The sequence below is a fragment of the uncultured Ferrimonas sp. genome, from assembly GCF_947489035.1.
Lineage (GTDB): Bacteria > Pseudomonadota > Gammaproteobacteria > Enterobacterales > Shewanellaceae > Ferrimonas.
The window spans coordinates 1-57,671 of sequence record NZ_CANLCI010000023.1 but is presented as its reverse complement, the minus strand read 5'-3'; the positions used below and the strand labels follow the sequence as shown (position 1 = coordinate 57,671).

Genomic DNA, 57,671 nt, shown 5'->3' with positions numbered 1-57,671 from the left:
GGGGATCTGTTCCGCATGATGAACCCCGAGCAGCAACAGCAACTGTTCGACACCATCGCCGGCACCCTGTCCCAAGCCAGTGCCGAAGTGCAGCAGCGGATGCTTGGCCATTTCGCTGAGGCCGATAGCGCTTACGCTGCTGGCATTGAGCAAGCCATCGCCAAGTTGAAGTGAGTGAAGTTGGTCGCTCGTAGCTGAAAGTTAGTAGTTAGGAGCGAAGAGTTAAATAAGAAAAACGGGACGCTAAGGCGTCCCGTTTTTCACGGTGAATAAAACTGATAAGAAGGTCAACAAAACAATTGGAAATATATTTTAAAATTCATAGATGCATATCTAATTTTGGATTTATAAATGGACAACGAAGTAATTATATTAACAATTTTATTTATCTTGTCGCTCATTGCCATTACTCTTTCTTCATCAGACAAAAACAAAGTAACAAAAGAGCTCAATGAAACTAAAGATTTATTAAAAAACTCGGAATGTGGATTGCAAAAGTCCAACATTAGGGTGGAGGCATTAGAAGCTGATTTACTTCAAGCTAACAATGAAATCGAGCAGTTAAGTCCTTTCCGCGAAGTTGCCGATGTTGCACTTGAGGCTAGCAGACTAAAAGCTGAAGCCGCTGAGCATGTAGAGCAACTATATGCTGAATCTAAGAGCAAAGCTGACACCCTCATTAGGGATGCTGAAGCACAACTTATTTTAGCTTCAGAACAACACAACAGCGCTGCTCTTGTAGTTGAAAAAATGAGAAGCGATGCACAAGCAGAAGCCTCTAATCTTATAAATAGCGCAAAAAGTGAAGCTCAAGAAATTGCGGGAAAAGCGTTAGAAGCGAAAAGAAATGCAAGCAGCTATGCTGCAGCAGCAAAAGCGATGAAAAACGCAATTGAAGGGTATGGTGATGAGTACATCATTCCTAACCACCATGCCCTTGATGATCTCGCTGATGAATATTGCCATAAAGAAGCAGGCCTAAAACTAAAAGAATGCAGAGCAACTACTAAAGCAATGATCTCATCTGGCAAAGCTGCCGACTGTGACTATGTAGAGCGCTATCGCAGAAACACCGCCATTAAATTTGTCTCTGATGCATTTAACGGCAAAGTCGATACGGTGATGTCGCGCGTTAAAAAAGATAACTTTGGCAAACTTAAGCAACAGATACTCGATGCATTTGAGTTGGTGAACCATCATGGTTCTGCCTTCAAAAACGCAAGAATTACCGACTTGTTCTTGCAGGCTAGAATCAATGAGTTGAAATGGGCTGTAGCAACCGAAGAACTTCGTTTAACCGAAAAAGCCGAACAACAAGCGATCAAAGCACAAATTCGGGACGAAGAACGCGCAAGAAAAGAGTTTGAGAAAGCTCAACGGGAAGCTGAAAAAGAAGAACGTTTGCTAGAAAAGGCAATGGAAAAGGCGCGGAAAGAGCTGGCTACAGCAAGCCAAGCAGAACGTACCCAATATGAGCAGCAGCTAGCAGATCTTCAGCAAAAATGGGAACAAGCTGAAGTTCGAAATCAACGCGCAATCTCAATGGCTCAGCAGACCAAAAAAGGTCACGTATACGTAATCTCTAACATTGGATCTTTTGGCGAGGATGTTGTCAAAGTAGGCATGACTCGACGACTAGAACCAATGGATCGCGTTAAAGAGCTTGGCGACGCCAGTGTACCTTTTGAGTTCGATGTACACGCTATGATTTTCAGTGAAGATGCACCAAAGCTGGAAAATGAATTACACCGACGTTTTGGTTACTCTCGAATGAACCGAGTGAATTTGCGTAAGGAGTTCTTCAGAGTGGCGCCATCTGAATTAAAAGCCGTGGTTGATGAGCTGGGCATTGAAGCGCAATGGACAATGAAAGCTGAGGCTGCTCAGTACCGAGAGTCTGTTGCGATTACTCACGCAGAACAAGATCAGGTTTCGGCTTAATCAGAAATAACTAAACATTTAGTACTTACCTGTAGCCGCAGGCGTAACGTGACAACGCCCAATCGCCAAGGCAGCACCACTTGTTCGATTACGCCTGCGGCTAATCAAACCTACGGCATCACGCCAACTTCGTAGGTCACGTTAGCCGCTCTTTGGCGTAACGTGACAACGCCCATGCGCCAAAGTAGACATGACTACGCCAGCGGCGATCCGAACACTGCACCACTTGTTCGATTACGCCTGCGGCTAATCAACCCTACGGGCATCATGCCAACATCGTAGGTCACGTTAGCCGCTTTTGGGCGTAACGTGACAACGCCAAAGCGTCAAAGCGTCAAAGCGTCAAAGCAGATGTAACTGCGCCAGCGGCGATCCGAACACTGCACCACTTGTTCGATTACGCCTGCGGCTAATCAACCCTACGGGCATCATGCCAACTTCGTAGGTCACGTTAGCCGCTCTTTGGCGTAACGTGACAGCGCCCAAACACCTAAGTAGACATGACTACGCCAGCGGCGATCTGGACGCCGCAAGTACTTGCTCAGGCGTAATCCAGCGCACGCCAGTCACAATGCCCCAATTGCCGTTGTCGTTAGGGCGGCGCCAACGCGGGGTAGGCATTGCTCGCAAATACGCTAAGGCGTCAGCATAGCGTTCAAACTTCTGCTCATCGCCTTTGTTGCCGACGGTATAGAGGCCACTGGCATTTTTCAGCTCTGGCAGAAAGAGGCTGCCATCTTTGGCTTGAGGGATTTTGTCAATCAGGGTGGTCATCACCGCTCCAGTGCAGTTAAGTTCCTCTCCAACATCCGACAACGGCTGTGGCTAGGCAAGTGCCCTGAATTGCAGACACAAAAAAGCCCGCACATTGTGCGGGCTCTCTCGTTTTGTATGGCAGGGGTAGACGGGCTCGAACCGCCAACACCCGGATTTGGAATCCGGTGCTCTACCAATTGGAGCTATACCCCTTGAGAACGAGATGGATTATAAGGGGTCACCGCCAAAGGTAAAGCCCTTTTTCTGACGAACCCATTCAACTGAACAGTTAAGCACCAAATTGTGGAAAATCAGCACAGCTCACAGCGTAAGAATCACGTTTTGCCATAATATCGCCCTCTTTTTTAGCACTGGACTCGTTTTGGCTACCGCAACCACCGACCTTGATCCCCACGATTTAACCCGGATCAGCATCCGTTTAGGGCAACTATTGATGCAACATGGCGCCGAATCCGCGCTGATTGCCGAGCTAAGCCGTCGCATAGGGCGCGCACTGGGACTAGACGAGGTGCACGCCAGCATCAACGCCAACTCCATCAGCATCACCAGCGTCACTAACGGCCACTGCATTACCACGGTGCGTTTTTGCCGCGATCACGGCATCCACTTTGGGGTGATCGCCGAACTGCAGCATCTGGTGGTGATGGCGGAAAAGCAGGTGTTGGATGCGGCATCCATTTTGCGCCGACTCGAACGACTGAACAAAAACCGCTACAACCGCTGGCTGGTGCTGGTGATGGTGGCCCTCTCCTGCGCCGCCTTCAGTGGTTTGGCTGGGGGCGATCTTAAGGTGGCGCTGATGACCTTCTTTGCAACCGCCTGCGGCATGCTGGTGCGGCAAGAGATCGGCCATCGTCACTTCAACCCACTGCTTAACTTTGCCGCCACCGCCTTTGTTACCACCGCCGCCGCGGCACCGGCGCAGTATTTCGAGTTTGGCAATCAACCCACGTTGGTGATGGCCTGTTCGGTGTTGATGCTGGTGCCTGGGGTGCCGCTGATCAACGCCGCCTCTGACATGGTGAAGGGCTACGTGCACGTTGGCCTCGCCCGCTGGGCGATGGCGTCACTGCTCACCTTAGCCACCAGCATTGGCATAGTGATGGCGATGAACCTGTTTGGATTGTGGGCTTGGTTATGATCGTGATTGATGTGTTGGCGTTAGCCAAAAGCGCCGTATTGGCCGCCATTCCCGCTGTGGGGTTTGCGCTGCTGTTTAATGTGCCGCAAAAGTTACTAAAACATTGCGCCATGCTTGGTGCCGTCGGGGTCAGCAGCCGCTTACTGCTGATGCACAATGGCCTCTCTTTCGAGTTAGGCACCCTGCTGGCGGCCACCTTAGTGGGCAGCATTGGCATCTGGCTATCGCCGCGCGTGGTCGCCCCACCAAAAGCCATGACGGTGGCGTCGGTGATCCCAATGTTACCCGGCGTGTACGCTTTTAAGTCGATGACGGCCTTGGTGCAACTGAATCAAACCGACTTTAGCCCAGAGCTGCTGGCGGTGCTGTTCGACAACTTTCTGACCACCATGTTTGTGATTGGTGGCCTTGCCCTTGGCTTAGCACTGCCGGGGCTGCTGTTCTACCGCAACAAACGCATTGTGTAGTGGCGGCTTAACGGCCTGAAGACACAAAAAAGCCCCGCATTAGCGGGGCTGTTCGCATCCATCAGCGTTTAGGCTAGGGTGATGCGCGCAAACTTACGTTTGCCGATTTGGTACACCGCGGTACCGGCAGCAGGCACTAACTTGTTGTCTTCAACCTTGTCACCATCAATCTTCACCGCGCCTTGCTTAATCATGCGTAGCGCCTCGGAAGTGGTTTTCACCAGCTCAGCTTCTTTCAGCAAGTTGGCGATAGGCAGACCCGCGTCAAAGCTCAGCTCTGGCATCTCATCTGGGATCTGATTCTTAGAGAAACGCTGAGTAAACTCGTTATGCGCGCCCTCGGCGGCGGCGTCGTCGTGGAAGCGAGCGATGATCTCTTTCGCCAAAGCGATCTTGGCATCACGCGGGTTGGCGCCAGCCTCGGTGGCCGCTTTCAGTTCGCTGATCTGCTCAAGCGACTTAAACGACAACAGCTCGTAGTAGTCCCACATCTGTTCGTCAGAGATAGACATCATCTTGCCGAACATGTCAGAAGGTGCGTCAGCAATGCCAATGTAGTTATTGGCCGACTTAGACATCTTCTTAACGCCATCCAAGCCCACCAGCAGCGGCAAGGTGATCACCACCTGACGCTCTTGGCCTGCGCCTTTTTGCAGTTCACGGCCCATCAGTAAGTTGAACTTCTGATCGGTACCGCCCAGCTCGATGTCGGCTTCCAGTGCCACCGAATCGTAGCCCTGCAGCAGCGGGTACATAAACTCGTGGATGGCGATGGATTGGCCGCCAGCGTAACGCTTTTTAAAGTCGTCCCGTTCCAGCATTCGTGCCACGGTTTGCTGTGCCGCTAAGCGCAACATGCCTTCGGCACCCAGATCGCCCAACCAGCTGGAGTTAAACTCGATGCGGGTTTTAACCGGATCCAAAATTTTGAACACCTGCTCTTTGTAGGTTTCAGCGTTGGCCGCAACCTGTTCTTTGGTCAGCGGTGGGCGAGTGTTATTTTTACCGGTTGGATCACCCACCATGCCGGTGAAATCACCGATCAGGAAGATCACTTCGTGGCCCAGATCTTGGAACTGGCGCAACTTGTTGAGGATCACCGTGTGGCCCAGGTGGATATCCGGGGCGGTGGGATCGGCACCCAATTTTACTTTCAGTGGGCGACCCAATTTCAGCTTGGCCACCAACTCCTCTTCCACCAAAATCTCATCGGTACCACGACGAATTTCGGCTAAGGCCTTATCCAAATCAGTCATTCACTGTCTCCGCACGGTTTGAATCTGTCTGCAAAAGCGATAATGTTACTGATTAGCCCCGATAAAGCAAAGCGCCGCATCCCAGTGCTGGCTATCCCGACACAAAAAGCCTCATCGTCTCGGAACCGTCAGCGCCGATGCATCGCCATAAAAACAACTGCATTCAACTATGATCCGAGCCGTATCCCGTACCACCGCTCTGTTTGCTCAATTGCCACACCGCCACCGTGGTGCCATTTTAATGTTAGTCGCCATTATGGTGCTGATAGGCTTACTGCCCAGCCCGCAATCGCTGGCGCAGAAATTTTCTCAGGTGATCCCCAGCCAACAGCGGTTGCCATTAACGCTGGCCCCGTTGCCTGACCGCGCCCCAACCATAGAGCCGCTGCAATGGCGCAGTTTCCCAGTAAACAATGGCGACAGCGCCGCGCTGCTGTTTGATCGGGCGGGGTTGTCCCCCAAAACCCTGCACCAGATCACCCAGCTGCCCAATGCGGCCAAGCGATTACGCCGAATCAAGCCCGGCCAACGCATTGAACTGGGGTTCGATGGCGATCAATTTAAGCAGCTGCGCTACCAAACCTCCGCCAGCGACACCCTTATCGTTAACGCCACGGCCGATGGCTACCAAGAACAGATTGAACAACTGGCCGTAGAGAAGCGCGAACGGTTTGCCAGCGCCACCATCCAATCCAACTTTTGGAATGCGGCGGTGGATGCGGGGCTAACCCCCAACACCATCATGGAACTGGCGGGGCTGTTTGGCTGGGACATCGACTTTGCCTTAGACATTCGCCAAGGCGACCGTTTCAGTGTGTTGTGGCAGAACAACTACATTGATGGCCAGTACGTGAATGAAGGCGATATCTTGGTGGCCGAGTTCATTAACCAAGGCGACACCTTCCGCGCGGTACGCCACAGCGACGGCAAGTATTACAGCGACACCGGCCGTGCCATGAAGAAAGCCTTCTTGCGGGCACCGGTGCAGTTTAACTACGTATCAAGCAACTTTAATCCGCGCCGCATGCATCCGGTTACCGGCCGAGTTCGGCCCCACCGTGGCACCGATTACGTTGCCCCGCGTGGCACCCCAATCATGGCCGCGGGTGATGGCATCGTTACCCACGCCACCTACAACAAATTGAACGGCAACTATGTGTTCATTAAGCACTCTAACCAGTACATCACTAAGTACCTGCACCTCTCCAAGCGGCTGGTGAAGAAGGGCCAACGGGTGAAGCAGGGGCAAACCATCGGCAAGTTGGGCAGCACCGGTCGCGTTACCGGCGCCCACCTGCACTACGAATTTTTAGTGAATGGGGTGCATCGCAACCCACGTACCGTCAAGCTGCCGCAGTCGCGTTCGCTTAGCGGCAAAGAGAAACAAACCTTCCTTGCCAACAGCAAAACGCTATTGGCTCAACTGAGTCACCGACAATCGTTTCGGTTGGCGCGCAGCGAGCAACCAGCACTATGAGCTATTTGATTGGACTGATGTCGGGCACCTCAATGGATGGGGTGGATGCAGTATTGGTGGCGTTTAACGATAACGGCAAACCCACCCTGCGCGGCGCCCACAGCCTTGAGCTGCCGCCGCCACTGCTGAACGATCTGCACCGGTTGTGCAGCCCCGGCAATAACGAAATTGACCGCCTTGGCCGCGCCGATCGCGCTTTGGCGCGCGTGTTTGCCGAAGCGGTGCACAACCTGTTGGCCAAAACCGGGGTCGAGGCCAGCGCCATTGCCGCCATTGGCAGCCACGGCCAAACCGTGCGCCACATGCCCGAAGGCCATCACGCCTTTACCCTGCAGCTTGGCTGCCCGAGCACCTTAGCAACGCTCACTGGCATTGATGTGGTGGCGGATTTTCGCCGCAAAGACATCGCCCTTGGCGGCCAAGGCGCGCCACTGGTGCCCGCCTTTCACCAAGCGCTGTTCCAAACCCCCGCGGATCGCGCCATCGTAAACATTGGTGGCATCGCCAACATCACTTGGCTGCCCGGCAGCGCCGCCCAAGCTCAGGGCGCGCAAGTGCTGGGCTACGACACCGGCCCCGGCAACACCCTAATGGACGCTTGGTGCCGTGATCATCTGGGCTGCAACTACGACGACAACGGCGCCATTGCCGCCCGCGGCCAAGTGAACGACGCCCTTTTGTCGCGGCTGCTCAGCCACGCCTATTTCAATCAGGCGCCCCCCAAAAGCACCGGCCGCGAGCTGTTTAACAGCGTGTGGCTGCAAGGGCACCTGCACAGCCTGCCCGCCATCAAAGATGAAGACGTTCTGGCCACCTTGCTGGCCACCACGGTGATCAGCATCGCCGATTGCGTTAGCCACCATTCCAACAGCGCCGAGCTGTTTGTTTGTGGCGGCGGCGCCTTTAATGGCGAGCTGATTAAGCAATTGGGGCAGCGTTTGCCCCAGTGCAATGTGCAAACCACCGCCGCCCTAGATCTGCCACCGCAATGGGTGGAAGCCTCGGCGTTTGCGTGGCTGGCCTACCGCCACCTGCACGGCTTAACCAGCAGCTTACCGGCGGTCACCGGCGCCAGCCGCGCCGCCGTCTTAGGCGGGCTGTACCCCAGCGCGTAATCGTTGAATTCTGCCCGTCGCGCAGACACAAAAAAACGCCTGAATCGCACCATGCTTCTCAGGCGTTTTTTATTGCTACCAACGGCTGCGATTACTGCCTTAAATCGTCAGCCAATCTGAGGGCAGTGGATCGGCAGTGGTTGCACCGTCACTTGCCCTTGTTCGGCGATCTGCGCCAGCGTCAGCTCCGCCAGCTCGGCCACACCACGGTAAAAATCGGTTCCCCCATGATGTTTTACCAAACTGAAAAAGGTTGGTGCCCACGGCAACAGGTGCTCCCCTAATAGTTCAGCCGCGGCTTGCGATTGCCCTTGTTGCAACAGCTCGGCCAACACCGCCAGCTGCACCCCGATGTGATCCCACGGCTGATTGCCCACCAACGTAAGCTCAATGCCACGTTGCTGGCAAAAGTGCTGAAATCGGGTTGAGGTTGCGCCAAACAGCAGGTTGTCTTTGTCGGTATAAACCGAGCCCCACGGGTAGGCCAAGGCTCGCCCAGGACCAAGAAATAATCGGTAGTAGTCTCGCTCAAGAACAGCAAAGGCATCATCGCGCAGTGACGCATCAGTCTGCGTCAACACGGTAACAATCGCAGCGGTTTGGTAAGGCCACTCATCCGTCCAACGGGTTTGCTGCACTTGGTTAATAAAATCCTGCTCTGGCTTGAACAGAAACCATCGATGCAACAGTCTTAGGCTGGCTTCGATACTGGGGTTTGATGTAAGCATGTTTCGATCCCAAAAAAGGCGCTATCTGCGTAAATCCGTACCGTTGCGGCACCAACCCGCGCGGCAACGCCAAGTCGATAGCAACGTTCATCGCCACACGGCAAAAAAAGGGGGCCGACTGCCCCCACTATTTAAGCAAATTACACTTCGGCGTCGTTCAACAGCTTCGCCCCTGCTTGCGCGTTGGCGTTTACTTTAATCACCAAATTGGGGTTGGTGATGCTAGCTGATGGCAGTGGCGCGATATCTGCATTGCTGCCATATTTGGCTCGCAGTTCCTCAATCGGGCCAAAATCCAATGCCCGTAACGGGCACGACTCAACACAGGTGGGCTTACGCCCGCTGCCAATGCGATCGAAACAACCGTCACACTTGGTCATTACCCCACGTTGGGTATCAAACTGCGGCGCGCCGTAAGGGCAGGCGCGCGAACAGCTTTGGCAGCCAATACACACCGCTTGATCGATGTGCACCAACCCATCCACCTTGCGCTTATGGCAGGCACCGGTTGGGCAACTTTTCACACATACGGGGTGCGAACAATGGTTACAGCCAATCGAGGCGTAGTAGCCATAAACGTTTTGTTCAAAGGTGTTGTCGGCGTTTTGTTGCCACTGGCCACCGCCAAATTCAAACACTCGACGCCAGTTGATCCCAACTGGCAATTCACTGCGATCCTTACAAGAGACTTGGCAGGTTTTACAGCCGCTGCAGATGCTGGTATCGACAAAAAAACCGTACTGAACTGAATTGCTCATCGTTTCACTCCTTCCTATTACGCCGACATCTGCACACGGATGGTGTGCTGCGGGTTGCCTTGGGTTACTGGGGTTGGGTGGTACTTGGTGAGCGTGTTGAGACAACCGCCCAGATCAATGCCATTGCTGTCGGCTTTGTGCCAAGCGCCTTCAGCCAAGGCCAATACGCCGGGGGTGACTCTAGGGGTGATCTTCATTTTGACGCGAATGCTGCCGGTGGGGCTGGTTAGGGTTACCTGCTGGCCATCGGTAAAGCCGCTGGCATCCAGCGGATTCACCCACACCGCATCTTCTACCGCTTCACGCAGCCACGGCACATTGTGGTAGGTCGAGTGAGTGCGGCCTTTGCTGTGGTAGCAGGCCATTTGCAGCGGGTACTGATCCTTGGTGTCTTGATCTTCATAGCCCTGCCACGGCGCAACGTATTTCCCTAGCGGATCAATCTGATCAATTGGCTGATCGGAACGGGTGTTGCGTTCGGTGGCGAGCTTAGCCCAGCTAAAGGAATAGAGCTCAATTTTGCCCGACGGCGTTGATAAGGGCTTGCCCTGTTTCACCAATTCTTCCAGCACCACGTAAGGCGCTGGAGCAAACTCTTTATGAATGCCGATTTTCTGGGCCTCAACGTAGCTTGCTGGCATCGGCTGCGATGGGTTGGCTGCCACCGTTTGTTGGTACAGATGCTCTAACCACTGCGCTTCGTTACGCCCTTCGGTATAGCCTGATACGTCACCACCCATGGCTGCGCACAACTCTTCCCCAATCTGATACATCGAGCGAGACTCAAACATCGGTTCGCACGCGGCTTGTAGGAAGTTGATGTAACCAAATTCGCCCGAGTTGTAGGACTGGCCAGAGAGATCATTCGACTCTAACCAAGTGGTTGCAGGCAGAATGTAATCCGCCATATTGGTGGACGATGTCATCCAGCAATCGATGCCCACAATCAGCTCACACTGGCTTTCATCTTGCAGCACGCGCTTGCTGTAGTTGATGTCGCTTTGCTGGTTGATAACGCTGTTACTGGCGGCAAAGAAGATCGCTTTCACATTGGTGCCCAGCGGCGTATCCAGATCGGCTGTGCCTTTTACCGAGTGGCTACGGGTGGTCATGGTCTCGCCACGCTCAACCGCTTCAATGATGTTGTGCATGAAGATCGATTCCGACACCGGATTGGGGCCACTGTCCATGGTCACCCGCTTAAGCTTATGACCCTTGGCCAATTCGCCATTGTTGGTGCCCGGTTGGCCGAGCTTGCCGGTTAAGGCCGGCAACATGTACAGCGCTCGCGTGGTTTGCTCGCCATTGGCTTGGCGATTGCTGGATGAACCCGCGTAGATGTATGGCGCCTTGGCAGCCATCAACTTATTGGCCAGCTCGATAATGCGGTTCTCTGGGATCCCAGTAATGGCGGCCGCCCACGCTGGGGTTTTCGCCGCTCCGGCGTATTTGCCTTCACCCAACACGTAATCTTTGTAGTTATCAGCAGCGTCAACAACATCGCCATAGTTCGCTTGCAGCTGCGGATCTGTGGCTAGCGCGCGCTCTATCGATTCGCGGTCATAGCCGACACAAAACTCATCTAAAAAGGCTTTCGAGTTTGCCTCAACCCAACCGCTGCTGATCATCTGATAAGCCATCGCTTCCGCTAAGGCAGCATCGGTGCCCGGCCGAATTGGCAGCCAGCTGTCTTCTTTGCCTAAGCAGCTGTCGGTGTAGCGCGGATCCACAAAAATCACATCCAGATCGCCGTTGTCACGACGATGCTCTATCGCTTTCAGCAAATCGTATTGTTCCCCCGAACCGGACATGCGTAGCTCAAAGGGGTTGTGCCCAAACGCCAAGAACAGATCCGAATGACGCACCTGACTGATGTGAGAACCCGCGCCACCATAGCGATGGCCATAGGTTGCTTCGGCGGCGACCTGCGACATCGCCACCGAGTAGTTGCCCCAGTGATCAAGAAAGCCCCCACTGAAGGTCAACGCACGGCGAATGCAGTTAGCGCTAGCGAAGCTGTAATCAGCCCCGGTGCCAGCGTGCATGTAGATTGATTTACTGCCGTGGGCACTGCGCAGTTCACCGGTTTTGGCGGCGATCTCGGCATAAGCTTGCTCCCAGCTGATCTCATCAAAAATGCCATCGCCACGCATCGTTCCCGGTCGGCGCTTTAATGGCACCCGCAACCGATCTGGGGCGTAAGTGGTTTTACGCACCGAACGGCCACGCAAACAGGCACGAGTTTGGTGCTCGCCATACTCGTCAGTCTCGCTCCATTGACCTTCAATTCGGGTAACAACCCCATTTTGAGAGTACACCTGCAATGGGCAGTTATGGCCGCAGTTACCCAAGCACGCAGACCAGGTCATGGTTTCAGCGGATGGCACCTGTGGGGTGATGGTTTCAGTGCTTTTACTGCCGCAAGCGGTGATACAGCTTACCGCTCCAGCTGTTGCAGATAGTTTTAAAAATTCACGTCTTTGCATCAGTTTTTTCCTTGTTTTAGGGGGTTACAACACGTAGCTGAGGGTCAACATCAACTGATGAGCGTTGTAGTTACTGCTAAGGTTGCCCAATGGGGTTAACCCCTCCGTGGTGCAGGCCGATACGTCGGCATAGTCGGTGTCGTAATAACGCTCGTAGCGATAATTCAGCTTCAACTTAGCCGCAGCATTTATGGCGTATTCCGCATACAGGTTGGCGTTATGCGACCAAGCACTGTAATCAGCAAATGCGCTTTGATTGGTGACTGCCGCGTCTGATTCCGATTGGCTGTAGCTGTAATCCAAACCCAGCACCAATGCCTGCTGCAGCAAGCCGCTGTAACGACTGCCTATGCCGATGTGCATGAATCGATCTTCGTTATCGCTGCGCCAATCCACCTGAGCAAAGCTTTGACTGCCTAACTGATTCGATTCGATCCGCTGTTGGCCACCCAAAAGGTACAGATCCAGCTGGGGCAGTGGCTGGTAGTTGATGGCAAGGTCGTAACCGCTGTCGGTGGACTCGCTTAACCCCAATGCGCTGCTGCGGTTGGCCGAGTAGTCATCCAGCGCGTAGCGCACGCTGAAATCGATGACGACGTTGGGATGTGGGATCTGACTAAGGTTGAATTCGACAGCGGTGCGATCACGATCCGCAAGGTGATATTTGCGTAACAGCTCGTTGTCTTCCGAAGAGGTGGCTGCCGCAGCTTGATAAGCCGAGCCATCGCGCTGGCCATACTCGCCTTGCACGCTGAAATTCCAGTGTTCAAAACCGTGGTATTTCAGCTTGGCGAACAGCCGTTGTTCTTGGCTCTCTTCCCGAGCTGAATCCGACCGTTGTTGGTAAATATGCTGCACTCCAGCCGTTAAACGCCCACCTTGAGCAAAGCGATAATTGGCTTCGAGCTGGTAAGCGGCTTTCTCACTGTCCAGTGCCACATTATGGCTGGCCTGCCCCGATAAGGGGTCGTACTCAACAGCGTTAAAGAGCTGAATTGGGGTACGGTTATCGCGATCGCGGTAATCAAACTTAGCGTTCACTTTCAGGTTGCGGCTAAGCGCAGACGCCAGCTTGAAATTGGCCGCTAAGGTAGTTACTTCGCCATTTAGGTGGCTGATCCCAGCTGCGACACCGGCGCCATCAACGTAATCTTGATTTTGGTAGCGCCAGCCTTTCACCACTCGTCCGCTTAGGCTGGTGCGATCGAAACGGTATTGCCCTTGCAGCATCGCTTGATGAGCTTCATTGTTGGGGGCAAAGGCTTGCAGGCTGGTCACTTGGCCCTGACGCAAGCCGGTGTTGCTGTTATCAAACACACTGCCTTGGTAAGACAACATTGCCAGCCAGCGCGGCCCAAACAGCTCGGTGCCGGCGTGCAGGGTTTGGGTGCTGCTGTCGATGGGCTTAACAAAATTCACCGGGCTTTTATTAACCTGAACCGAACTGAGCTGCTGCCCACTGTGGCGTTGATAGCCATAGCGAGCAAAACTGCTCCAAGATTCCCCTGCAACCTTGCCGCTCAGTTGCCAGCTTTCGCGCTTTTTTTGCAACAAAGCGGTGCGAACCTCGGTGCTCGCCACCAATTGCTCGCCATTTACCCCGTATTGACCTTGGGCTTGAGCCGCATCCACCGTCAGCTGGCTTTGATAGCCCAGCGCCACCGCGTAACGGTCAAACTGATAAGCCACCTTGCCGCTGCCCGTTTCCATGCCCAAGTCTTGCGCTTGCAGCTGCAACCGTGTGCCCGCCTGTTGATATTGAACGTTCGCTTGCAACGCTAACGCCGCTTCACTGTCGTCACCCATACGATTGGCTGCGTGGGCGTTGTCGGCATCACTGCCCAGTAACGACAACCCGATTTCGCCATCAACGCGCATGGAGTCACACCGCTTACAGTGCCACTTGCTGGTATCGATATTGGCTCGGTCAACGGCGTTCAGGGTAAAGCTCGCGCCATTGGCGGTGCCCACCTGCAATAACGCCAGCGCCACCACACTTAATTGAAATTTCATTTGATGCTTTCCTTAGCGCAACAACTGCTTGCCAGCTGGGTGGTTCGATCCATGAATAGAGCCATGACAGTTCATGCAACTTTGGCCACCCGTAAAGGCGGAGTCGTCATCGCCGTAGGCACGACTGGCGTGGCCATCGCTGGCATGGCAGCTTTGGCACAACATCGGCGCACGGCGCTCTAGCATGGCGTCATTAACGGAACCATGGGGGTTGTGACAACTGGTACAGTTATCTACCACCGGTTCGTGCTCCCACAGCAGCGGCCCACGCTTCTCGGCATGGCACTGATAACAGGTGTCATTGATGCTCACCTGTTTCAGACTGCCATCGGTCATCGAACCATGGGCGCTGTGGCAATCTGAACAGGTCATTGATCCCGATTGAGTTGGGGTGGTCAGCGGGTGGCTGCTGCGCTTATTAAGATCGAGCTTCTGCTCACGGTGGCACTGACTACACATCGCCACTTCTGCGGCTCGATTCAACACTGGATCTTGACCGGTGTGGATCTGGTGGCAGCTCAGGCAGGATTGGTCATCGCTATGCAACGTGTCGTGCCACGCCATGCGTTGGCTATCTTGGTGACACGATAAACAAACGCTGCTTTGCAGCTCGGCAGACACATTGCCGTTATCACCAAAGGTGATCATTGGTTGGTTTTTGCCTTTGTGCTTGCCTTGAGGGCCGTGGCAAGCTTCACATTGCAGCTGCGCCATCGGGCTACTGCTGTGCAAATCGCCGTGAACACCATCAAACAGCGCCATCACCGTTTCATTTTTTTTATGGCACATCAAACAACTGTCTGCGCCACGCTTTGAATACTGCCCTTGTTGAAACTTTTCAATTAGTAGCGTTTCTTCCGATGCATGCAAATAGCCACTAGCAAATAAAAGCGACACTATCCCTGTCCGAATTAAAGACCTTACCCTCACACTTACCTCCGCAATAAATATCGCAGCAGAAAGACCTAATTGAAAATGGAATAAAATCAAAAAAGCTCTGCTCCATTTTTAGGCTAAGCGTGACAACAATAATCACCAACCCAGAAACGGACTAATTAAATCTAAATACGGACACCCCAGCAGCGCGCTGTTCTTTACGTGAACAAGCTCACACATTAATCTCAATTTTGTAATGCATTTTCAATGAGAAACGTTACAGTCTTGCCATCAGAAGCTAAATGACTGACCCGTTGTGAATATTCCTGTTAAACAACATGAAAACAATCCGAATCCACTGTATTGCCACCAATACCGTTCAGATCCAAACATTTATGTTGATTTCCACACCCATAAAACTGGCCAGTTGCTGTATTTAGCGGAAGGCAGTGCCATCATTGAAACCCCAGATGTGCAGACTCGGATCAGTCCGGATCGAGGGATATGGCTGCCGCCCCATACCCCCCATAACACCCGTGCCAGCCGTTCCTACCTTTATCGCAGTATCTACATCGATACCAAGGTCTATCGCGGTTTGCCAGAGCAGGTCTGCATTAAACAGATTGGCCCCTTGCTGCAACAGTTAATCGATAACTGTTCCGATTGGCAGCAGTCATGGGAAAGAAATAGCATCCATGATTACAAAGCTAGAGTGATCGTTGATGAAATAATAAATTCGAGCTCGGCGCCCCTAAGTGTTAGTCACTGCACGGAGCGACGTCTGGCGATAATATGTCAGCAGCTTATTGAAAACCCAGAAAATAAAATGTCATTGGCTGGGTGGGGAATCGAAGTCGGTGCCAGTGAAAAGACCTTGGCGCGGCTGTTCAAAAAAGAGATGGGCGTAAATTTTCACCAGTGGCGTTTAAGTGTTCGCATGATGCACGCCGTCACCTTATTAAAACAAGGCATTGCTATCGCTGAAATTATTCCTCAAGTTGGCTACGGTTCCGCCAGTGCGTTTAATTCGGCATTCCAAAGCTATTTTGGGAAAAAGCCAACTGAATATAAATAACTATTTGAACAGAACAATTACATTGGTAAACTTTTATCTTGCCGATTAAATAGCACGCTTCAGCACCGAGGTTAAAAATATTTTAGCCTTAATCGCGGGTTGAGTTTATCTCACTGTTATCGGAGCTTGCCTGTGTAACGGCGGTGAGGTTCCTTGCGTAAATGCTGGCCACAAAAAAGCCGCTCAATGAGCGGCTTTTTTTCGCTAAACAGTAAGCGATCACTTACTCGGCGTAGCTGGAATCCCAGTCGCCGTAGTTGGCGTCGCCCACTAAGATGGTGGCGTCTACGTCACCCAACTGCGCTTTCACCACGCCTTGGATTTTCGCCATCACATCGTCTTGGGACTCTTGCGCGCTGAAGAAGCTTACCGCTACGTGGTACTTGTTGTTGAAATAAGCGATAAACAGATCCCAACCTTCGGTGCCTTGCAGCTCGGTTAAGGCATCATCCAACGCGTCGAACTTTTCAATGTCGCCTTCAAAGCGAAACTCAACGCAGATCTCAGCGTAAGCGCCAATCCCATATTTCTTCTGGTGGCGGGCTTTGTGGTGAGATTTCAGCTCAGGTTTTGCCAGCAGTGGCACAGCAATCACGGACATGATGACCTCTTTGGTAACGCGCTGCAGATCAGCGCCAATCAATGATGTTTGCCAACGGCAAACGGATGGTTGGAGGGTAAGTCAGCCCCCAGCCAGACGCAACTAAAACCCGTTTTTTTCCCGCCCCGTCAACGGCAACTGCGATCCATCGCGATTTCCTTAGCGCGCCGCAGGGAAAACCGAGCACCGCCATCGACAAACTGCCATTCTTCTAAGCGGGCACTGGGGGTACACTAGGGCCACCGGCAGAAAAGGAGTTAGCTTAAGGTGAAACAGTGGTGGCAAATATCGTGGGTTCGATGGGGCAGTTACAGCGCAATCGCCTTAGCTCTTTATTGTCTGTTATTGGGCTGGCTGATGCCGCAACTGGCCAAAAGCCAGCTGCCGAAATGGGTTGCCGAGCACACCAATGGCAGTCTCAGCATCGGCGACATTCGTTTTCAGCCATTAAGCTGGCGACTGCAAGTGGATCAGCTGCAACTGAATGACGACCAAGGCCAAGCGGCCTTTACCCTGCAACAAGCGGTGGTCAATCTAGAGCCGTGGCGTTCGCTGTTTGGCCTGCGTGGCCAACTGCACCAACTGCAGCTGAATAAACCCAGCGTGACCTTGGTTGAGCGCAACGGCGAGCTTAATGTCGTTACTCTGTTTGCGCCGCTGCTTCAAGCGGATCCCAACGCCGAACCCGCCAGCCCCGCCGCTAGCAACAAGCCGCTGCCATTGGCCATCGACCAATTTGCCTTAACCGCCGGGGCCATCAGTTATCAGCGTCAGGATCAGCCACAGCCGTTAACCGCCAGTCAGCTGAACTTACAAGGGCAGCAACTGAACTTTGCCGGTGCCGATAACCAATTGCAGCTGTCGTTACGTGGCCCCAATGGCGGCGAGCTGAACTTGCAACTGAGCAGCCAATTCACGCCGCTGAATATTGCAGCCGACATTCGCTTATCGGCGCTGCAGCTGGCGCCCATTTGGCAATTTATCCAGCCGCCGGTGGCGGTCGAGCTCAACCAAGGTGCCTTGGCCCTGAACAGCCAGATCATCCTGCAACAGCCGCCCGCTCAGGGGCAGCAAGCGCAGCCGCTGCAACTGAAGGTGCGTAACACCGATATCCTCTTTACCGAGCTTGCCCTTAGCCAAACCAACAGCACCGCGCAGCCCCTGCTGAATGTTGATCAATTGGCCTTTACCGGCCTGCAACTGGCGTGGCCGCAGCAGCAAGTGCAGCTCGACAGCATCGCCCTGCAAGGCGGTCAAGCCAACGCCAGCTTAGAAACCAACGGCTTATCGTGGCTGCAACTGCTGCCGCCAGCCCCGCCAGCGGCAACCGCTGCCGCCGCGCCCGCCAGCACCGACTCAGCCCCATGGCAGCTGCTGGTTCGTGGCGTTAGCATCGACGATTGGCGCGTCAACCTAACCGACAACACCGCCCCCGCTCCGGCTCAGTGGCAACTGGATCTGCAGCAGTGGCGAGCCGCGCCGCTCAGCAGCGACTTAACTCAGCCAATTACGCTGGCCTTAGCCAGCCGCCTGAACGACAGCGCCAGCATCCAATTTGATGGCCAATTGCTGCCGCAGGATCTCACCTTGCAATCCAGCCTCAGCGTGCAAGATTTTAACCTGCTGGATACCCTGCCCTACTGGCAGCAGCAACTGGCGCTGAAACTCAACAGTGGCAGCGCCAACATTGATGGCGAGCTGGAATTGATCAGCACCGAGCCGCTGGATCTGCGCTTTACTGGCAACGCCGCCATCAATCAACTGCACAGCCAAGATCCCCAAGGCCAGCGGGATCTGCTGAAGTGGCAACAACTGGCGTTTAACGGCATCGGTTTTGGCACCCAGCCAATGGCACTGCGGATCGACAGCATCGACGCCGTTCACCCTTACGCTCGCATCATTGTGGATGAAGATGGCAGCACCAATTTAAGCCAGCTCGGCACCGAAGCAGAGCAAAACACCGAGGCTGCAACGGCAACCGCTGCGGCCGATTCCGCCGCCCAGACTGCGACGGCCGCCCCCTCTGCGCCAGCGGAGCTACCGCTGACCATCAACATCGGTGCCATCAACCTGCAGCAAGGCAGCGCCTTCTTCGCCGACAACAGCCTAACCCCCAAATTTGCCACCGGCATCGAGCAGATCAACGGCCGCATCGGCAGCCTCAGCTCTGAGTTTGCGCAGCCCGCGCAGGTCGACATTAATGGCCAAGTGGATCGCTACGCCCCAATGAGCCTAAAAGGCGAACTGCAGCCCTTTGGGGCCCAGCGACAACTGGATCTGGGGCTGAACTTCAACAACATCGAGCTCACCTCGCTGAACCCCTACTCTGGCACCTACGCCGGTTACTTTATTGATCAAGGCCAGCTGAATCTGGGGCTGAACTATCAGCTCGATGGCAACAAGCTGAACGGCAACAACAAGGTGGTGTTAAACCAGCTGAAACTGGGTAAGCGCAGCGATTCCGAGCACGCCACCAGCTTGCCGGTGGCACTGGCCATCGCCCTGATGCAAGACAGCAACGGCGTGATCGATTTGGAGCTGGCGATCAGCGGCAACGTGGACGATCCGCAATTTGCCATCGGCCCGCTGGTGCTGCAGGCGCTGGGCAACCTGATCACCAAAGCGGTTACCGCCCCCTTTGCGCTGTTGGGCAACTTGCTCGGCGGCGAGCCACCCGCCGAATTTGTGCAGTTTGCCCCAGGCACGGTGGTGCTGACCGAGCAAGCGCAAACCGAACTGAAACGGCTGGCCAGCGCCTTAGAACAGCGGCCGAAGCTCAGCCTGACCGTGGCAGGTGCCATCGCCCCCGCCGCCGACAAGCACGCGTTAGCCCAGCAAGCGCTCAGCAGCCAATTGGGTTACGACGTCAGCCAACTGACCGAACCGGCGCAGTGGCAACAGCTGGAACAGTTAGCGCAAGCGCAATTAGCCGCTGAGGTGTTGGCCGAACTGAAACAGCAACTGCCGCAACCCGAGCAATACCAAAACCGCCTGCGCGAGAAGCTGCTAGAAACGCAGCCGATCACCGATGCGGCGCTGGCGCAATTGGCGCTGCAACGGGCAGCGAACACCAAGCAGTTGCTGGTTGAACAGGCGGGGTTGCCACCCGAGCGGGTGTTTGTGAAAGAGACCCGCGTCGAGCTCGACACCCGCGGTGCCAGAGTGCATCTGGCGCTGGGCTCCGGCGGCTAACGCCAAACGCCCCTTAACGCAGCCGTTGTTACTTAAGCTGGGTTAAGGGCTGGGTGAAGGGCTGCATTAAAAGCAGGGTTAAGGGCTGGGCAACGGCGGTAACGGGTTGCCACGCCAGCCGCCGCCCAAGGCACGAAACAGCGTCAGCAGGTTGGTTTGCTGCGACAGATCCAAGCTGATTAACTGCTGCTGAGCCGAGAAATAGCTGCGCTGGGAATCCAACACGTTGTAGAAGCTGTCGACCCCTTGGCGAAAGCGCAGCTCCGACAGCTGAAAACTTTCGCCGGTGGCCGCCACCAGCGCTTGCTGCGCCTGATACTGCTGCGCCAGATAGCGCCGCGCCGCTAACGAGTCCGCCACTTCTCGAAACGCATTTTGGATGGTTTGCTCGTAGGTGGCTAAGGCGATGTCGCTGTTGGCTTTGGCGATCGCCACGTTCGCGTCCAATTCGCCCCAATGAAAGATCGGCACGCTAAGGCTAGGGCTGAAGTTCCAACTGCGGGCGTCGCCACTGAACAGATCGTCCAGCTCGCTGCTTAATACCCCCGCCGTGGCGGTAAGCGAAATGGACGGAAAATACGCCGCCCGTGCCGCGCCAATGTTGGCGTTGTTGCCCATCAGTTGATATTCCGCCTGCACCACATCCGGTCGCAACCGCAGCAAACTGGAGGGTAAGCCCACCTGCAGCGGCGCCAACCACGATGACGAGACCGACTGCGCTGCTGATGGCAGTAAGTCATCGCGAATGCCGGTGCCCACTAACACCGCCAGCGCGTTGCGATCTTGCGCTAAGCTGCTTTTAAAGCGCGCCAAATCCACCTGAGCCGTTGCCACCGTTACCTGCGCTTGCGCCACATCCAAGCCCGACACCACCCCATTATCGAAACTTTGCTGGGTTAATCGCAGCGAATCTTGCTGGCTGTCGAGGGTCTCTTGCGCCAACGCCACCAACGCGTGATTGGCCGCCAACGACAGGTAACGGCTGGCGATTTGATTGATCACGGTGATCTCGGTATTACGCCGCCCCTGCTCGCTGGCTAAATAGCTAAACAGCGCCTGCTGCTCCAAATTGCTGATGCGGCCAAAGAAGTCGAGTTCGTAACTGAGCAGCCCCAAGTTCGCGCTGTATTGGCGGCTGATGCTGGCTGGCCCACCGGCGCTGACGGCCTCTGGCAACCGTTGCTGTTGCGCGCCAACGTTGGCGTCGACATTGGGAAACTGCTGGGCGCGCTGCACCCCATACTGCGCTTGGCTACGGCGCAACGTGTGGGCGGCAATACGCAGATCGCGATTGTGCTGCAGCCCCAGTTCTATCAGCTGCTGCAGCTGCGGCGACAACACAAACTGACGCCAATCCAGCTCAGCCTGACTGCCGCTTGATGCGGCGGGTTCGCCCTCTTCGCCGTTATCCGCCGCTTGCGGCCACTGCGCGGGGATCGGCGCAGCAGGGCGCTGATAATCCGGCGCCAGATTGATGCAACCGCTCAGCGTTAATGCCGACAACAGCGGCATCAGCAACGACAACCGTGGCCAAGCGCAGGCGCTCCAAGAATATGCTCTCATCCGGTGGCCTCCGCCTTGCGGCTAAACAGTTGCATCACAAACACAAAGAACAGCGGGATAAAGTAGATCCCTAAGAAGGTGGCGGTCAGTACGCCGCCAACTACGCCGGTGCCCACCGCGTTTTGCGCGCCGGAACCCGCCCCGCTGGAGATCGCCAACGGCAACACCCCAAAGCCGAAGGCCAGCGAGGTCATGATGATCGGCCGCAGCCGCACTTCCGCCGCCCGCCACGCCGATTCCAAAATGGTCATGCCCTGATCGTGATACTGCTTGGCGTACTCGACGATCATGATGGCGTTTTTCGACGATAAGCCCACGGTGGTCAGCAGCCCCACTTGGAAGTAAACGTCATTAGACAGGCCAAACAACCACGTTGCCAACACCGCCCCTAACACCCCCAGCGGCACCACTAAAATCACCGAAAACGGCACCGTCCAGCTTTCATACAACGCCGCCAAACACAGGAACACCACCAAGATCGACAGCGCATACAGCAGCGGTGCTTGGTTGCCCGACACCCGCTCTTCGTAGCTCATGCCGGTCCATTCCAGCGCCACCCCACCGGGCAAACCGGCCACCAACTGCTCCATCGCATCCATCGCCGCCCCCGTGCTAACGCCGGGCTTCGGCTGGCCTTGGATCTGCATCGACGCCACGCCGTTGTAGCGCTCTAACCGCGGCGAGCCATACTCCCAGCGGCTGTTGCTGATCGCTTTCAGCGGCACCATCTCGTTGCTGCTGTTGCGCAGATACCAATCATCCAGCTGCTCTGGCCCCATGCGATAGGCGGCATCGGCTTGCACATACACCTGTTTCACTCGGCCACGATCAACAAAGTCGTTAACGTAGGAGGAACCAAAGGCGGTGGTTAAATTGCTGTTGATGTCGGCCACACTGACCCCAAACGATTCCGCTTTCAGCTTGTCGATGTCCACCACAAACTGCGGCGTGTCATCCAAACCATTGGCGCGCACGTTCATCAGCAGCGGGTGTTGATTGGCCTGTTGCAGCAACTGATTGCGCGCCGCCATTAAGCCCGCATGGCCAACCCCAGCGCGATCTTGCAGGTGCATATCAAAGCCAGTGGCGGTGCCCAGCTCAATGATCGCCGGTGGCGCAAAAGCAAAAGCCAGCGCCTCTTTAATGCTGAACAAAAAGCCTTGGGTGCGCGCCATTACCGCGTTCAATTGCCCTTCGGCGTTATCCCGTTCAGCCCAAGGCTTAAAGTTCATGAAGAACATGCCGGCGTTGGAGCCATTACCGGCAAAGCTGAAACCGGCCACGGTAAAGATGGAGTTTACCGCCGCCGTTTCTTGGTTGATCACGTAGTTCTCGGCTTTCTCTAACACCGCCAAGGTTTGATCTTGGGTGGCGCCAGCAGGCAGGCTAACCATGCCCATCATCAAGCCTTGATCCTCGTTCGGCAAAAAGGAGCTTGGCAGCCGCGACAAGAAGCCCGCCGCAACCGCGGTCAGCAGCCCAAACAGCAACATCGACAACAGCACCTTGCCGCTGATCCACTTTACTCGGCTAACGTAGCTGTTGGTGATGGCATCAAAGGTGCGGTTAAACCAACCAAAGAACCCGGTTTGCTTCGGTTCGCTGTGGCGCATCAGCGCAATGCACAAGGTGGGCGATAAGATCAGCGCCACCAACACCGACAGCGCCACCGCCGACACAATGGTGACCGAAAACTGACGATAGATGATGCCGGTGGTGCCGCCGAAAAACGCCATCGGCACAAACACCGCACACAGCACTAAGCCGATGCCGATAAGGGCGCCAGACAGTTGCTTCATCGCTTTGCTGGTGGCTGCCAGCGGCGACAGGTGTTCTTCGGCGATGATCCGCTCCACCCCTTCCACCACCACAATGGCGTCGTCCACCAGCAAGCCGATGGCCAACACCATCGCGAACATCGTTAGGGTGTTGATGCTGTAATCCATCGCCAGCAAGATGGCAAAGGTGCCCAGCAACACCACGGGCACGGCGATGGTGGGAATTAAGGTGGCGCGCAGGTTCTGCAAAAACAGAAACATCACCAAGAACACCAGCACCACCGCTTCAATCAGGGTGTGCACCACGTTTTCAATCGACAGTTCAATGAACGGGGTGGTGTCGTAGGCCAGTTTGACGTTAACCCCCGCCGGAAAGTAAGGGCGCAGGGTTTCCAGCCGATCGTTCACCGCCTGCATGGTGTCCAGCGCATTGGCGCCGGTGGCCAAGCTGATGGCCACCCCTGCCGCGGGCTTGCCATTAAAACGGCTTGAGGTGTTGTAGTTGGCCGAGCCCAGCTCAACCCGCGCCACATCCCGCAGCAACACCTTGGAACCATCGGCGTTCACTTTCAGCAGGATCTGCTCAAATTCATCCACGGTGGTCAGCAGCGCTTGCACGCTGATGGTGGCATTGAGCTGCTGATCCGGCAGCAGCGGTGCCGCCCCCAACTGCCCTGCCGAGATCTGGCTGTTCTGAGCCGAAATGGCGGCATTCACATCCGACGGCATCAACCCAAAGCCTTCCAGCTTGTTGGGATCCAGCCACACCCGCATGGCGTAGGCCGAGCCAAACAGCTGCACCGAGCCCACCCCGTTCACCCGCCCTAAGGGATCCTCCAGTTGGCTGGCAACAAAGTCGGCCAGATCCCCAGCGGATAAGCGCCCATCTTCGCTGTACAGCGCCAGCACCATTAAGAAGCTGCTGCTGGCTTTGGCCACCGTTACCCCTTGGCGCTGCACCGATTCCGGCAACGAGGCGGTGGCGGCAGACACCTTGTTTTGCACCTGCACCTGCGCCACGTCGGGATCGGTGCCCGCCAAAAAGGTTAAGGTGATGGTGCTGGAACCAAACGAATCCGAAGTCGCCGCGATGTACTGCAGGTTATCCAACCCCGTCAGTTGCTGCTCAATCACCTGAGTGACCGTTTGCTCGGCGGTTTTGGCCGACGCGCCGGGGTAGGACGCGCTGATCTGAATTTGCGGTGGGGCAATATTGGGGTATTGCGCGATTGGCAAGCTTGAGAGCGACAACAGCCCCGCCAGCATCACCATGATTGACAGTACCCAAGCGAATACGGGTCGGTCGATAAAAAACTGCGCCATCAGTTTGCCCTCACTGCTTCAGCTCTTGCACACCGCCTACCGGCGCTCCGGGACGCACAAATTGCAGCCCCTCTAAAATCACTCGGTCGCCATTACTGAGGCCGCTTTGCAGCAACCAGCTGCTGCCGATCATCTGCGACACCTCCACCGTGCGTTGTTCCACCACGTTGTCGGCGCCCACCAGCATCACCGACGCCTCGCCGGTGGCGGTGCGGCTAACGCCTTTGGCGGGGATCAAGATCGCGTCTTGCTTGGTGCCTTTAACCAACTCGGCACGAACAAACATCCCCGGCAACAGCTCGCCATCGGGGTTGGGAAAGGTGGTGCGAATGGTGAAGGTGCCGGTTGAGGGGTTAACGTTGATGTCGGCAAACTTGAACGCCCCCACACGCCCATACTTTTCGCCGCTGTCAAAATAGAGCGACACATTGGCGCCATCGGCGTCGGTATGCACAATCTCGCCGCTGGCCCAGGCGCGGCGCAGCTGATGCAGCTCGCCGCTGGATTCGCTGACGTCCACGTACATCGGATCAAACTGCTGCACGGTAACGAGGGCATCACTTTGGTTGGCGGTCACTAACGCTCCTGCGGTCACCCCGGATTTGCCAGCACGGCCACTGATGGGCGCGTACACCTTGGTGTATTCCAGATTGATGGTGGCGCTGCGTTTGGCCGCTTGGGCGGTATTCACATCGGCTTGGGCTTGTTCGTATTGCGCTTCGGCGTCGTCGTAATCCTGTTTCGATACCGCTTTTGAACTGACCAAGATTTGATAACGCTCGGCCTTGGCCTTGGCGCTTTTCAGGTTGGCTCGCGCCTTGCTGAGATCCGCCTCGGCGCGCGCCAGTTCCGCTTGATAGGTGGCGGGATCAATCTGATACAGCTGCTGCCCCTGCGTGACCTCGGCCCCTTCGGTAAACAGTTGCTGCAGCAAGATCCCCGAGACCTGTGGCCGCACTTCCGCTTCCAACGAAGCGTGGGTGCGCCCAGCCAGTATCGACGACAGCTGCAACGGCGCACTGGCAACCGTCATCACCCCAACTTGCGGCGGCGGAAACCCCTGTTGCTGTTGCGGGGGTTGCTCGCACCCCGCTAACAACCACAGTACCGCCATGCCAATCACCATCAGCCACTTGTTCATAGAACCCCTCTGTCGTCTTATCACCGCGCTGGAGCGAGCTTAAAACGTAGCAAAGTCGACAGATTTAGCGTTCTTCCACCCACAATAAGGCTCGTTTTCAGGTCGTTAAAACCCTCATTCCGATGAAAAATTCACACTTTTTCGGCGCGCAAACAGCAGCATTCGCCCGCACAAAATTGGTAACATAAAGAAAACAGTAAAATGACATTTCGATATGGATATCAAAACACTAGCCCTTGGCTTTAGCGCCCTAAGCGTAAGCCTATTCAGCAGCGCTGCCTTGGCGCAACCGCTCACCATTGAACGGATTTTTGCCGATCCCCAATTAAGTGGTGCCAGCCCACGAGCACTGCAATTCTCCCCCGATGGCGATCGGGTTACCTACCTCAAAGGCCGCAGTAACGATTACCAACGGTTCGATCTGTGGGAATACAATCTGCGGGCACAGCGGCATCGTTTATTGGTGGATTCGCAGCAACTGCATCAAGGCGATGAACTGCTGTCTGACGAAGAGAAAGCGCGCCGCGAACGGCAGCGGATCTTTGGCAGCGGCATTATGGAGTACCGCTTCAGTGACGACGGCAGTGCGCTGCTGTTCCCATTAGCGGGGGACGTTTACCACTACCAACTGGCCGATCATGCCGCCCGCCGGATCACCCAAACCGACGCCTTTGAAACCGACATTAAGGTGTCGCCGGAAGGGGCGTTTGTCTCGTACGTGCGCGACCAAAACCTGTACCTTACCGAGCTGGCCAGCGGCGAAGAAACCCAGCTGACCTTTGATGGCAAAGGGCCGATCAAAAACGGCATGGCGGAGTTTGTCGCTCAAGAGGAGATGGATCGATTAAGCGGCTATTGGTGGTCGCCGGATGACAGCAAAATTGCGTTTTTGCGGGTGGATGAAACGCCGGTGGCGCAGATCAGCCGTTCCGAGATCTACGCCGATCGCATCGAGATGATCCAGCAACGCTACCCTGCCGCCGGTCAGGCCAACGTCAACATTGAACTGGGGGTGCTTGAGGTACAAAGCGGCCAAGTGGAGTGGATCGATTTGGGTGATCAGCCCGATTTCTACTTGCCCCGGGTACGCTGGGCCAACGCCAACCAATTGAGCTTTCAGTGGCAAAGCCGCGATCAGCAGACCTTAAAGCTGGAACTGGTGGACATGCACAGCGGCGAGCAGCGCACCTTGCTGACCGAACGCAGCAAGCACTGGCTCAACCTGCACAACGATTTGCGCTTCCTTGACGACGGTGAACGCTTTATCTGGGCGTCGGAACGCGACGGCTTTAAGCACCTGTACCTGTACAACAACCAAGGCAAAATGCTGCGCCAATTAACCCAAGGGGATTGGGTGGTGGATAAACTGGAAGCGATTGATAAGCAGCAAGGGCTGGTCTATTTCAGTGGCCGCAAAAACACCCCGTTGGAACGGCAGCTGTACCAAGTCAGCTTAAACGGCGGCAAGATCCGCCAAGTCAGCCAGCGCAGCGGCATGCACGCCTTCGCCTTTGCCGACGATGGCTCGGCCTACCTCGATACCTTTTCCAGCCCCAACCAGCCGCCGCAGGTGTCGCTGCACACCAATCAAGGCAAGCACCTAGCCTGGATTGAGCAAAACCAGTTAACCCAGCACCACCCGCTTAAGGCCTATCTTGATCAATGGGTTACCCCAGAGTTTGGCACCATCAAAGCCGCCCAAGGGCACACTCTGCACTACCGCATGTACAAGCCCAGTCAGTTTGATGCCAACAAGCAATACCCCGCCATCGTTTACCTGTATGGCGGCCCCCACGCGCAGTTGGTCACCAACAGTTGGGATAAGCCGTTTCACCAATATCTGGCGCAGCAGGGCTACGTGGTTTTCACCGTTGATAATCGCGGCTCTAACTACCGTGGCACCGAGTTTGAACGCGCCATCTACCAGCGCATGGGCCAGCCCGAGGTGGCGGATCAGCTAACCGGCGCCAAGTTCTTAGCCCAGCAGCCCTTTGTCGATGGCAACCGCATTGGCGTGTTTGGCCACAGCTACGGCGGCTACATGGCGCTGATGATGATGTTTAAAGCCGGCGATCACTTTGCGGCGGGGATCAGCGGCGCGCCGGTAACCGATTGGCGCCTCTACGACACCCACTACACCGAACGCTATCTAGGCCACCCAGATAAAGTGCCCAAGGCCTACGAGCAAGCCTCGGTCTTCCCTTACGCCAAGCAGCTGGATAAGCCGCTGCTGATCTACCACGGCATGGCCGACGATAACGTGCTATTTAGCAACACCACCGCGTTGATCCAGCAGCTGCAAGATCACAACAAGCAGTTTGAACTGATGACCTATCCGGGCAAAAAACACAGCCTGCGCGGCAAAAAGACCCGCACCCACTGGCACACCATGATGGCGACCTTCTTTGATAAGCACCTGCAGCCCAAGGCAAACTTGGCGGCCGTAGCGCCTTAAACAGCCACACCGCCAACGCCAGTGCACCGCCCTAGCGCGCACTGGCAACACCAAAAAAGGGAGCCCACCAGCTCCCTTTTTTAGTTTTTGTAACGGCTTGCAGCGGCTTAGCTGAAGTAATCCACCTGCTTATTGAGGTTTTCAGCCAAACGTTGCAGCTCGGTCGCGCTGTCGGCGGTTTGAGCCGAGCTGGTGCGCGTTAAGCGGTTCAAGTCGCTGACGTTACCGGCGCTGGAAGCGATCTCTTGCGAGACCTGCGCTTGCTGCTCTGAGGTGGCAGCGATGTTCTCTGCCATCGACGCAATGCCGTTGATCTGCACCGTAATGCTGCGCAGGGATTCACCGGCGGCGGCGGCTTTTTCTTTCACCACCACGCTGGTTTGCTGGCTTTCGTTCATCAACTCCACCGCCGAGCCGATCCGCTGTTCTAACTGAGTGATGATCCCAACCACTTCCTGCACGCTGTTTTGGGTGCGATGGGCCAGCTGACGCACTTCGTCGGCCACCACCGCAAAGCCACGGCCTTGCTCGCCAGCACGGGCGGCTTCAATGGCGGCGTTCAGGGCCAACAAGTTGGTTTGCTCAGCGATGGAATCGATCATGCTGGTTACCGCTTGGATGTTTTTCGACTCGTCGTTCACCTTATGAATGGCGTCGGTCGAGGCGTTCAGCTGGGCATCAAAGCTGCCGATCTGCTGCTCCATCTCTTGCACCAGCACGCTGCCCTTTTCGCTGTCGTTGTTCGCGGTACGCACAGTAACAGCCACGGTTTCCACTTGCTCGGCCACGGCGTTGGCCGATTGCGCCATCTCTTCAATCGCGGCGGCCATCTGATCAATCTGATGCTGCTGGCTGTCGGATTGGGTCAAGCTGTTGTTCGCTTGGGTGGCCACTTGGCTGGCCCCTTCGCTGGAACGCTCGCTGGTGCCTTTAATTTCGCCCACCAACAGATGCAACTGCTTGGCCATTTGGCGCATGCTGTAGGTCATGGCCGTCACTTCGTTGCGGCTGTCGTCGTCTACCCGTGGAATGTCGACACTGACGCGCCCCAAACCCAGTGCGGTCATGTATTCGTTGGCGTCTTGCAGTGGCCGCAACATCCGCCCCAGCAACATCATCACCAGCATAACCGTGATGGCCGACGCCAAGATGGCGACACCGATCAGCACTTCCAGCATGGTTTCGGTTTCTTTGGTCACCTCTTTAATGAAGGTGCCGCCGGTCACAACCCAGTTCCACCCTTCCACTTTGGCAAACGCCAGGTACTTCTCGCCGCTCACGCCGTTGTATACGTGCGGGTAGCGGATCACCCCGGTGTCGGCTTCAAACAGCTTTTGGAATGGCTTTTCTGCGGTGGCCTTAGAGATGATGTTCTGGCCTAAGTTTTCCTGCAGTGGGTGGTGCAGATAGGTGCCGCGGTTGGCCGCACTGTTATCAAACACGATGGAGTAACCGGTATCGCCCCAAGGGATCTCAGCCATGGTGGCAAACAGGGTTTTGGAGACTTCAGACACGTCCATCGCCACCGCAGCGGCGCCAACAACGGTGCCTTTGGCGTTCATCAGCGGCGAGTAGTAGGTGATGTAATCCCGCCCGAATAGCGACACCTTGTTGTAGAAGTCTTGACCGCGGTTGATGCTTTGGTAAGTGGCGCTGCGAGGATCCAGTGGGGTGCCTAAGATGCGCTGACCGTTGGTGTTGGTCAACGACGTGGAGATCCGCATAAATTGACGGCCATCGCGCACAAACACCGTGGCGGGAATGCCGGTATCGCGGCCAAACTTATCGATGATGGCGTTGCTGCTCAGCAGGGTACCGCCAGCCGCCAACTGCGGCATGCTAACGCCATTCACCATCACGCTGCTGCCGTCGAAATCAACGCCGGCTAAGTATTCTTTGCTGAGCGCACTTTGCAGGGTTTTCGCTTGCGCTAAGTAGCTGTCGAAGCTGCTTTCTAGGGTGTGGCTCAGCGCTTTAATTTCAGCCTGATGGTTGTTCAACGCCTTTTGCGTTAACGCTGCCGAGCTTTGGTAATAAACAATGGTCGCGGTGGCAGCAAAAGCCAGTGAAATCAGTAAGGCTAACATCAGCCCCAACTGTACTTTCAGGCTGCGGTTACTCAAATTAAACATCAAACACCCATGCGGTTAGCAACTGCCATAAGTTGGCAACTTCTTTACAATCAACGAATTACATTCATTGCTTTAAAATTCAGCCGCGTAGTTGAACAAGAAACACACACTAAGTCAAAAGGGATAGACGATGGGGGTGCGGTTTTTTGAACTTGCTCACGCCAGTGAATCTTTTTGTTTAAACGGCTTAAGTTTCAACACTTTTAGGCGCCACTGCGCGGCGCCTAAAAGTCCGTCGGCTTAGTGGAAGAAATCCACTTGTTCGTTCAGTTCGCTGGCCAAACGCTGCAGCTCTACCGCGCTGTCTGCGGTGGCCGCCGAACTGTCGCGGGTCATCCGGTTCAGATCGCTGACTCGACCGGCGCTCGAAGCGATCTCTTGCGAGACCTGCGCTTGCTGTTCTGAGGTGGCGGCGATGTTCTCCGCCATCGACGCAATGCCGTTGATCTGGCTGGTGATGCTGCGTAAGGACTCGCCAGCGGCGGCGGCTTTGGATTTCACCACTTGGCTGGTTTGCTGGCTTTCGTTCATCAGCTCCACCGCCGAATCGATGCGGCTCTCCAACTGGTTGATGATCCCCACCACCTCTTGCACGCTGTTTTGGGTGCGGTGCGCCAGTTGCCGTACTTCATCGGCCACCACCGCAAAGCCACGACCTTGTTCGCCCGCACGGGCGGCCTCGATGGCGGCGTTCAAGGCCAACAGGTTGGTTTGCTCGGCGATGGAGTCGATCATGTTGGTCACGGCTTGGATGTTTTTCGACTCGTCGTTCACCTTATGGATGGCGTCGGTCGAGGCGTTCAGCTGGGCATCAAAGCTGCCGATCTGGAGCTCCATCTCTTGCACTAAGGCGCTGCCCGATTCGCTATCCAGATTGGCGGTGCGAACGGTGCTGGCCACCGATTCCACCTGCTCAGCCACGGCATTGGCCGATTGCGCCATCTCTTCAATCGCGGCGGCCATCTGATCAATCTGCTGCTGCTGACTGTCGGATTGGTTCAAGCTGTTGTGTGCCTGCTCGGCCACTTGGCCAGCGCCGTTGTTCGAGCGCACGCTGGTGGATTTGATCTGCCCCACCAGTTCGCTTAAACGCAATGCCATGGCGCGCATGTCGTGGGTTAAGTTGGTCAGTTCGTTGCCGGAGTTGGCATCAACCGCGGGGATCTGCACGCTGACGTTACCTTCGCCTAACGCCGCCATATACTCTTTGGCGTGATCCAGCGGCTTGATGATCCGCCCCAGCGCCAGCATCACCACCGCCAAGGTTAAGGCACTGGCCAACGCGGCCAACCAAATAATGGTGTTCAGCAGCTCGGCGGATTCTTTGGTGATCTCGCTCACGTAGGTGCCACCGGCCAACACCCAATCCCAGCCCGACACCTTGGCGAACGCCAAGTACTTATCGCGGGCGATGCCGTTTTCCTGCTCGGCGTAGCGCAGCACGCCCGCCTCCTGAGCAAACAGCTGACCAAAGGGCTTCGCTGGGGTGGCTTGGCTTAATACGCTCTGGCCTATTTCGCTGCTGCGCGGATGATGCAAGTAACGACCGCGGTTGGCGTCGCCATTGTCGAACACGATGGAGTAGCCGCTGTCGCCCCAGCCGATGTTGGCCATGCTGGCAAACAGCAGTTTCGACACTTCAGACACATCCAATCCCACAAACGAGGCGCCAATCACTTTATCGTCGGCGCTGAGCAGCGGGGCGTAGTAAGTCAGGTAATCGCGGCCAAACAGCGACACCTTGGCGTAGTAATGCTGGCGCTGTTGCAGTGCTTGGTAAGCAGGGCTGCGGCGATCAAGGGCACTGCCCACCACTCGCTGACCACTGTTGTTGGTTAACGACGTCGACAAACGAATGTAATCCGCCCCCTGCTTAACAAAGACCGTTGCCACGGCACCGGTGTCTTGGCCAAATTTATCCACAAAGCTGTTGCTGCTGACTTCGTTGCCGTCCACCAGCAACTGCGGCAACAGCTTCCCGCCAATCTTAACTTCGTAGGATCCCATCTCTAGCCCAGCCAAATACTGATTAGAGAAGCTGCGCTCCAACACCGACACCTGCGCCAAATAGCCTTGGAAGCTTTGCTCTAAGGTGTCGCTTAACGCTTCAATCTTGGATTGGTGCTCCAGCAGCGACTTACTGAGCAGGGTGTCGTAGCTTTTCTGGTACACCAAGAAGGCGGTCAGCGCGAACGAGAGCGCCACCAAGACACCAATGATCAGCGCAAGCTGAAGGCGGATGCTGCGGTTTTTGACATTAAAGAAAGTAGACATTCAATAACCAACGGAAGAGTTTAAGAAAGGAAATAAATCAACGAACCATATCCATAAAACACGGCTAAAAATGCCCTGTGGATATAACTCTACGGGCGACAGTATAAAGCTCGAATGATATTTACTGTCAAATGCCCTAGTGACTTATTACAACAGAGTGTGATCTTAATGATTGATAATTAATTATTGCATCGAACCTTTATGAACTAAGCCGCAAAAGCCGCCCAAAACCTCGCTCAAAACACAAAATAAGGCGGCCGCAGTGAAACGTTCTCAACCGCAAAGTTCATTATCAACCAGACGAAAAAGCGCTACAAAACAAGAGATTAAAAACAAATAAACAACAACCATCTTGCCCATTGCAGACAAGGCGGCAACATTACTGCCACAGCAGTACAGAGCCAACACAAGCCGCCATTAAGAGACTGGCCTTAACGGCATTAAGAATTATCTTACACGGCCACGTAAGCGTTAATTTATTTCGCACAAAACATCACGTTAAATTTAATGATCCACTTTAATTGCAAACGAATAAAATAAAACCACCTTACTAAAAGTGGCAATAAAATACGCTGCCCTAACATAGGCAAGGATCGGCGGCAAGATTAACCCCAGCACAAAATATCGCAACAATTATCAATATAAATAACATCAACCACTTCGCCTTAATTCCAGTGAAACAGGCTAACCGAGCGGCGCCAGCACCCGGTGCCGCTTGTTGCTTGACGATCGCCTGCCGCTCGCCGCGGCTCGGTTCACGGCAGCAGGCAAAAAAAAAGCGGCGTATCTTTCGATACACCGCGATAACATTTTGTTGGTTAGGCATAGCAACAAAATATCGGTTTGCCGCTTGCAGCACACCCGATAGGGAGATTGCCTGGTAGCTTAAGCCGCAACCAAGCAATGAAATGTGAACGGCGGCCACGCGTGACCGCCCTTGGGGTTAACGCGCCAATTCCAGCATCTGTGCCAGTTCATCTTGGCCAACATCGCCATGTTCGCTCATGCCTTGGCGGCCATGCTCTGCCAAGCTCGCCAGTACCTTAGCGATGGCATCGCTGCCCAGCTCAACCTCGGTTAATGAGGTGGGTACCTGCATCAGCTGGAAGAACTCCACCAAAGCAGCGATGGTGGCGTCGATGCGCTCATCGTGGCTGCCGCTGTGGATCCCGAATACGCGCTGACCCAGCTGCACAATTTTAGCGCCTTTTTGCTTCCGGCGTGCCTGCATAACCGCAGGCAGCATGATCGACAGGCTGCGGGCGTGATCGATGCCGTAGTGGCCGGTCAGCTCGTGGCCGATCATGTGGGTGGTCCAATCTTGTGGTACCCCAGCGCCAATCAAACCGTTCAGTGCCATGGTGGCCGCCCACATCACGTTGCTGCGTACGGCCATGTCGTCGGGGTTCGCCAGTGCGATTGGCCCCTCTTCAATCAGGGTCAGCAATAAGCCTTCGCTGAAGCGATCCTGCACCTTGGCGTTGTGATCGAACGTGAGGTACTGCTCCATCACGTGCACAAAGGCATCCACCACACCGTTGGCAACCTGCCGTGGCGAAAGGCTTAGGGTTACTTTTGGATCCAACACCGCGAAAATGGGGCGCACGCGCGGATCGCCAAAGAACAGCTTCGAGTTACCCCGCGACACAACCGAGCCAGCGTTGGATTCCGAGCCGGTGGCGGGCAAGGTTAATACGCAGCTTACTGGCAGCGCCGTTGGCGAGGTTTTGCCTTTGGCTAAAATGTCCCACGCTTCGCCTTCGTAGCCGACCGCAACCGACACAAATTTGGTGCCATCAACCACCGAGCCGCCACCAACGGCCAGCAAGTAATCGAACCCTTCGGCGCGCACTTTCTCTACTGCCTGCATCAAGGTGTCGTACTGTGGGTTGGCTTCGATGCCACTGAATTCGCCCCATTGATGTTCAGCCAGCGCCGCGGCCACTTGGTCGTAAACGCCATTGGCTTTAATTGAACCGCCGCCATACAGCACCAACACCTTCTTATCCTTAGGGATATCTTTGCTTATCTGGCTGATCTGGCCTTCACCAAAGTGGATGCGAGTGCTGTTTTCAAAACTGAACTTCATGGTTGCTCCTTGTAAACCCGGTGTTGGTTAGCCCCAACGCTGACGATAGAGTACGCCGCAAGCGCCACCGAGGCCATGCCAAGCCCTACAGAAAACATGCCTGATCCTACCAAGGCGGCATTACTGACCGCGATTGGCGGCGTTGGCAGCGGCAAGGACTGTTGGCTCCCACGCTGCCGCAGTAACCTCTTGCCTATCCCTACCACAAGTTAGCTCGTTTCTGTTAATTGCGGCACTGTGGTTGTCAAAAACTACTTCACGGGTAACAATTGCGGGATGGAGGCACCAATGCAAACACTACCCGATACGTTAACTGCCCTGTGGCAGCAACATGGCCAAGACCAAGCCAACGGCCATGCCGAAAGCTACCACAGCTGCATTAGCCTGTTTCGGCGCGAGCAAGAACACCACATGACGCCGGTCATGTATCAGCAAGGGGTGGTGTTGCTGGGCCAAGGCCATAAAGCCGCCATGATTGGCGAACATCAGTTTCGCTACGATGCCAACGATGTGCTGATCATCGCCACCAGTTCGCCGCTGGAATGCCACGCCTACGCCAGTGAAGACCAGCCGCTGCTGGGGCTGTATCTGCCGCTGTGCGCGCAAACCTTACGGCCCATCATGGAACAGTTGGTGCACCAGCGCGGCGCCGATTATTTTCAGCCCTATTACGGCATTGGCGTAGATAGACAGCCACGGGATCAACGGCTGCAACACGCCATTGATGGCTTGGCCACGTCGCTGCTGGATCCGGTTGATGCAAAAATACTGGCACCGAACTGGATCAACAGCATCTACTACCTGCTGCTTACTGGCCCCAAACGTCATCTGGTGGCGGCGTTAACCCAGCAAGATCAGCACTTGGCGCGGATCAGTGCCAGCGTGGAACACATTCAGGCTCACTGCGAACAAAAGCTGACGGTGGAACAACTGGCCAGCATTGCGGGCATGAGCGAATCCGCCTTCTACCGCGCCTTTAAAAGCGCCATGAAGGACTCGCCACTGCAATATTTGAAAAAGATCCGCCTCAATCAAGCCAAGAATTTGATTCTGCACCAAGGCTATGCCGCCAATGTGGCCGCCTTTGCGGTTGGCTACGAAAGCGCGCCGCAGTTCAGCCGCGAATTCAAACGCTACTTTGGCGTGCCCCCAAGCCAAGCCGCCCAGATTGGGCTGATGCAATCGGCTTAACCACCAAGCCACAGCACGGGCCGACTGTGGTTTTGGTTGCGGCGAGCGCGGTTTAGTCGGTTCGCTGCTGCCCCAACGCCCGTTGCCGCAAGCCGCGATACAGCGCCGCCAACACCAAGCAGGACCCCATTGGCAGCAGCAAGGCGTGGAACTGCCACTGCCCAAACAGCAGCGCGCCGATGCCGCCGCCCATCACAAAGCCCAAACACAGCAACAGCAATAAACCCGCTTTGCGTTTATCAAAGCGTTCGCCCCGTAGCGCGCCCCCCAGCATCATCCCCAGATCCGTCACCACCCCCGTTAAGTGGGTGGTGCGAACAATGGCGCCGCTGTAACGAGTAACCATCGCGTTTTGCAAGCCACAGGCCATCGAGGCCAAATACAGCCCAGCAAAGGCACCGTCTTGCAGCAACCACAACGCCGCCGTCAGCAGCAGCGCCTCCAGCAGCAACAGCAGATCGTAAAAGCGGCCTAGCTTCACAAAGCCGCTGGTCAGCACCAACCCCGACAACATCGCGCCCGCACCAAAGCTCAGTAACACCCCAGCCAGATGCAAGACCAGCGTGGCTTGCCCCTGAGCCATAGCCACCCCAAGCCGAGTCACGCTGCCCGAGATGTGCGACACCGCTTGGTGTTCTAACCCCAACAAGCCGATGGCGTTGATCACCCCCGCTTGCAGCGCCAACATCAAGGCACCCAGCTCCATCCACTTCGGTAATTTTGTGATCATCAATTGGCTCCCGCACTTAAGCGCCGATCATACGCCGCTGTGGCTCACTGGCCTGTGAAATGGCGCTCAGAAAAAGGCGCGACCGAGATTAACTGTGGCCGATGCCCTGCCTGCTGGCGACCCATGCAGGAGATCGCAGCCTCGGCCTTGCTTCTGTACGGCTTCCTCCCCATGGCGAAACCACAATAGTTTTGACACAGGTAGAACGAACGCTCTATCCTAAAGGTAGAACACTTATTTTACCTGCGAACACTCATGCTTAAAGATCAAATCGCCGCCAGCCTAGAGCAGGCGTTTAGCCGCTATGGTTTCGCCGAACCCAGCGTGACCCAACTGAAAACCGCCTGCAACGTCAGCCTGCGAACCCTATACAAACATTACCCATCAAAAGAGGCGATGATTGTGGCGGCGCTGGCGTATCGGCATCGCCGCTATCTCGACTTTTTGCGCGATGGTGCGCCCACCGCAGGCACCGCCTCGGCCATGCATATCATCCATCGGCTAGAGCTGTGGATGCAGCAATACGCCCCCTGTGGCTGTCTCTCGTTGAACGCCATCGCCGCGTTTCCCGATAACCCCGAGATCACGCAAGCGGTGCACCAACACAAACAACAAGTGCGCCAATTTTTAGGCCAACAATGCCAACAACCGGCGCTGGCAACGACGCTGTTTTTACTGCATGAAGGGATCTCAAGCGCATGGCCAATCCTCGGTTCAGAGGCGATAACTGCGGCGCAAGAAACGGCAGTGCAACTGCTGGGAGAACAACCATGATTGCCCCCTTGCCAACCACCATGAGCGGAGTGCAATTGCTGGGGCATGGCGGCCCCGAGATGCTGCAATATCAGCAAGACATTCCACGCCCCAACCCCAGCGCCAACGAAGTGCTGATCCAAGTCGCCGCAGCGGGCGTGAACAATACCGACATCAACACCCGAACCGCTTGGTATTCCAAAAGCGATGGCGCTGACGACGCCAGTTGGTCGGGGCAGGCGCTTCGCTTTCCGCGCATTCAAGGCGCCGATGTGTGCGGCACCATTGTCGCCGTGGGAAGCAATGTCTGTGCAACCCGCATCGGTGAGCGAGTGCTGATCGAGCCCTGCCTTCGCTACGCCAACAGTCAGCCGCTCAGTGCGCCGTGGTACTTTGGCTCGGAATGCGATGGCGGCTTTGCCCAATACACCGTGGTGGCTTCACAACACGCTTATGCCGTGAATAGCCCGCTGTCTGATATTGAATTGGCGTCGTTCCCCTGCTCTTACTCAACCGCTGAGAACATGCTGACTCGCGCCACTGTCGGTGCCACCGATAAGGTGCTGATCTCCGGCGCCTCCGGTGGGGTTGGCTCCGCCGCGGTGCAGTTGGCCAAAGCGCGCGGGGCGACGGTCATTGCCATCACCAGCCCCAGCAAATATCAGCAACTGCGTGACGCAGGCGCCGATCAAGTGTTGTCACGCCATGAGGATCTGCTGGTCGCGATGGGCAGCAACAGCATTGATGTGGTCATCGATCTCGTCGCCGGCGCCCAATGGCCACAGTTTTTACAGTTACTAAAACCCGGTGGCCGCTATGCCGTTGCTGGCGCCATTGGCGGGGCTTTGGTTGAACTGGATGTGCGCTCACTCTACTTAAAGGATCTCAGCTTTTTCGGCTGTACCGTGTTGGCACCTCAGGTGTTTCAAAATCTGATCAACTGCATCGAACAAGGCAAGATCCGCCCCATGGTGGCCCACACCTTGCCGCTGCAACAGATAGCGGCGGCGCAGCAGCGGTTCCTCACCAAGCAGCACGTGGGCAAAATCGTGCTCACCATCGACCACGAACACTAACGCCCACTAACGCCAACAACGGCGCCAACCGCAGCCATAAAAAAAGGCGGTGCTCACCAGCACCGCCTGTCGATTCCCAGCCCCCTATCGAGCTTAGGCTTCAGCCACCGTCAGGTTGCTGCCGTCCCAATTGATGCGGTGAATGCGCACCTGCGCTAAGAACGCTTCGGGGTTGTCGTAAAACGACTGCTTGATGTAATCCACCCCATTCAGCACCGCCGGTACGTTGTGGTACTCCACCGCCACGCCGCTGGCATTGGCGGTCATCACCCCAACGCCGTGTTCCCACATCTTGGCGAGGCGCAGCTTGCTGTCTACGTCGTCGCGGCTGCTGGACGCTAAGGCGATGGCATCAAAGAAGTACTTTAATTGGCCGATCTCCTCTGGCACATCCCCCAGCTGACCAAGCAGATCGGTTAGCCCGGCATCCAAGAAGGAACCAAAGCTGCCGGAGCTGACCGAGCTGGTGGTGAAATCCACCGAGCCCAAGCCGGTGCTGGCGTGTTTCGGGTGCTCGGTAACAAAGCTGGCGTGAATGTCTCCCGACACGGTAACGGTGCCGGTGGCGCTCAGCAGCTCGTTAACCAGCGCCGACTTAAACTGCGGCAGGCCATCCCAGTGATCGGCGTTCAAATAAAAACGCTGCTTCAACGCCGGTGGCACCAGTGCCGAGTCTAAGATCCCTTCCAGCATCGGCACGTTAGTGCTAACGCGGCTGGAGGACAGATCCGCCAGCAGCGGCGCAAACGACACCGAAGAAGCCATCACTTTATTGCTGGCGGTGGAACTGGCCAAGGTGGTTTGCAGCCAAGCAAATTGCTCAACGTCGTAGGCGATTTGGGCGGTGCCGCCCTGCTGTTGAGCAAGGTACTCTTGGTAAGCGGCGTACACATCAAAGCTGTCTTTAATCACCAAGTAGCGCGAGCCCAAGTTACCAAACAAGCTGGTTTTGCCCATGGTGTAGAACGCCAAGCCGGTATCAACCCCGCTTTCTGGCAACGCTGGCAACCCTTGGATTGGGTGCGCCGCTGGCAAGCTGGCCTTGGCGCCCGCCAGCATCAAGTTAAGGTAGCTGCTGGTCAGCTTGCCTTGCACCGCTGCCACTGCGCGCGCTTGCCCCTGCGCCAACGCTTCGGCTTCGGTTAAGCCTAAGCGGCTGCCCAGCTCTTGGGCGTACAGCCCCGTGGCAATTTCGGTAAAGGCCGCTTTGTATGGCGCCATTGCCGCGTCATCAATGTTGATCACCGGGCTTAACTGCGCCACGGTGGCGGCAACCACTGCCGCGTCGATCCCCAAGGAGGTTAAAAAGCCGCTGACGGTCTGGCTGTCCATCGCCACCGTCGCGGGGAAGGCGTCTTCTGGGATCAGATGATCTGGGCGGAAGGTGCGGTAATCGGTTAACGCCAGATCGAGGTGCTGCCCAAAGCGCAATTGACGATAGATTTTGGTGTTGGGGAACAGCTGTTCATCGCTGATGCTCAACGCCCCGGTGCCGCTGTCGCCGTGGGGGGCGGCGTGATCCAGTGGCATGTATTCAAAGTACACCTGCTCGGCGTTGCGCTTACGCTGCAGCTGTTGCTCGGCCATGGCGCCATCAAAGTAGGTGGCGTTGGTCTGCCAGCTGTCATCGGAAAATTCGTGATCGTCCCAAATCGCCACCAACGGGAAGCGTTCGTGGATCCGCTGCAGCAGCGCATCGCCACGGTAGGTTTGGTACAGCTGGCGGTAGTTATCAACGCTGGCGGCCGCTTGGTAGGCGTCGTCGCCGCTGCCAATCTGGATGGTGCCGTCGCTGTCGTTAAATTCAATGCTGCGCTCCCCCCCAACCTGCTGGAAGCTGCTGTCGCCGCTGGTTTCGTAGATGTAATCCCCAAGGTGCAGCACAAAGTCCAAATCGTCCTGCGCCAACAGCGACAGGTAGGTGTTGTAGTAGCGCCCCAAGTAATCCTGACAAGAGACAAAACCAAACTTCACCGCCACATCGGCATCCGCCGCTGGCGCGGTTTTGGTGCGGCCGGTGCGGCTGCTTAAGTAGTTGCCGTCGCTGTTTTGCTGCATAAAGCGGTAGTAGTAATGGCTGCCAGGTTGCAGATCTTCAACCCGAATTTTCAAACAGCCATCGCTCTCTTCGCTTACATCAAAGCGTTGATCCACCAGCAGATCATCAAATTTTTCGTCGCTGGCAACTTGCAGCATCAGCGAGCTGCTGCCTTCAAAACCGGTTAAGCGTGTCCACAGGATCACCGAATTTTCGGTGGGATCGCCCGACATCACCGACTGCGGAAACAGCGCTTCGGTAACGGTAATGCTGGCTGGGGTTGGTTGTGGTGGCGGCGGGGTGGCGGCGGTGTTGTTGTCGTCATCACAGCCCGCCAAGCCAAGCACAGACAGGGAACTGGCGGAAACCACCAGCGTTCGCAAAAAGCGGCGTCGAGTAAGAGCCATACGGTCATCCTTGAAATTGTTATTGTCAGCGCAGCACTGCTCACCAGTGCCGAGTTGGGGTTTATTACCATCATGGCGGCGCCACGCCAGCCCGCGGTTAAAATCACAAGCGCATCATAGTGATAACAAACCACGACGCTTTGGTGAACAAGGGATGACACTTCAACGACAAGATTGGCGCTTAAAGACAAAAAAACGCGCCGCCAAAGCCGCGCGTTGAGGTGGGAACCGTGGCCGTGGCCTCAGCCTTGGCCGCGCCCTTGCCGCTGCCTATTTCAGATGCTCATCGAACACCCGCTCGGCGGCGCTGGTCAGCGAGAAGTGGTCGCGAATGTAGTTAAGGGTGGTGATCTCGGTGGCGGTCATGCCTTGGCCATCGTTGGCGCTGTTGATCAGATCCATCGCTTCATCTTGCGAGATCCGCCCTTCGCCGCGGCCAGTGGTGTGGGCTTTGGCCATATCCAGCAACTCTTTCTCTAAACGAACACCATCAATTTGTACGTATGCCATGAGTGGCTCCTTGTCAGTGGGTTAATCAATCCACTCGAAACCTTAGTCGATACTGCTCAAGCCGGAGCGATTGTGGCCAAGTTTCCGCTGCGGTTGTTTGGGGTTGCGTTGCTACAGCCCCAGTGAGATGGTGATAAGCAATGGAGTAAAATGGAATAAAGGCAAATGTCTCAGCCACTTATCGATGCCAACGGGCAGATCCGCTTTGGCCACTTTGGCGACAGCATCGAGCAGATCAACATCGGCGATTACCGCCACCGCACGCCAATGGGCGGCCACGCTTCGGCGCTGTCATCGTGGTTAGGCTACAAGCAATTTCAATACGTTGGGGTGCTGTCAGAGCAACTGCTGTTTGGCTGCGCCATTGCCCACCTGCGCCACACCGCCATCGCCTTTGTTTACCTGTATCAGCCCGGCAGCGGCATGTTGCTGGAAACCACCAAACGCGCGCCGTTCGGCGTGGGCGTGTCGTTAACCAACGACATTCGCAATGGCAGCAGCCAAGTGCGGCTGGGGGATCTGCACATCACCATTGGCCACCATCAACAGCGCAAGCGTTTAACCATCAGCCAAGGCCGTGCCTTGAATGTCGATCTGTGGTTTAGCGAGGCCGAGTTTGAGCCCCTTGGCCAGTGCAGCCGCATTGGTCGCAATGGCTGGGCTTATGCCCGTAAGGTGGCGGGGGTACGCTGCCACGGCCAGATCCAATGTGGCGCTCAGCAGTTTGACTTGGGTGCCCTTAACGCCTTTGCTCATCACGATTTCAGCGCCGGTTACATGCGCCGCGAAACCTTCTGGAACTGGGCCTGTTTGAGTGGTCAAAATCAAAACGGTGATCGGGTCGGCTTAAACCTGTCTTGCGGCGTTAACGAAACCAGCGTCAGTGAAAACGCGCTGTGGCGTAATGGCCAGCTGCTGCCGCTGCCGTTATGCCACTTTGATTACGATTGGGATCACCCGCTGCAACCGTGGCGGATCTACAGCGAAGATGGGGTGATTGAGCTGCAGTTTCAGCCCCAGGGCCAGCACACCGAACGGCTGAATCTGGGCTTTGCCGCCAGCGACTTTAAACAGATTTTTGGTCAATTTCGTGGCCGCATTCGCCAAGCCGATGGGCAGCTGATCAGCGTTGATGGTTTGTGGGGCTTTGTTGAGGATCAATACGCCAAATGGTAATGGCCAGTGTTTACAGCGAAGTGATTGCTGGCGCACCAATTTTATCCGTATGATTGGCCAGCATTCGTTTTTGTGAGGTAGCGATGAAACGCATACAACAAGGCTTTACCCTGATTGAACTGGTGGTGGTGATTGTGATTTTGGGGATCTTAGCGGCGGTGGCTGCCCCCAAGTTTATCGACATCAGTAGCGATGCCCATGTCGCCAAGCTCAATGCCATGGCTGGCAGCATGAAAAGCGCCAACGCCTTCATTCGCAGTAAGGCGATCATTGCCGGTAACGACAGTGGCGACAGCAGCGTGGTGGCGGATGGCACCACCATCAACACCACCGACGGTTATGTGGATCCGGTGGTCGCCGATGTGCTGGCGGCATTGGACGCCGACATCACCACCCTAACCAACATCAGCGACAACTTTAGCAGCGACTACGCCATTTGGCAGGCACCAGCAGCGACGGCTGGGGTGTACCTGCTTTCGCAGCCGGACACCAGCAGCAGCTTTGGCTGTATCTTCAATTACCGACTCGATGCCAGCAACAAGCCGGTTTATTCGGTTGATGGCAGCGGCTGCTAATCCGCACCACAGCCGCAACGATGTTCAGTGCTGCTTATGCCAAAGCGATTCAACCATGAACGGGTAAACAGCCGATAAAAACCGACAACGGGGACGCAGCGCGTCCCCGTTGTGGTTGCTGGCCCGCGTTCACTCGGCCTTAAAACCCCTCCAACACGATTTTGCCTATCGCTTGCTGCGCTTCGAGGCGCTGGTGGGCCTTAACCAGATTGGCGGCGTTAATGCGGCCAAAGTGCTCGCCGACGGTGGTGCGCAGTTCACCGGCGTCCACCAGCTCGGCCACCTGATTCAACAGCCGCTGCTGGGCGATCATATCCTCGGTTTGGAACATCGAACGGGTGTACATAAACTCCCAGTGCAGCGAGATGCTTTTCTGCTTCAGGGCGCGAATATCAAAGCTGGCCGGATCATCAATCAAGCCCAACTGACCTTGGGGTTTCAGCGCCTTCACGATTTCCGTTAGGTGATCGTCGCTGTTGGTTAAGCTGGCGACGTAATCCACCTGCTCGATGCCGATGGCGGCCAGCGCCTCACTCAACGGCTGGCGGTGGTTGATGATCTGATCCGCGCCTAACTCTCGCAGCCACTGCTGGCTCTCCTGCCTTGATGCGGTGCCAATCACCTCCAGCTGGGTCAGCTGCTTTGCCAACTGCACCAAGATCGAGCCAACCCCGCCCGCAGCGCCCACCACCAGCAGCTTTTGCGGCTTGTCGGTGGCGACCTTCAAGCGTTCAAACAGCAGCTCGTAGGCGGTGATGGCGGTCAGTGGCAGCGCGGCGGCTTCGGCAAAGCTGAGGCTTCGGGGCTTACGGCCAACGATGCGTTCATCCACCAGCTGATATTCCGCGTTGCTGCCAGAGCGAGTCAGATCCCCGGCGTAGTACACCTCGTCGCCCACCTTAACGTCGGTTACCTGTTCACCCACGGCGGTCACCACCCCCGCCGCATCCCAGCCCAGCACCTTGTACTGGCCATCTTCCGCGGCCACCCGCTGGCGAATTTTGGTGTCCACTGGGTTCACGGAAATGGCGTGCACCTGCACCAACAAGTCGCGACCGGTGGCGACCGGTGGCGGCAAGGTGATGTCGATAAGGGCATTGGGCAGATCAATGGCAAGGCTGTGTTGGTAACCAACGGCTTTCATGGGCGGCGCTCCTGTTCTGTGATGGCACCACTTTATTGCAAGTGTAATGATTGAAAAACTAGCCTTACCAAGAATCACTTTCAAACAGGGATTGATAATGAAAGCACTGCAAGATCTGCGGATCTTTGTTGAAACCGCGCGGCTGGGCAGCTTATCTGCGGCGGCACGGGCGTTGGGGCTGAGCCCTGCGGTCAGCAGCGCGGCGGTAAAGCGTTTAGAAGCCGAGCTGGGCCAGCCACTGTTGGTGCGATCGACCCGCCAGCTGCGCTTAACCCAGCAGGGCGAACGCTTTCTGGCCACCTGCCAACCGGCGCTGGATCTGTTGGACGATGGCTGTGCCGCCATCAGTAACGACAACATCACGCTGGCTGGGCAGGTGCAGCTGTCTGCGCCGTCGGATCTGGGCCGAAATTTACTGGATCCGTGGCTAAGTGAATTTCTGCAACTGCACCCGCAGTTAAGCCTGCGCTTGCACCTAAGCGACAGCTTGGTTGATCTGTATCGGCAACCGCTGGATCTGATGCTGCGCTACGGCACCCCAGCGGATTCCAGCTTGGTGGCGCTGCCACTGACCCAGCGTAATGTCCGCGTGCTGTGCGCGGCTCCCGCTTACCTCGCCCGCCACGGCAGCCCTGCTGCCCCGCAACAACTCAGCCAGCATAACTGCCTCTGTTTTGCCCTTGATGATGCGCCCTTTAGCGATTGGGTTATGCACAATGGCCGCGAGCAACTCAGCATTAAGGTGCAAGGCGATCGCATCGCCAACGACGGCGAGTTGGTGCATCGCTGGGCACGGCAAGGCCACGGCATCGCCTTTAAGTCGCTGGTCGACATCAGTGCCGATCTGCACAGCGGCGCCTTGGTGCGATTGTGCCCGTCATGGCACAGCCAAGCGGTGCCACTGAACCTGCTCTGCGCCAGCCGCCGTCAGCTCAACCCAACGGTGAAAGCACTGCAGCAATTTTTGGCGCAACGGCTGGCGCAAACGTTAGCGCCTTGGTTGCAGTAACGTTAACAATTCAATCCGCGTAAATTATGCAGACTTAAGCCCTCCAACATGTAAGAGATCTCACATAAAAACCTGAAAAACAAAGGTTTAACTTTGGCACCAAGATAACTATAGGTAACCTATTTTCTTTCGATAATTCACTGGCGCCCAATAGGACGTTAACAATTGAGAGAGTTACATGGCTTACGAACACGGATCGCTCGATCTAGGGATCCGCAATCCCTTTCGCTTTGAAGGCACAGTGCGTGCCATCCGCGGCACCATCACCTCGGTGCTGGGTTTACTGGTACTGCTGAGCGTCACCGACGCGGTGCAGCAGCATCAGATCTTTGGTTGGATCACCGCCTCGGTCGGCTTTGTGCTGCTCAGCAGCGGCTTGTGGACCTTAGGCTCTGGCTTGATGCAAACCTTGCGCTTCTTCGTGGGCCGCTCGGTGCCCACTTCGTTGGCATTCAACAACGCTAAATCCGAAGCGGACAGCGCCAAAGCGGAACAGAACGACGTCTCCTACGACGCAGGCCAGCTTGAGCAGATGCTGATTGGGCGTAAAAACCTGACCTTCACCGAGCCCAAAGGGTTGATCGCCCGTCTGATCCACACCCTGTTCCCCAAGCTGACCTTTGTGCCTTTCCCGATCCGCAATATGGCGCAACAGCTGACGGAAACGCTGGCGCAAACGGTGTTGGCCGTGGCCGTGTATGGCTTGGCCAGTTTTGTTTTAGCCAGCGGCTTAGCTGGCACCGAATACACCCCGCTGCTGCAGCCGGTGATCTCAACCCTGTTCCTGCTGTACCTGTTGCAGCTGTGGTTTAAGGCCGGTCGCCCCATCGCTCGCCAGCACACCACCGGTGCCCAAAATCGCGGCGCCGCTGGGATCGCGCGCACCTTAGTGTTGGCCGTTACCCTGCCGGTGGGGGCCAGCATGGCCTTGAACTGGTGGTTAACGGAAATGATGCGAGGCCGACCACTGCCGTTCCTGCAACCGCTGGAGCAGATGAACCGCAGCGAAGCCAGTGTTGCTGGCTTCTATGAAGCCATTAACCACAACGTCAGCAACGCCTTGTGGATTGGCGTAGTGGTGGCACTGGCCTTAATCGCTACCCTGGTGTTGACCCTGCTGATCAGCAACCGCTGTCGCCAAGCCAACCCCATCACCGAAGTGTCCGAACTGCGCGAAAACTGGCAGGAGTCGGTGCACCCACGGGAGATCTTCATCAACTTGGATTCGATGGTAATGGCCAACCGCCGTTACAAAGAGGTGCCCAACCGCATCTACCGCAGCCTGCAGCCGATGCTGAAAGAACAGTCCAACAGCAAAGGCGCCTTCTACGGCGAAACCATCCAAGAAACCCAACCGCGGGTGAAGCCAACCAGCTTCAGCGGCTTGCCGCAACTGCTGCGGATCAGCGGCACCGTAGTGGGGCAACTGTTTATGCTGGGGGCGGCGCTGCTGCTGTTTAGCCAATACGGCAAAGTGATTGAGCTGCTGTCGTTGGGGCTGCTTGATCAGCTGCCTAGAGCGAACAGCCGAGCCGCTGCCTTTGCCATTAGCACCGACGTTGGCGAGCAAGTGGCCAGCTTGATCAACGTCATCTTGGCCATCGTGGTGTGTGGCGTGTTTGGTCGCCTGCTGACCAACTTAGTGCACGTGTTCTGGAGTGAGTTCCAGTTTGAATCGCAGTTGATCTACTTCAAGTGTGAAGGCACCTACACCGAAAGCACCGTGTCTACCGGTAAGGGGATCTACGATTCAACCCAATCCGAGAACGTGATTGTGCGCTCCTCCATGACCCCATGGGTGGTCACAGCAACGGCGGTAACGTCCACCTTCGCTGGGGTGGGCAGCAACAACCTAGAGCAGCCGCGCCACTTGATGGAGCTGCACAGCAACGACACCGACATGGCCGGCATCATCAACGATCTGCGCGGTTACTTAGCGTCACGCCAGACCATCGCCAACCTCAATACCGAAGCCGACTTACAGGCTGCAGCGCAGATCCACCAGATGAACGATCAAAGCCGCAATGTGCCGCAACCCACTGGCAGTGAGCGTACCGCCGCGCTGGCGGGCGACACCCAGCAGAAACTTGATCACCAAGACGGTTAATTTTGATGGGGGCAACGGCCCCCTTTAACAACAGGAGTTGAGATGCAGTCGTTTGCCTTTCAGCACACCCTTTGCGGTAAAAATATCGACACCAAGCTGTTCACTTGCCACGGCAGTTACGCCGGCGGCCAAGTGGATACCCACACCACCACCACCGAAAAAAATGGCCGTACCGAAGTCAACACCGAACGCTTCGAAACCGTCAATGTACGCATGGACAACGGCAAGGTTCGTAGCGTGGTCAAAGATGGCACCGCCAACATCCCCAGCGCCAGCAACATCTCGCTGTTTTATTGCGAGAAGGGCGATTCTTACTACCCCTACGCCTTTTACGTTCACGACACGGAAAAGCTGCACTACCTCGGCAAGCGCGAGGTTAAACGCACTCGCAAAGCCCTACTGAATCGAGGGTTTTTCGGTACATTGTGGAGTTGGCTCATGGATTTAGTCAGCTACGCCGTGGGCGCCGGTGCCGCTTTCTTCGCGGCCACTTTCATTGCCAACTACTTCTACCTAGGAGAGGGGGTCTACTACGGCCTGATGGCGGTGCTGTTTTTGGTCTTTAGCCATTTGGCTTCCATGCTCACCACCCGCATCGGCGGTAACCGTCGCATCACCGGCCCGTTGGAAAACGCCTTGCAGCAAGCCACTTTTACCCAAGCGGAACGCAATGAAGCCCAATTAGGGCAAAGCAACCACCCGGGCGCGGCCAACGGCAGTGATAGCGGCGGTAGCATTGGTGGCGTCAGCGGCATTGGCCCCGACGCCAGCAGCAACAACGACGTCGATGAGCAAGGCTTCAAACCGATGATGTAAACGCCAGTGGTGGCGGTTGGCCGTTAACGACGGCCACGGCTGCCGAGCGTTGCCGTTGAGAAAAATAAGCGGTGCGGCGCTTAGCGATGCCGCACCCGTTCTTGATACAACTTATCCAGCGCCTCAGCGATGGACAGCTCCTCATCCTTATCCAGATAACGCTCAACCGAGTTAGTGACGTAACGCAGCGACTGCTGATGCTGCTTGGCAAAGGCGCTGCAAGCGGCCCGCAATTGGCGTCGATACAGCGCCTGCTGTTGCTGCTGTTGGTGGGCTAACACCACCGCTTCTAGGTTGTTGTCGTGATCCGCCAGCCCCTCAACCAACTTGGCTTGTTTGATCTGGTATTGCTTGCTCACCGCCACCAAAGCGCTTTTTAGATCATCAAAACGTTGCTCGAACACCATCACCGGCAACGGCTGCACCAGGCTGGCTGCCACCACGGCGCCATCCACTTCGTAACGAAAACCCGGGTAGTTACTGCGGCGATGGGATTCCTCCCCCAAGCGCAAGCCCGCGCCGATGCTGTGGGCAAAGCCGTAATCCAGCTCTGCCAGCTCCTCTTGGGTCCACTTTAGGTACACCGCAATCGGTTTGGCGTATTTGGCCGCCAACTTGGTGTGTACCCACTCCCGTCGCTGCTCTACCAAGCCCATGGCACAGCCTTTCAACAGCGTGTGGCACTCTTTGCAGCTGGGCACTTGCAGGTTGTCGGCACTGGCTTGGCGCACAAAAAACGACTGCCAATGGGCTCGGGGCGGGGCAAAATCCAATTCCGTTGCCACGCAGCCACAGTAAAAACAGGTATGAAAATCAGCGCCAGAAGCGGCACACAGCACGCGATAGCGCTGCTCAGGAGCGGTCATAAGCGTTAATAAAGCAACAAACAAAAGGGACGCAGATGTTAGCGCACCCAGATTGCGCTGTCTGCCGTGCTAGTGAGATCACAGATGTAAAAGCAGTCGCTGGTAATAATGGGTAAAGCGATTACACTGCCGCACATTAATTGTGCAATTGCTTGCCTGTTTGGTTACGAGGTTTTATGTCACGCCCCCTGCTTCCCCTTATGATTGCTGCTGCCGCGCTGGTGTTGTCTGGCTGCAGCGCCCGCAACGTGGCCGTGTCGCCATCAGCGGTGCCTGCCTCAATCCAAGGGCTAAAAGCCGACAACAGCCAGTTGCCACGGCGCATCTACCGCCGTGCGGGCTCGCCCGCGTTATCCCAATATCAGCGTTTTCATCTTGCCAGCATCAAGGTGCGCGATCCCCGCGTTGCCCCTGCGCTGCAGGCCAAGGTCGCGCAGCAGTTGCGCCAATCGCTCACCCACGCGCTAACCGAGCATGGCTTTCAACTGGTTGGCAGCAACAGCGCCAACGCCCTCGCCCTTGATGTGGTGTTGTCGGACATTAAAACCCCCAGTGCCGCCGCCAACATCACCGCCATCTTGGCGCCAGTGGTGCTGAGCGTGGGCGAAGTCACCATGACCGTTGAATTTCGCGACAGCAACAGCCAGCAGCTGAACGGCGTTGTGGTTGAACGCTTGCAAGGCTCTTACGGCCTTAACGACAGCCCATGGTCTACCGAAGCCGATGTACTTAACGGCTTGCACAACTGGGCCAATGGCTTTGCCCAAGCGGTCGCCGACGCCGCCAAGGCGTAACGGCCACCCCGGCACGGCTCGAGCCATTGCAGCATGCTCTCTGGAGATCCGGTGACCTAGGCCCCTTTTTGAATGCGGAGAAGTGGATTTGCACAACAAAGCGGAACAAGGGTTTACCCTAATCGAACTGGTGGTGGTGATCGTGATCCTGGGGATCTTGGCCGCCGCTGCTGCGCCGCGTTTTATCGACATCAGCAGTGACGCCAAAGCCAGTGTGCTGCAAGGGATCGCAGGCAGCATGCGCAGTGGCATGCAGATGGTGCACGCCAAGGCGATATTGGCACAGCAGCTGGGGGACGAGGGCTTAATCACCATTGATGGCGTTGATGTGCCGCTGCACAACGGCTACCCCCGCGCCCGTGGCGGCGACAGCTTCGCCGACATCAATCAACAGCTGTTAAGCTGGATTGAGCTCGACATGGTCGACCGCAATACCGCCAAGAAAAACCGCAATGCGGCGCAGTTCTTCTCGGATCGGGTCAAAAAAGCCAACACCTTCTATGTCTTCTTCACTGAAGATTACGACCAAAAAAACGCCAGCTTTGGCTGCCATGTCCGCTACCGCAATGATCCCAACGGCAGCGGCGACGCGCCGGTGGTGGAAGTGTTCGACAGCGACTGCTAATCCCAACCCATCAACGCCGCCTTTGCGGCGTTTTTTATGGCTTAGTTTCAATGACTTGTGGGCATTGCCTTGACGGAGGCACCAGGGATCGCAAAGGGCATTGTCCCTTGCCCACCACCGGGTGGCCCCGCCACTTCAAACGCCGCCGCATTAGATATAACCGTTCGGATCGAATTGGGTGGGGCAAACAGGATAGTATCAATCCCAGTGACCCCCTTATTGCCAAGGAACTTCGATCATGACCAGCTACACACCACCGCAAGTTTGGACTCACGATGCGGAAAACGGCGGTGCCTTTGCCAGCATCAACCGCCCCGTATCCGGTGCCACCCACGACAAAACCTTGCCCGTGGGCGAACACGGCTTGCAGCTCTATTCGATGGGCACCCCCAATGGCCAGAAGATCACCATCATGTTGGAAGAGTTGCTGGCCGCTGGCGTGGCTGCCGCCGACTACGACGCCCACCTGATCAAGATCATCGACGGCGATCAATTTGGCTCTGACTTTGTGGCGATCAACCCTAACTCCAAGATCCCCGCGCTGGTTGATCGCAGCGGCGACAGCCCGATTTCGGTGTTTGAATCCGGTGCCATCTTGCTCTATCTGGCCGAAAAGTTTGGCCAGTTCCTGCCAACGGATCCCGTCGCCCGCACCAGCGTGATGAACTGGATGTTCTGGCTGCATGGCTCCGCCCCCTATTTGGGCGGCGGCTTTGGCCACTTCTATCACTACGCCCCAGAGAAGTTTGAATACCCAATCAACCGCTTCACCATGGAGGTGAAACGCCAATTGGATGTGCTGGATCAGCAGTTGGCCAAGCACCCCTTTGTTGCCGGAGATGAATACAGCATCGCGGATATCGCCATTTGGCCGTGGTACGGCAACGTGGTGCTGAACAACGCCTACAACGCCGCCGAGTTCTTGGACGTTGCCAGCTACCAACACGTGCTGCGCTGGGCCGAGCAAGTGCAGGCCCGCCCGGCGGTACAGCGCGGCCGCATCGTCAATAAATTCTGGGGTGAGGAAGGCGAGCCGCAAGTGCCAGCGCGCCACAGCGCCGCAGACATCGACGCGGTGCTCGGCTCTGATGGTTAAGCCCGACGCTTCAGCCGAGGCATGAACAAAAGACACCGAAACCCAAGGGCGCTAAGCGCCCTTTTTGCTCTTCGAATGCAGGCAACGGCTCACTCACCGCACGGGTTCGATGACGCCTGCGGCTGATCGCACCGACTCGCTGGGGCTTAACGGCTGCTTTGGGGTAATGGTTTAGCGCAGGTGAATACCGTAGGTCACGTTCGCCGTTCTTTGGCGTAAGGTGACGCTCAGAGAACAACGGGTCACGGCCCACTCATCGTCCTCAATCCGATCTTCAATGCCGTTGGGATCAACGCGATGCTTGGCTTAAAGCCAAATCCAAATGCGCAATGATGTAGCCATATTCTTTCTCGGTTAACTGCTTCGCCTGATAACGCTTGGTGGCCAATTCGAACGTCCACGGCTTGCCATTGGGGCTAGGCGGGATCGATAAATCAAGGGTAAGCAGTGCTGCGTTAACCACGGTATGGCCCTGCGCTACCGCTTGCTGCGCACAGTAACTGAGGAAGTACTCAACCGCGTATTTATCCACGGCGGGTGCGCCAAAGTATTCGGTTTCACAAGCCGATTTGTGCACCCCTTCCGCCGTGATGTAATGCAACCGCCCTTGGGTGGTACAGGCGATCAGCAGCGATGCCACTAACAATGAAATCAATATCCGCAACGTGTCACTTCCTTATGGACAGGTTATTCCAGCAACTTACATTTTCCTTTGTTGCCCTTTGTTGCCCTTAGCAGGCGCATTATTTGCGCCCCATTCCACCCCTTGGGTTTCCCGCTCGGCAGATGGCTCAAAAGCGCAGAGTAACCAATGCGCTTTAACCGATGCAACCGCCGCAGCAAGCCAGGTTGTCAGCAACGGTAACCGCCACTTTGGCAAACGCCAGACATAAAAAAAGGGAGGCGATAATCGCCTCCCTCATGCTGTCTAGCGCTAACTCGTTACAGCATGTCGATCAGTACTGCCAAGATGGCACCGATACCGGTAACGGTAACGACCACGTTGGACACTTTGCCACGGTATTTCGCCATAGCTGGTACTTTGTTGATTGCGAACATCGGCACCAAGAACAGCATGGCGATGATGAACGGTGCACCCAGCGCTTCACACATGCCCAGTACAGATGGGTTGTAAACGGTGATTGCCCAAGTGCTCAGGTAGAAGAACAGCATCAAACCTTTGTCGAATTTCTTGGCATCGATGTTTTCTACTTTTTCTGGGCAGGCTTTACGCAGCAGACCAGACAGACCTTCTTTGGCGCCCAGCAGGTGGCCGAAGAAAGAAGAGAAGATAGCCAAGAACGCCACCAGTGGGCCAACAATGGCGATTACTGGGGAGCCGTGTACGTTAGCCAAGTAGCTCAGTACTGGCAGGTTTTGCTCTTTCGCTTCCAGCAGTTGTGCAGGGGTCAGAGACAATACACAGCTGAATACGAAGAACATTACGAAGATAACCAGCAGAATTGCGCCGCCTTTCAGGATGGCATCAGACTTAGCTTCAGCGTGTTCGCCGTGCTCGTTACGCTGTGCCTGTGCCATGTAAGACACTGCAGGGCTGTGGTTGAAAGAGAAGATCAGCATTGGCATGGCCATGAACACAACCAGCATGAAGTCACCAAATGCCGGTACTGCATCGGTAGACATCGCTTCCATAGACCAATCAGGGATCAGGTAAACAGAGAAGCCAAACAGAATCGCAATCAGAGGGTAAACCAGTGCTGCGGTAATCTTCAGCATCAGTTTTTGGCCCAGCATAATCACGCCAACCATCGCGGTGATCAATACACCAGACAGTAACCAACGCGGCCAAGCTTCCATCGCTAATTGGTTCACCATAAAGCTATCTACGGTGTTGGTAATTGCACTGCCGTAAATAAGTACCGGTGGGAAGAATGCAAAGAAGTATAAGAACGAAATAGCAATCGCCGACTTATTACCAAAGTGTTCAGTAACTACGTCCGCCAGTTCCGCATTAGGTTTACTAGAGGAAAGGATAAATCTACCTAATGCGCGGTGCGCCAAGTAAACCAGTGGGCCAATAATGATACCCATCAGGATCAGTGGCCAGAAACCTTCCAGTCCAGCGCGGATTGGCAGGAACAAAATACCAGCACCTACTGCGGTACCGAACATGGAAACAGACCAAACTAAGTCTTGTTTTGTGTACTTAGGTTTTGCGCCGGCTGTCACACCAGACGCTGCTTTATCGTTCATCATCTTGATCACTCTTGGTTGGTTATGCTGTCTTGCTATTTAAAGTACGGCCTTTTTGACTACCTCAAAAGAGATAGCGGTCACAAAACTAGAGTCGTTGCGTACAACGAAAGTCGTTCTCCCTCAGATAGTTGAGCTTCCGCAAAAATAACCCAGCAAATGAGACCATCCTCCCATGAACATCAGTCATGTGACCTCCCCTAAATGACATTAATAAAACTAATCCCAGCATTAAGTGAAATGTGAGCCATCAGCCATTTTTGTTGCCGTAACTTAGGTCATAGTGATTACAGATTCTTACTTAGCTATCGGCACCAAAACAGATATTAACTTGGTGTTACAGATATAAAGTTCATGTTCAGTTTATTTGGAGTTTTTCATTATGGTTTCTTTGGCCGATATCCAACGCGCAAGAAAACAGATCGCCGAGCACGTTACTAAGACCCCTTGTGTCTACTCCGAGAAACTGAGCCGAATTACCGGCTGTAAGGTCTACCTGAAGGCAGAAAACCGTCAGGTAACCGGTTCTTATAAAGTACGTGGCGCCATGAACCGCCTGCTTAACCTTAACGAAGAGCAAAAAGCCGCTGGGGTTGTTGCCGCTTCCGCCGGTAACCACGCTCAAGGCTTAAGCCGCGCCGCACAGATGCTGGGCATCAAGGCCGTTATCGTAATGCCAACCACCACCCCGCTGGCCAAAGTGGAAGGCACCAAGTCGTTTGGTGGCGAAGTGGTACTGCACGGTTACGGTTACGACGAGGCTTACCAGAAAGCGATTGAGCTGCAGCAAGAGCACGGCTACACCTTCGTACACGCCTTTGACGATCCAGACGTGATTGCCGGTCAAGGCACCATCGGTTTGGAACTGCTGGAGCAGGTGCCGGATCTGGATGCCGTTGTTGCGCCAATTGGCGGCGGCGGCGTGATCTCCGGGATCTCCTCTGCGGTTAAGGCCCTGAAGCCAGACGTACGCATTCTCGGCGTAGAAACCGAAAACCTGCCGGCCATGAAAGCCAGCTTAGCGGCCGGTAAAGTTACGCCTCTGCCAGCAGCCAAAACTCTGGCCGACGGGATCTCCGTATCGGTGGTTGGCAGCAACACCTTCGAAATTGCGAAGAAGTACGTAGAGAAAGTAGTAACCGTTGACGAAGAAGAGATCGCCAACGCCATCTTGTACCTTATGGAGCAAGAGAAAACCGTATCTGAAGGCGCTGGCGCCGTTGCGGTAGCGGCTCTGAAACACCACAAACTGGACGAACTGCAAGGCAAGACCGTGGTGGCGCTGATCAGCGGTGGCAACATCGACATGAACATGATCTCGCGCATCATCGAACGTGGCCTAGAGATGAATGGTCGTTTGTCTCGCCTGCGCTGCGTAATTGCGGATCGCCCTGGGTGCATCGCCAAGATCACCAAGTTGGTGGCGGATCACGGCGCCAACATCTTCGACCTATCCCAAAGCCGTCCGGCCAGCGATGTGGCCTTAGGCCAAGCTGAAGTTGACCTAACCATCGAAGCGCGCGGCAAAGACCACGTTGCTGAAATCGTGGCCAGCTTTAAGGAAAACAACATCCGCGTTATCTAACGTGCATGTAACCCGCCTCTGTTAAGTAAAGCGCCCAGCCATTCGGTTGGGCGTTTTGCTGTCTGCTGGCGCCTCATTCGACTTAACATCACGCCAGTCATTCCCACCGCAATTTCGCCACATCGCCTCACGATCCGCTGATCTGCTTCTATCATATTGCAACGCCATCGCCACTTAGGCAGATTAATTCCTCCAGCAGCTAAGGAGCAGCAATGGATTACTTCAGTCAGCACAGCGAGCGTCTGCGTTACCGTCCGGTCACCCTCGCCGACATCGTGCCGTGGCAAGCCTTCTTTGAAGACAACGACCGCATTCGCTTTTTGGGGATCCCACTCGAATGGACGCCACAGCAGATGGCAGAACAGTGGATCACCATTACCCTAGAGCGCTACCAAAGCACGGGGCTGGGTTATCTGGCCGTGCATCAACGCGATAACGGTGCCTTTATTGGCATGGTGGGCATTTTGCGCCGCGACGACATTAGCCCCAGCGCAGAATATGAGATCGCTTATTCGCTGCTGCCGCAATATCGCGGCCAAGGGTACGCCACCGAAATGGCACGGCAGATGCGCCACTACGGCGAACAACAGCTGCCCGCCAGCCGCTTTATCTCCATCATCCATGTCGATAATGTGGATTCGAAGCGGGTTGCCCGCAGCAACGGCATGACCGTCGCCTTCAGCACCGAATATAAGCAGATGCCGGTCGAGGTGTTTGCGGTTAACTGCACCGCCGACGAGCCGCTGTTAACCAAATAAACTCAGCGCCGCAGTGGCCGCCCAGCCGCGGCCACTGTGGCCATTTGTGACCCAAGTCACAGCCGTAAAATTAGCCTGATTAACCCCACCTTATCGTTCACCCTGCCTCGCACCATAGCCACAGCCCCTATTAACACTGGTTTTAAGCCGTTGCACCAGCCATTGCTGCCGCCCCATTACGGCCAACATTATGGAACCTTAAGTCCATAGTGATTGGGTGGTTATGCCCTATTGCGACCACAATGGCGCTGGTACACTTGCCGCCATTGAAAGTGATGCCTCGCATCCTCCCGTTTGCCACCGTGGCCGTGGCACACCGATCCTTTGACGCCGCAGCAGGAGCGTAGTTATGACCGCAACCCCCAAGACCGAGATCCAAGCCCAGAACATCGAAACCACCATTCTGGACGCATTCAATTTCCGTCACGCGACCAAGGTGTTTGATCCGGCGAAAAAAATCAGCGATGACCAGTTCAATGTGATTGTTGAAGCCGCGCGCCTGTCGCCAAGTTCATTTGGGTTTGAACCGTGGCAGCTGCTGGTGGTGCAATCGCCAGAGAAACGCGAGCTGTTCCGCGAATTCAGCTGGGGGGCAAACGGTGCCTTTAACGGCAGCGCCGGTCAGCTGGGTACCGCCAGCCACTTTTTGATCTTCTTGGCCCACACCGATATAAACCAGAAGCACAACAGCGATTACCAGCAGCGGTTTATGAAAGAGGTAAAACAGCTGCCGGATGACGTGATTGGCTTCATTAACCAAGCGTTCCAGAAGTTCCAACAGCAAGATTTCCACATTGAAGGTCAGCGCCAGATCACCGATTGGTCTGGCAAACAGGCTTACATTGCCCTAGGCAACGTCATGACCGCCGCCGCGCTGATGGGGATCGACTCCTGCCCAATCGAAGGCTTCGACATTGACCAAACTGAAGCGGTATTGGCCGAGCACTTTGGCATCGACACCAACGTCTACAAACCCGCAGTCATGGTGGCGCTGGGCTACCGCGCCAGCGAGCCGCAGTTCCCGAAAACCCGCCGCAGCCAAGCGCAAATGGTGAAGTACTACTAACGCCAACCGCGTTGCTGCACCGAGGTAAGAACCGCGCCCACATGGGCGCGTTTTTTATGGCCAAGGCAGTTCCGCAGAGTTAACCAAGCACCATCGGCACAGAGGCGCAAAGCCTCGGCATCAATACTGACCGACTGGGGACACCCATAACCCGTAAGTTTGATTCGCCGCAGGCGTAATCGAACAATGCCCGCCGTTGCGTATCCATAACCCGTAGGGTTGATTCGCCGCAGGCGTAATCGAACATTGCCCGCCGTTGCGTACCGGTTGAGGTTGGCACACCGGTGCCGTCACGTTACGCCAAACCGCGGCTAACGTGGCCTACCAAAGCTCGGGATCCCCATAACCCGTAAGTTTGATTAGCCGTAGGGTTGATTAGCCGCAGGCGTAATCGAACATTGGCCGCCGTTGCGTACCGGTTGAGGTTGGCACACCGGCGCTGTCACGTTACCCCAAACCGCGGCTAACGTGACCGAC

Annotated in this window: 45 protein-coding genes and 1 tRNA gene (1 of these 46 running past the window's edge); 23 read left to right on the top strand and 23 right to left on the bottom strand. The window is 55.7% G+C overall.

Features of this window, described 5'->3' with window-relative positions:
- Together Q0796_RS13560 and Q0796_RS13555 are read left to right on the top strand one after the other, a co-directional pair.
- Positions 1–174 carry the end of a catalase gene (locus tag Q0796_RS13560; protein WP_298444130.1) on the top strand. It extends 1,293 nt beyond the left edge of the window, so only the last 174 of its 1,467 coding nucleotides appear in the window; the start codon falls outside the window, past its left edge; the stop codon is at positions 172–174.
- A gap of 177 nt (positions 175–351) precedes the next feature.
- Positions 352–1,941, top strand: coding sequence for a DUF4041 domain-containing protein (locus tag Q0796_RS13555; protein WP_298444128.1), 1,590 nt, complete (start codon positions 352–354; stop codon positions 1,939–1,941).
- 504 nt (positions 1,942–2,445) lie between these two features.
- Here the strand turns inward: Q0796_RS13555 and Q0796_RS13550 are convergent.
- Both Q0796_RS13550 and Q0796_RS13545 read right to left on the bottom strand, forming a co-directional pair.
- Positions 2,446–2,715, bottom strand: coding sequence for a hypothetical protein (locus tag Q0796_RS13550; RefSeq protein WP_298444126.1), 270 nt, complete (start codon positions 2,713–2,715; stop codon positions 2,446–2,448).
- A gap of 118 nt (positions 2,716–2,833) precedes the next feature.
- A tRNA-Trp gene (locus tag Q0796_RS13545) sits at positions 2,834–2,910 on the bottom strand.
- A 169-nt stretch (positions 2,911–3,079) separates the two neighbouring features.
- Between Q0796_RS13545 and Q0796_RS13540 the strand changes: the two genes are divergently transcribed.
- Entirely contained in the window at positions 3,080–3,859 is a 780-nt protein-coding gene (locus tag Q0796_RS13540) for a threonine/serine exporter family protein (protein WP_298444125.1), read from the top strand.
- Positions 3,856–4,326, top strand: a complete 471-nt coding sequence (locus Q0796_RS13535; RefSeq protein WP_298444123.1) for a threonine/serine exporter family protein — start codon at positions 3,856–3,858, stop codon at positions 4,324–4,326. The genes Q0796_RS13540 and Q0796_RS13535 overlap by 4 nt, the downstream gene beginning before the upstream one ends.
- Before the next feature lie 68 nt (positions 4,327–4,394).
- Here the strand turns inward: Q0796_RS13535 and tyrS are convergent, their stop codons facing one another.
- A complete protein-coding gene (tyrS, locus tag Q0796_RS13530) occupies positions 4,395–5,582 on the bottom strand; it encodes a tyrosine--tRNA ligase (RefSeq protein WP_298444122.1) in 1,188 nt (395 codons plus the stop codon).
- Positions 5,583–5,751: 169 nt separating this feature from the next.
- Here tyrS and Q0796_RS13525 point away from each other — a divergent pair, with 169 nt between their 5' ends.
- Both Q0796_RS13525 and Q0796_RS13520 read left to right on the top strand, forming a co-directional pair.
- Positions 5,752–7,059, top strand: coding sequence for a peptidoglycan DD-metalloendopeptidase family protein (locus Q0796_RS13525; RefSeq protein WP_298444120.1), 1,308 nt, complete (start codon positions 5,752–5,754; stop codon positions 7,057–7,059).
- A complete protein-coding gene (locus tag Q0796_RS13520; protein WP_298444118.1) occupies positions 7,056–8,174 on the top strand; it encodes an anhydro-N-acetylmuramic acid kinase in 1,119 nt (372 codons plus the stop codon). The genes Q0796_RS13525 and Q0796_RS13520 overlap by 4 nt, the downstream gene beginning before the upstream one ends.
- A gap of 107 nt (positions 8,175–8,281) precedes the next feature.
- Here Q0796_RS13520 and Q0796_RS13515 read toward each other — a convergent pair whose 3' ends face one another.
- The 5 genes from Q0796_RS13515 to Q0796_RS13495 form a co-directional block, all read right to left on the bottom strand.
- On the bottom strand, positions 8,282–8,902 hold the full coding sequence (locus tag Q0796_RS13515; RefSeq protein ID WP_298444116.1) for a molecular chaperone TorD family protein: 621 nt from the start codon (positions 8,900–8,902) through the stop codon (positions 8,282–8,284).
- Positions 8,903–9,042: 140 nt separating this feature from the next.
- A complete protein-coding gene (locus Q0796_RS13510; RefSeq protein ID WP_298444115.1) occupies positions 9,043–9,660 on the bottom strand; it encodes a DMSO/selenate family reductase complex B subunit in 618 nt (205 codons plus the stop codon).
- Between the two features lie 17 nt (positions 9,661–9,677).
- Positions 9,678–12,146, bottom strand: coding sequence for a DMSO/selenate family reductase complex A subunit (locus Q0796_RS13505; protein ID WP_298444113.1), 2,469 nt, complete (start codon positions 12,144–12,146; stop codon positions 9,678–9,680).
- Between the two features lie 24 nt (positions 12,147–12,170).
- Positions 12,171–14,159, bottom strand: coding sequence for an MtrB/PioB family decaheme-associated outer membrane protein (locus tag Q0796_RS13500; protein WP_298444111.1), 1,989 nt, complete (start codon positions 14,157–14,159; stop codon positions 12,171–12,173).
- Positions 14,160–14,171: 12 nt separating this feature from the next.
- A complete protein-coding gene (locus Q0796_RS13495) occupies positions 14,172–15,056 on the bottom strand; it encodes a DmsE family decaheme c-type cytochrome (RefSeq protein ID WP_298444110.1) in 885 nt (294 codons plus the stop codon).
- 295 nt (positions 15,057–15,351) lie between these two features.
- Here Q0796_RS13495 and Q0796_RS13490 point away from each other — a divergent pair, with 295 nt between their 5' ends.
- Positions 15,352–16,110 (top strand): helix-turn-helix transcriptional regulator, encoded by a 759-nt coding sequence (locus Q0796_RS13490; RefSeq protein ID WP_298444109.1) that lies wholly within the window; start codon positions 15,352–15,354, stop codon positions 16,108–16,110.
- Between the two features lie 223 nt (positions 16,111–16,333).
- Here Q0796_RS13490 and Q0796_RS13485 read toward each other — a convergent pair whose 3' ends face one another.
- Positions 16,334–16,711 (bottom strand): hypothetical protein, encoded by a 378-nt coding sequence (locus Q0796_RS13485; RefSeq protein WP_298444107.1) that lies wholly within the window; start codon positions 16,709–16,711, stop codon positions 16,334–16,336.
- 357 nt (positions 16,712–17,068) lie between these two features.
- Between Q0796_RS13485 and Q0796_RS13480 the strand changes: the two genes are divergently transcribed.
- Positions 17,069–19,903, top strand: coding sequence for a DUF748 domain-containing protein (locus tag Q0796_RS13480; RefSeq protein WP_298444105.1), 2,835 nt, complete (start codon positions 17,069–17,071; stop codon positions 19,901–19,903).
- Positions 19,904–19,981: 78 nt separating this feature from the next.
- Here Q0796_RS13480 and Q0796_RS13475 read toward each other — a convergent pair whose 3' ends face one another.
- From Q0796_RS13475 to Q0796_RS13465, 3 genes are read right to left on the bottom strand one after another with little or no spacing between them, the layout of a single operon-like run.
- The gene (locus Q0796_RS13475; protein ID WP_298444103.1) at positions 19,982–21,466 is read right to left on the bottom strand and encodes an efflux transporter outer membrane subunit; all 1,485 of its coding nucleotides are present in this window, start codon (positions 21,464–21,466) and stop codon (positions 19,982–19,984) included.
- Positions 21,463–24,567 carry an efflux RND transporter permease subunit gene (locus tag Q0796_RS13470; protein ID WP_298444102.1) on the bottom strand — a complete coding sequence of 1,035 codons (3,105 nt, stop codon included), beginning with the start codon at positions 24,565–24,567 and terminating at the stop codon, positions 21,463–21,465. The genes Q0796_RS13475 and Q0796_RS13470 overlap by 4 nt, the downstream gene beginning before the upstream one ends.
- A gap of 10 nt (positions 24,568–24,577) precedes the next feature.
- Complete coding sequence (locus Q0796_RS13465; RefSeq protein WP_298444100.1) at positions 24,578–25,708, bottom strand: efflux RND transporter periplasmic adaptor subunit; 1,131 nt, start codon at positions 25,706–25,708, stop codon at positions 24,578–24,580.
- A 214-nt stretch (positions 25,709–25,922) separates the two neighbouring features.
- Here Q0796_RS13465 and Q0796_RS13460 point away from each other — a divergent pair, with 214 nt between their 5' ends.
- A complete protein-coding gene (locus Q0796_RS13460; RefSeq protein ID WP_298444099.1) occupies positions 25,923–28,163 on the top strand; it encodes a S9 family peptidase in 2,241 nt (746 codons plus the stop codon).
- Positions 28,164–28,270: 107 nt separating this feature from the next.
- Here the strand turns inward: Q0796_RS13460 and Q0796_RS13455 are convergent, their stop codons facing one another.
- From Q0796_RS13455 to Q0796_RS13440, 4 genes are all read right to left on the bottom strand, one after another.
- Positions 28,271–30,295 (bottom strand): Cache 3/Cache 2 fusion domain-containing protein, encoded by a 2,025-nt coding sequence (locus tag Q0796_RS13455; RefSeq protein ID WP_298444097.1) that lies wholly within the window; start codon positions 30,293–30,295, stop codon positions 28,271–28,273.
- Positions 30,296–30,535: 240 nt separating this feature from the next.
- Complete coding sequence (locus Q0796_RS13450; RefSeq protein ID WP_298444096.1) at positions 30,536–32,569, bottom strand: Cache 3/Cache 2 fusion domain-containing protein; 2,034 nt, start codon at positions 32,567–32,569, stop codon at positions 30,536–30,538.
- A gap of 577 nt (positions 32,570–33,146) precedes the next feature.
- Positions 33,147–33,494: a hypothetical protein gene (locus Q0796_RS13445; protein ID WP_298444094.1), complete on the bottom strand. Its 348-nt coding sequence runs from the start codon at positions 33,492–33,494 to the stop codon at positions 33,147–33,149.
- Positions 33,495–33,512: 18 nt separating this feature from the next.
- Positions 33,513–34,658, bottom strand: a complete 1,146-nt coding sequence (locus Q0796_RS13440) for an iron-containing alcohol dehydrogenase (RefSeq protein WP_298444092.1) — start codon at positions 34,656–34,658, stop codon at positions 33,513–33,515.
- Between the two features lie 288 nt (positions 34,659–34,946).
- On the opposite strand from Q0796_RS13440, the gene Q0796_RS13435 reads away from it, so the two are divergent.
- Positions 34,947–35,849: an AraC family transcriptional regulator gene (locus Q0796_RS13435; RefSeq protein ID WP_298444090.1), complete on the top strand. Its 903-nt coding sequence runs from the start codon at positions 34,947–34,949 to the stop codon at positions 35,847–35,849.
- Between the two features lie 52 nt (positions 35,850–35,901).
- On the opposite strand, the gene Q0796_RS13430 is transcribed toward Q0796_RS13435, so the two are convergent.
- Entirely contained in the window at positions 35,902–36,579 is a 678-nt protein-coding gene (locus Q0796_RS13430; protein WP_298444089.1) for a YoaK family protein, read from the bottom strand.
- A gap of 255 nt (positions 36,580–36,834) precedes the next feature.
- On the opposite strand from Q0796_RS13430, the gene Q0796_RS13425 reads away from it, so the two are divergent.
- Positions 36,835–37,353, top strand: coding sequence for a TetR/AcrR family transcriptional regulator (locus Q0796_RS13425; RefSeq protein WP_298444088.1), 519 nt, complete (start codon positions 36,835–36,837; stop codon positions 37,351–37,353).
- Entirely contained in the window at positions 37,350–38,408 is a 1,059-nt protein-coding gene (locus Q0796_RS13420) for an alcohol dehydrogenase family protein (protein WP_298444087.1), read from the top strand. The genes Q0796_RS13425 and Q0796_RS13420 overlap by 4 nt, the downstream gene beginning before the upstream one ends.
- A gap of 93 nt (positions 38,409–38,501) precedes the next feature.
- Here Q0796_RS13420 and Q0796_RS13415 read toward each other — a convergent pair whose 3' ends face one another.
- Positions 38,502–40,853 carry an alkaline phosphatase D family protein gene (locus tag Q0796_RS13415; protein WP_298444086.1) on the bottom strand — a complete coding sequence of 784 codons (2,352 nt, stop codon included), beginning with the start codon at positions 40,851–40,853 and terminating at the stop codon, positions 38,502–38,504.
- Positions 40,854–41,123: 270 nt separating this feature from the next.
- The gene (locus Q0796_RS13410) at positions 41,124–41,363 is read right to left on the bottom strand and encodes a hypothetical protein (RefSeq protein ID WP_298444085.1); all 240 of its coding nucleotides are present in this window, start codon (positions 41,361–41,363) and stop codon (positions 41,124–41,126) included.
- 165 nt (positions 41,364–41,528) lie between these two features.
- On the opposite strand from Q0796_RS13410, the gene Q0796_RS13405 reads away from it, so the two are divergent.
- Both Q0796_RS13405 and Q0796_RS13400 read left to right on the top strand, forming a co-directional pair.
- On the top strand, positions 41,529–42,539 hold the full coding sequence (locus tag Q0796_RS13405) for a DUF2804 domain-containing protein (protein WP_298444084.1): 1,011 nt from the start codon (positions 41,529–41,531) through the stop codon (positions 42,537–42,539).
- An 83-nt stretch (positions 42,540–42,622) separates the two neighbouring features.
- Positions 42,623–43,114 (top strand): type II secretion system protein, encoded by a 492-nt coding sequence (locus Q0796_RS13400; RefSeq protein WP_298444083.1) that lies wholly within the window; start codon positions 42,623–42,625, stop codon positions 43,112–43,114.
- A 139-nt stretch (positions 43,115–43,253) separates the two neighbouring features.
- Here the strand turns inward: Q0796_RS13400 and Q0796_RS13395 are convergent, their stop codons facing one another.
- Positions 43,254–44,258 carry a zinc-binding alcohol dehydrogenase family protein gene (locus Q0796_RS13395; protein WP_298444082.1) on the bottom strand — a complete coding sequence of 335 codons (1,005 nt, stop codon included), beginning with the start codon at positions 44,256–44,258 and terminating at the stop codon, positions 43,254–43,256.
- Between the two features lie 97 nt (positions 44,259–44,355).
- On the opposite strand from Q0796_RS13395, the gene Q0796_RS13390 reads away from it, so the two are divergent.
- From Q0796_RS13390 to Q0796_RS13380, 3 genes are all read left to right on the top strand, one after another.
- The gene (locus Q0796_RS13390; RefSeq protein ID WP_298444081.1) at positions 44,356–45,267 is read left to right on the top strand and encodes a LysR family transcriptional regulator; all 912 of its coding nucleotides are present in this window, start codon (positions 44,356–44,358) and stop codon (positions 45,265–45,267) included.
- A gap of 178 nt (positions 45,268–45,445) precedes the next feature.
- Positions 45,446–47,374 (top strand): hypothetical protein, encoded by a 1,929-nt coding sequence (locus Q0796_RS13385; RefSeq protein ID WP_298444080.1) that lies wholly within the window; start codon positions 45,446–45,448, stop codon positions 47,372–47,374.
- 42 nt (positions 47,375–47,416) lie between these two features.
- Positions 47,417–48,190 (top strand): hypothetical protein, encoded by a 774-nt coding sequence (locus Q0796_RS13380; protein ID WP_298444079.1) that lies wholly within the window; start codon positions 47,417–47,419, stop codon positions 48,188–48,190.
- A gap of 80 nt (positions 48,191–48,270) precedes the next feature.
- Here the strand turns inward: Q0796_RS13380 and Q0796_RS13375 are convergent, their stop codons facing one another.
- Positions 48,271–49,056 (bottom strand): hypothetical protein, encoded by a 786-nt coding sequence (locus Q0796_RS13375; protein ID WP_298444078.1) that lies wholly within the window; start codon positions 49,054–49,056, stop codon positions 48,271–48,273.
- A 176-nt stretch (positions 49,057–49,232) separates the two neighbouring features.
- Here Q0796_RS13375 and Q0796_RS13370 point away from each other — a divergent pair, with 176 nt between their 5' ends.
- The 3 genes from Q0796_RS13370 (at position 49,233) to yghU (ending at position 51,571) form a co-directional block, all read left to right on the top strand.
- Positions 49,233–49,850: a DUF3313 family protein gene (locus Q0796_RS13370; protein ID WP_298444076.1), complete on the top strand. Its 618-nt coding sequence runs from the start codon at positions 49,233–49,235 to the stop codon at positions 49,848–49,850.
- A gap of 82 nt (positions 49,851–49,932) precedes the next feature.
- Entirely contained in the window at positions 49,933–50,475 is a 543-nt protein-coding gene (locus Q0796_RS13365; protein WP_298444074.1) for a type II secretion system protein, read from the top strand.
- 235 nt (positions 50,476–50,710) lie between these two features.
- Entirely contained in the window at positions 50,711–51,571 is an 861-nt protein-coding gene (gene yghU / locus Q0796_RS13360; protein WP_298444150.1) for a glutathione-dependent disulfide-bond oxidoreductase, read from the top strand.
- Positions 51,572–51,860: 289 nt separating this feature from the next.
- Here the strand turns inward: yghU and Q0796_RS13355 are convergent, their stop codons facing one another.
- On the bottom strand, positions 51,861–52,235 hold the full coding sequence (locus Q0796_RS13355) for a hypothetical protein (protein WP_298444072.1): 375 nt from the start codon (positions 52,233–52,235) through the stop codon (positions 51,861–51,863).
- A 278-nt stretch (positions 52,236–52,513) separates the two neighbouring features.
- Positions 52,514–53,785: an aromatic amino acid transport family protein gene (locus Q0796_RS13350; protein ID WP_298444071.1), complete on the bottom strand. Its 1,272-nt coding sequence runs from the start codon at positions 53,783–53,785 to the stop codon at positions 52,514–52,516.
- 382 nt (positions 53,786–54,167) lie between these two features.
- Here Q0796_RS13350 and ilvA point away from each other — a divergent pair, with 382 nt between their 5' ends.
- From ilvA to Q0796_RS13335, 3 genes are all read left to right on the top strand, one after another.
- On the top strand, positions 54,168–55,370 hold the full coding sequence (ilvA, locus tag Q0796_RS13345) for a threonine ammonia-lyase (protein ID WP_298444070.1): 1,203 nt from the start codon (positions 54,168–54,170) through the stop codon (positions 55,368–55,370).
- A gap of 212 nt (positions 55,371–55,582) precedes the next feature.
- Positions 55,583–56,128 carry a GNAT family N-acetyltransferase gene (locus Q0796_RS13340; RefSeq protein ID WP_298444068.1) on the top strand — a complete coding sequence of 182 codons (546 nt, stop codon included), beginning with the start codon at positions 55,583–55,585 and terminating at the stop codon, positions 56,126–56,128.
- A gap of 349 nt (positions 56,129–56,477) precedes the next feature.
- Positions 56,478–57,194 carry an NAD(P)H-dependent oxidoreductase gene (locus Q0796_RS13335; protein ID WP_298444067.1) on the top strand — a complete coding sequence of 239 codons (717 nt, stop codon included), beginning with the start codon at positions 56,478–56,480 and terminating at the stop codon, positions 57,192–57,194.
- The last annotated feature ends 477 nt before the right edge of the window (positions 57,195–57,671 follow it).

Excerpts from the sequence above, each read along its gene's own strand:
- Q0796_RS13555 (WP_298444128.1), top strand. The coding sequence starts at position 352 with ATGGACAACGAAGTAATTATATTAACAATTTTATTTATCTTGTCGCTC.
- Q0796_RS13550 (WP_298444126.1), bottom strand. The coding sequence starts at position 2,715 with ATGACCACCCTGATTGACAAAATCCCTCAAGCCAAAGATGGCAGCCTC.
- Q0796_RS13535 (WP_298444123.1), top strand. The coding sequence starts at position 3,856 with ATGATCGTGATTGATGTGTTGGCGTTAGCCAAAAGCGCCGTATTGGCC.
- tyrS (WP_298444122.1), bottom strand. The coding sequence starts at position 5,582 with ATGACTGATTTGGATAAGGCCTTAGCCGAAATTCGTCGTGGTACCGAT.
- Q0796_RS13525 (WP_298444120.1), top strand. The coding sequence starts at position 5,752 with ATGATCCGAGCCGTATCCCGTACCACCGCTCTGTTTGCTCAATTGCCA.
- Q0796_RS13520 (WP_298444118.1), top strand. The coding sequence starts at position 7,056 with ATGAGCTATTTGATTGGACTGATGTCGGGCACCTCAATGGATGGGGTG.
- Q0796_RS13515 (WP_298444116.1), bottom strand. The coding sequence starts at position 8,902 with ATGCTTACATCAAACCCCAGTATCGAAGCCAGCCTAAGACTGTTGCAT.
- Q0796_RS13510 (WP_298444115.1), bottom strand. The coding sequence starts at position 9,660 with ATGAGCAATTCAGTTCAGTACGGTTTTTTTGTCGATACCAGCATCTGC.
- Q0796_RS13505 (WP_298444113.1), bottom strand. The coding sequence starts at position 12,146 with ATGCAAAGACGTGAATTTTTAAAACTATCTGCAACAGCTGGAGCGGTA.
- Q0796_RS13500 (WP_298444111.1), bottom strand. The coding sequence starts at position 14,159 with ATGAAATTTCAATTAAGTGTGGTGGCGCTGGCGTTATTGCAGGTGGGC.
- Q0796_RS13485 (WP_298444107.1), bottom strand. The coding sequence starts at position 16,711 with ATGTCCGTGATTGCTGTGCCACTGCTGGCAAAACCTGAGCTGAAATCT.
- Q0796_RS13480 (WP_298444105.1), top strand. The coding sequence starts at position 17,069 with ATGCCGCAACTGGCCAAAAGCCAGCTGCCGAAATGGGTTGCCGAGCAC.
- Q0796_RS13475 (WP_298444103.1), bottom strand. The coding sequence starts at position 21,466 with ATGAGAGCATATTCTTGGAGCGCCTGCGCTTGGCCACGGTTGTCGTTG.
- Q0796_RS13470 (WP_298444102.1), bottom strand. The coding sequence starts at position 24,567 with ATGGCGCAGTTTTTTATCGACCGACCCGTATTCGCTTGGGTACTGTCA.
- Q0796_RS13465 (WP_298444100.1), bottom strand. The coding sequence starts at position 25,708 with ATGAACAAGTGGCTGATGGTGATTGGCATGGCGGTACTGTGGTTGTTA.
- Q0796_RS13460 (WP_298444099.1), top strand. The coding sequence starts at position 25,923 with ATGGATATCAAAACACTAGCCCTTGGCTTTAGCGCCCTAAGCGTAAGC.
- Q0796_RS13455 (WP_298444097.1), bottom strand. The coding sequence starts at position 30,295 with ATGTTTAATTTGAGTAACCGCAGCCTGAAAGTACAGTTGGGGCTGATG.
- Q0796_RS13450 (WP_298444096.1), bottom strand. The coding sequence starts at position 32,569 with ATGTCTACTTTCTTTAATGTCAAAAACCGCAGCATCCGCCTTCAGCTT.
- Q0796_RS13440 (WP_298444092.1), bottom strand. The coding sequence starts at position 34,658 with ATGAAGTTCAGTTTTGAAAACAGCACTCGCATCCACTTTGGTGAAGGC.
- Q0796_RS13435 (WP_298444090.1), top strand. The coding sequence starts at position 34,947 with ATGCAAACACTACCCGATACGTTAACTGCCCTGTGGCAGCAACATGGC.
- Q0796_RS13430 (WP_298444089.1), bottom strand. The coding sequence starts at position 36,579 with ATGATCACAAAATTACCGAAGTGGATGGAGCTGGGTGCCTTGATGTTG.
- Q0796_RS13425 (WP_298444088.1), top strand. The coding sequence starts at position 36,835 with ATGCTTAAAGATCAAATCGCCGCCAGCCTAGAGCAGGCGTTTAGCCGC.
- Q0796_RS13420 (WP_298444087.1), top strand. The coding sequence starts at position 37,350 with ATGATTGCCCCCTTGCCAACCACCATGAGCGGAGTGCAATTGCTGGGG.
- Q0796_RS13415 (WP_298444086.1), bottom strand. The coding sequence starts at position 40,853 with ATGGCTCTTACTCGACGCCGCTTTTTGCGAACGCTGGTGGTTTCCGCC.
- Q0796_RS13410 (WP_298444085.1), bottom strand. The coding sequence starts at position 41,363 with ATGGCATACGTACAAATTGATGGTGTTCGTTTAGAGAAAGAGTTGCTG.
- Q0796_RS13405 (WP_298444084.1), top strand. The coding sequence starts at position 41,529 with ATGTCTCAGCCACTTATCGATGCCAACGGGCAGATCCGCTTTGGCCAC.
- Q0796_RS13400 (WP_298444083.1), top strand. The coding sequence starts at position 42,623 with ATGAAACGCATACAACAAGGCTTTACCCTGATTGAACTGGTGGTGGTG.
- Q0796_RS13395 (WP_298444082.1), bottom strand. The coding sequence starts at position 44,258 with ATGAAAGCCGTTGGTTACCAACACAGCCTTGCCATTGATCTGCCCAAT.
- Q0796_RS13390 (WP_298444081.1), top strand. The coding sequence starts at position 44,356 with ATGAAAGCACTGCAAGATCTGCGGATCTTTGTTGAAACCGCGCGGCTG.
- Q0796_RS13385 (WP_298444080.1), top strand. The coding sequence starts at position 45,446 with ATGGCTTACGAACACGGATCGCTCGATCTAGGGATCCGCAATCCCTTT.
- Q0796_RS13380 (WP_298444079.1), top strand. The coding sequence starts at position 47,417 with ATGCAGTCGTTTGCCTTTCAGCACACCCTTTGCGGTAAAAATATCGAC.
- Q0796_RS13375 (WP_298444078.1), bottom strand. The coding sequence starts at position 49,056 with ATGACCGCTCCTGAGCAGCGCTATCGCGTGCTGTGTGCCGCTTCTGGC.
- Q0796_RS13370 (WP_298444076.1), top strand. The coding sequence starts at position 49,233 with ATGTCACGCCCCCTGCTTCCCCTTATGATTGCTGCTGCCGCGCTGGTG.
- Q0796_RS13350 (WP_298444071.1), bottom strand. The coding sequence starts at position 53,785 with ATGAACGATAAAGCAGCGTCTGGTGTGACAGCCGGCGCAAAACCTAAG.
- ilvA (WP_298444070.1), top strand. The coding sequence starts at position 54,168 with ATGGTTTCTTTGGCCGATATCCAACGCGCAAGAAAACAGATCGCCGAG.
- Q0796_RS13340 (WP_298444068.1), top strand. The coding sequence starts at position 55,583 with ATGGATTACTTCAGTCAGCACAGCGAGCGTCTGCGTTACCGTCCGGTC.
- Q0796_RS13335 (WP_298444067.1), top strand. The coding sequence starts at position 56,478 with ATGACCGCAACCCCCAAGACCGAGATCCAAGCCCAGAACATCGAAACC.